This window comes from Pseudomonas umsongensis (assembly GCF_002236105.1).
In the GTDB taxonomy this organism is placed as follows: Bacteria; Pseudomonadota; Gammaproteobacteria; order Pseudomonadales; family Pseudomonadaceae; genus Aquipseudomonas; species Aquipseudomonas umsongensis.
This window is the reverse complement of record NZ_NIWU01000003.1, coordinates 56873-114543: the sequence shown is the minus strand read 5'-3', so window position 1 is coordinate 114543 and position 57671 is coordinate 56873. Positions and strand designations below refer to the sequence as shown.

Sequence of the window (57671 nt, the reverse complement as noted above, 5' to 3'; positions counted from 1 at the left end):
GCTGAATTCTCCCGGTCGGGCCAGACGACAGCCGAGTTCAAGACAGCGTTGAAGCAGCATATCCAGGACAACCGGGCCTCCGTGCCCCTGTAACTCCAATACATCTTCGCCAGTGAAAGAGTTCGGTCCTGGAAAATACAACGCGATGCCCTGATCGAGCACTTCGTCGTTTTCACCAAGAAACGGTCCATAGTGAGCGAATCGCGGTTTGAGTACACGACCGCTAAAGGCCACGGCCGCAACGCTGGCCAACGGCCCGGAAATACGAACGATGCCTACGCCACCCCGACCTTGAGCGGTGGCGACGGCGGCAATGGTTTCACGAGGAGCGCTCATAAACCGGTATCCAGACAAAAGTGACAGATAGCAAAACGCCCCACTAGGGGGCGTTTTGAGTGGTTACCCACAGTGTAAGTCAGGCAGTCGCTTTGGCAGCTGCTTCGATCTTACGAGTGATGTACCACTGTTGGGCGATCGACAGGCAGTTGTTCACTACCCAGTACAGTACCAGACCGGCCGGGAACCACAGGAAGAAGAAGGTGAAGATGATTGGCATCAGCTTCATCACCTTGGCCTGCATCGGATCCGGTGGAGTCGGGTTCAACTGCTGCTGGATGAACATGGTTGCACCCATGATGATCGGCAGAATGAAGAACGGATCCTTGATCGACAGGTCGGTAATCCACAGCATGAACGGCGCCTGGCGCATTTCAACGCTTTCCAGCAGAACCCAGTACAGCGAAAGGAATACCGGCATCTGCACGAGGATTGGCAAGCAACCACCCAGCGGATTGATCTTCTCTTTCTTGTACAGCTCCATCATGGCTTGCGACATTTTCTGCCGGTCATCGCCATGTTGCTCTTTCAGTGCAGCCAGTTTCGGTGCTACTGCACGCATGCGCGCCATAGATTTGTAGCTGGCAGCCGACAGAGGGAAGAAGATCCCCTTGATCAGCATGGTCAGGAAGATGATCGACCAGCCCCAGTTACCCACAATCGCGTGGATGTGTTGCAGCAGCCAGAAGATCGGTTGCGCGATAAACCACAGGATGCCGTAGTCGACGGTCAGTTCCAGGCCTGGGGACAACTCTTTCAGGACAGCCTGGCTTTTCGGACCGGCGTACAGCACAGCGCTGGTTTCAGCCTTGGCACCCGGAGCAACGGTCAACGAAGGACCGGTGTAACCGATGATGTAGTTGCCTTTGCTGTCTTTACGGGTCTGGACGACGTTGTTTTCGCCCTTCGCCGGAATCCACGCGGTCACGAAGTAGTGTTGCAACCAGGCAACCCAACCACCGGTGACGGTTTCTTTCAGCTGAGCCTTATCCATGTCGCTCATCGACACTTTTTTGTACGGCTCGTTACTTGTCCACAGGGCAGCGCCCAGATAAGTCGCGGTGCCAGTGGCGGTGCTGGAAGATGGATCGGAGCTGGCGTCACGCTTCAATTGCGCAAACATTGCACCGGACCAGGGCTGTGCGCTCTGGTTGTCGATCAGGTAGGAAACGGTTACGTCATACAGGCCGCGTTTCAGGGTGAAACGCTTGATGTAGTTGACGCCGTCCTTGCTGAACTTCAGGTCCACGACCAGTTGGTCCTGGCCATCAGCCAGTTGATAAACCTTCTTCTCCGCCGAGTAAACCGGACGACCGGCAGGACTTGCATCCGGGCCGTTGCTGCCAATCAGGCCACTTTGCGCCAGATAAGTCCGCTCGTTGCCGTTGTCGAACAGCTGGAATGGAATTTCCGGATGGTCCTGGCGACGTGGATACAGCGGCAATCTCAGTTGGGCGACATCACCACCTTGTGGATCGATGGCCAGATCGAGCACATCCGTTTTGATCTGGATGAGGTCGGTGCTTGCAGCAACCGGAGTTTCGGCAGGTGCGCTGGTATCGTTTGCGGCGTGTGGAATGTCGTCACTGACGGACGCTTTATTGCCAGTGGCCGTATCCGGGAGGCCCGGTGCGGTCGTACTGGAAGCAACATTCTGAGTCGGCAAGGCAGCTTGGCCATAGTCCTGGTTCCATTTAAGAACCATAACGTAGGACACGATTGCCAGGGCGACGATCAGGATCGTGCGTTTGATATCCATGATTACTCGGCCATCGAAGAAGAACGGGAGGTAGGGATAGATGGAACCGGGTCATAACCACCGGGATTCCACGGATGACAGCGACCTAAACGACGAAAGGTCAGCCAGCCACCGCGCAGAAGGCCATGATTTTCAATGGCTTCTAACGCGTAGCAGGAACAACTGGGGTAGAAACGACAGTGACTGGCCATTAGGGGACTAATGGCGTAGCGATAAAACTGGATCGGAACGAGTGCCAGTTTACGCATCTGGACTGTCTACCCCTACAGTTTCGGTTTTGACTGCTGGTACCGGCGTGCTGCGTGCCAGACGCTTCCAGAGTTTGCCGAAATGCTGAATCAATTCGGGGTTTTCTACGTCACCCAAACCTTTGCGCGCGACGATAACGATGTCCCAGCCGACCAGCAAATCCTGGTTCAGGCGAAACGATTCGCGCATCAGACGTTTGAGGCGATTGCGCTCGACGGAGAGCTTTACGCTCTTTTTCCCGATAACCAGCCCGAGACGGGGGTGATCAAGATCGTTGTTGCGCGCAAGGAGCAGGAGATTTTTCCCCGGTACCTTGCCGGTAGGGGAGTCAAAGACTGCCTTGAAATGCCGGGGAGTAAGCAGACGCTTTTCCCGACTGAAGTCCTGACTCACCTCCAGTGCCGGCTTATCAAACTGCCAGACGCGCACGACCTTTGGCGCGACGACGCGACAGAACGGCACGGCCGTTCTTGGTAGCCATGCGAGCACGGAAACCGTGGGTACGAGCGCGTTTGATAGTGCTTGGTTGGAAAGTACGTTTCATTGTCGTGTTACCTGGTTCGTCCACAACGGGCCGGAATGGCCCCCGTTTTAAGAGACCGGGGATTCTAGAGAAAGCAAGCCTCTAGGTCAATTTCCAACCAACGTTTCCTTATAAATAGATCTCCAGAGGTTTTGTCCGACCCTGATCCTTCGACAAACATAAAAATAAAGAAGGAAAGTATTTAAAGCTTTTCTGTAAAGCTTATAAAGGCTAGGGCGACCCTCATCTGTGGATAACTGCCTTAAGCCCTTGTCTTACAAGCTGTACAGAGAATGACAACTACAGTGGAAAACCGTGTTCAGCCTGTGCTGCACTGTCGGAAAACCTGTGTGTGAAAGGCAGCTTTATCCACAGGCAGGTTATCCACCGAGTTTCGCCCCCACTTGTGCAATGAGCTTAGAGGTGGTTATCCACAGACCTTATGCACAGACCATTGGTCGTCTTTTTACCGTATGGAACCTTGATTCTTCTCGGTGTACGACTCACCTACGTGTGGATAAGTCGGCGTCTGGCCGTTACAATGGCCGCTTGTTTTTGCCTCACCGGCTTTCAACTTAGGGGATCTCCGTGTCAGTGGAACTTTGGCAGCAGTGCGTGGAGCTTTTGCGCGATGAGCTGCCTGCCCAACAATTCAACACTTGGATCCGTCCACTACAGGTCGAAGCCGAAGGCGACGAGTTGCGTGTCTATGCACCCAATCGTTTCGTCCTGGACTGGGTCAACGAGAAATACCTGAGTCGCGTCCTGGAATTGCTCGACGAGCACGGCAACGGTATGGCGCCTGCGCTTTCCTTATTAATAGGCAGCAAACGCAGTTCCGCTCCGCGCGCTGCGCCGAATGCGCCACTGGCCGCAGCGGCGGCCTCCCAGGTTCAGGCTGCTGCCGCGCCTGCAGCTGTGCCACCTCCTGCACCATCGAACAAGCGTTCGACGCCCAAGCCCGCTGAAGTCAGCGAGCAAGAACCTTCGCGTGACAGCTTCGACCCCATGGCCGGCGCCAGTTCGCAACAGGCTCCGGTTCGCGCCGAGCAACGTACCGTCCAGGTTGAAGGCGCGCTCAAGCACACCAGCTACCTGAACCGCACCTTTACCTTCGAGAACTTTGTTGAGGGTAAGTCCAACCAACTGGCCCGGGCCGCAGCCTGGCAAGTGGCGGACAACCCCAAGCACGGTTACAACCCGTTGTTCCTTTATGGCGGTGTAGGCTTGGGTAAAACCCACTTGATGCACGCTGTGGGTAACCACCTATTAAAGAAGAATCCGAACGCCAAGGTCGTGTACCTGCATTCCGAGCGCTTCGTGGCCGACATGGTCAAGGCTCTGCAGTTGAACGCGATCAATGAATTCAAGCGCTTCTACCGTTCGGTGGATGCATTGCTCATCGATGACATTCAATTCTTCGCCCGCAAGGAACGTTCCCAGGAAGAGTTTTTCCACACCTTCAACGCTCTGCTTGAAGGTGGCCAGCAGGTCATTCTTACCAGTGACCGCTACCCGAAAGAAATTGAAGGCCTTGAAGAGCGCCTGAAGTCTCGCTTCGGCTGGGGCCTCACGGTGGCTGTAGAGCCGCCGGAACTGGAAACCCGTGTCGCGATCCTGATGAAGAAAGCCGACCAGGCCAAAGTCGATCTGCCCCACGATGCAGCGTTCTTCATTGCCCAACGCATTCGCTCCAACGTCCGTGAACTGGAAGGTGCGCTCAAACGCGTGATCGCCCATTCGCACTTCATGGGTCGCGATATCACCATTGAGCTGATCCGCGAGTCCCTGAAGGATTTGTTGGCGCTGCAAGACAAACTGGTCTCTGTGGATAACATTCAGCGCACCGTCGCCGAGTACTACAAGATCAAGATCTCGGATTTGCTGTCCAAACGTCGTTCACGTTCGGTTGCCCGCCCACGTCAGGTCGCCATGGCGTTGTCCAAGGAACTGACCAACCACAGCTTGCCGGAAATCGGTGATGTGTTTGGTGGGCGTGACCACACGACTGTTTTGCACGCCTGCCGCAAGATCAACGAACTTAAGGAATCCGACGCGGACATCCGCGAGGACTACAAGAACCTGCTGCGTACACTGACCACTTGATGAACACCAGCGCAGCTTTTAAGGCAAGGGACTAGACCATGCATTTCACCATTCAACGCGAAGCCCTGTTGAAACCCCTGCAACTGGTCGCAGGCGTCGTCGAGCGCCGACAGACCTTGCCGGTGCTCTCCAACGTGCTGCTGGTTGTCGAAGGCCAGCAATTGTCGCTGACCGGTACCGACCTTGAAGTCGAGCTGGTTGGTCGAGTGCAGCTCGAAGAGCCTGCTGAAACAGGTTCCATCACTGTGCCTGCACGTAAACTGATGGATATCTGCAAAAGCCTGCCGAACGACGCGCTGATCGACATCAAGGTCGATGAACAGAAGCTGGTAGTGAAGGCCGGTCGAAGCCGCTTCACCCTCTCGACCTTGCCAGCCAACGATTTCCCTACTGTGGAAGAAGGTCCGGGTTCGCTGACGTGCAGCCTGGAACAATCCAAACTGCGTCGCCTGATCGAACGCACCAGCTTCGCCATGGCCCAGCAGGACGTACGGTACTACCTCAACGGCATGCTGCTGGAAGTCTCGGCAGGCGTTATTCGCGCCGTGGCCACCGATGGTCACCGCTTGGCGATGTGTTCGATGCAGGCTGATATCGGCCAGCCGGACCGCCATCAGGTGATTGTGCCGCGCAAGGGTATCCTTGAACTGGCACGTTTGCTGACCGAGCCGGACGGTATCGTCAGCATCGTCCTGGGTCAGCACCACATTCGCGCAACTACCGGTGAGTTCACCTTCACCTCGAAATTGGTTGACGGCAAATTCCCGGACTACGAGCGTGTTCTGCCAAAAGGCGGGGACAAGCTGGTGTTGGGTGATCGTCAGGCGCTGCGCGAGGCATTCAGCCGCACGGCGATCCTGTCCAACGAGAAATACCGCGGCATCCGCCTGCAACTGGCCCCTGGTCAGCTGAAGATCCAGGCGAACAACCCGGAGCAGGAGGAAGCGGAAGAAGAAGTTGGCGTAGAGTACAACGGCGGCTCCCTGGAAATCGGCTTTAACGTTAGCTACTTGCTCGACGTATTGGGCGTGATGACCACCGAGCAGGTTCGCCTGATCCTGTCCGACTCTAACAGCAGTGCGCTGGTACAAGAGTCCGACAACGACGACTCGGCCTACGTCGTCATGCCGATGCGCCTGTAATCATGTTCAGCAGAAGCTAGATGTCCTTAAGTCGCGTCTCGGTCACCGCGGTGCGCAATCTGCATCCGGTGACCTTCTCCCCCTCCCCCCGAATCAATATTCTTTACGGCGCCAACGGCAGCGGCAAAACCAGTGTCCTGGAAGCCATTCATCTGCTGGGGCTCGCGCGTTCGTTTCGCAGCACCCGCCTGTTACCTGTCATTCAATACGAACAATTGGCGTGCACGGTATTCGGCCAGGTCGAACTCGCCGAAGGCGGACACAGCGCCTTGGGCATTTCGCGGGACCGCCAGGGGGAGTTCCAGATCCGGATCGACGGGCAGAACGCGCGTAGCGCGGCGCAACTGGCCGAGATCCTGCCGCTGCAATTGATCAACCCGGACAGCTTCCGCTTGCTGGAGGGGGCGCCGAAGATTCGCCGACAGTTCCTCGACTGGGGCGTGTTCCACGTGGAACCTCGGTTCATGTCTACCTGGCAACGCCTGCAGAAGGCCCTGCGCCAGAGAAACTCTTGGCTGCGGCATGGTACACTTGACGCCGTTTCGCAAGCGGTTTGGGACAGGGAGCTGTGCCAGGCCAGCGCTGAAATAGATGAATACCGCCGCGCCTATATCAAAGCCTTGAAACCGGTGTTTGAACAGACCTTGAGCGAACTGGTTGAGCTTGAGGGCCTAACGCTCAGCTATTACCGGGGCTGGGACAAAGACCGTGAACTGAGCGCTGTGCTCGCCGGATCCCTTCAGCGGGATCAGCAGATGGGGCATACCCAGGCAGGACCGCAACGAGCTGATTTGCGCCTCAGATTGGGCGCTCACAATGCCGCGGACATCCTGTCCCGAGGACAGCAAAAGTTGGTGGTCTGCGCATTGCGGATTGCCCAAGGTCACCTGGTCAGCCAGGCCCGACGCGGTCAGTGTATTTATCTGGTGGATGACTTGCCGTCCGAACTGGACGAGCAGCATCGCCGTGCGCTTTGCCGCTTGCTGGAAGACTTACGCTGCCAGGTGTTTATCACCTGTGTAGACCACGAATTATTGAGGGAAGGCTGGCAGACGGAAACGCCAGTCGCCCTGTTCCACGTGGAACAGGGCCGTATCACCCAGACCCACGACCATCGGGAGTGAAGGCATTGAGCGAAGAAAATACGTACGACTCAACGAGCATTAAAGTGCTGAAAGGCCTGGATGCCGTACGCAAACGTCCCGGTATGTACATTGGTGACACCGACGATGGCAGCGGTCTGCACCACATGGTGTTCGAGGTGGTCGATAACTCGATCGACGAAGCGCTCGCCGGCCACTGCGACGACATCAGCATCATCATTCACCCGGATGAATCCATCACCGTCAAAGACAACGGTCGTGGCATCCCGGTAGACGTGCACAAGGAAGAAGGCGTTTCGGCAGCCGAGGTCATCATGACCGTGCTGCACGCCGGCGGTAAGTTCGATGACAACTCCTACAAGGTATCCGGCGGCCTGCACGGTGTAGGCGTGTCGGTAGTGAACGCACTGTCTGAAGAGCTCGTCCTCACCGTTCGCCGTAGCGGCAAGATCTGGGAACAGACCTACGTCCATGGTGTTCCGCAGGAACCGATGAAGATCGTTGGCGACAGCGAAACCACCGGCACCCAGATCCACTTCAAGGCTTCCAGCGAAACCTTCAAGAACATCCACTTCAGCTGGGACATCCTGGCCAAGCGGATTCGTGAACTGTCCTTCCTCAACTCCGGTGTCGGCATCGTCCTCAAGGATGAGCGCAGCGGCAAGGAAGAACTGTTCAAGTACGAAGGCGGCTTGCGCGCGTTCGTTGAATACCTGAACACCAACAAGACCCCGGTCAACCAGGTGTTCCATTTCAACATCCAGCGCGAAGACGGCATCGGCGTAGAAATCGCCCTGCAGTGGAACGACAGCTTCAACGAGAACCTGTTGTGCTTCACCAACAACATTCCGCAGCGCGATGGCGGTACTCACCTGGTGGGTTTCCGTTCCGCCCTGACGCGTAACCTCAATACGTATATCGAAGCCGAAGGCCTGGCGAAGAAGCACAAGGTCGCGACCACCGGTGACGATGCCCGTGAAGGCCTGACCGCGATCATTTCGGTAAAAGTGCCGGATCCGAAGTTCAGCTCCCAGACCAAGGACAAGCTGGTTTCTTCCGAAGTGAAGACCGCGGTCGAACAGGAAATGGGCAAGTACTTCTCCGACTTCCTGCTGGAAAACCCGAACGAAGCCAAGCTGGTTGTCGGCAAGATGATCGACGCGGCACGTGCTCGTGAAGCGGCGCGCAAGGCCCGTGAGATGACCCGCCGCAAAGGCGCGCTGGACATCGCCGGCCTGCCGGGCAAACTGGCTGACTGCCAGGAAAAGGACCCTGCCCTCTCCGAACTGTACCTCGTGGAAGGTGACTCTGCTGGCGGCTCCGCCAAGCAGGGACGCAACCGCAAGACCCAGGCGATCCTCCCGCTCAAGGGTAAGATCCTGAACGTCGAGAAGGCACGTTTCGACAAGATGATCTCGTCCCAGGAAGTGGGCACCTTGATCACCGCGCTCGGCTGCGGCATCGGTCGCGAAGAGTACAACATCGACAAGTTGCGTTATCACAACATCATCATCATGACCGATGCTGACGTCGACGGTTCGCACATTCGTACCCTGCTGCTGACGTTCTTCTTCCGTCAGCTCCCAGAGTTGATCGAGCGCGGCTACATCTATATTGCCCAGCCACCGCTGTACAAGGTCAAGAAGGGCAAGCAAGAGCAATACATCAAAGACGACGACGCCATGGAAGAGTACATGACGCAGTCGGCCCTGGAAGATGCGAGCCTGCACCTGAATGAAGAGGCACCGGGTATCTCCGGCGAAGCCCTTGAGCGCCTGGTGAATGACTTCCGCCTGGTGATGAAGACCCTCAAGCGTCTGTCGCGCCTGTACCCACAGGAACTGACCGAGCACTTCATCTACCTGCCGGCCGTGAGCCTGGAGCAACTGTCCGATCACGCAGCGATGCAGGATTGGCTGGCCCAGTATGAAGTGCGTCTGCGCACCGTCGAGAAGTCTGGCCTGGTCTACAAGGCCAGCCTGCGTGAAGACCGTGAGCGTAATGTCTGGCTGCCAGAGGTCGAGCTGATCTCCCACGGCCTGTCGAACTACGTCACGTTCAACCGTGACTTCTTCGGTAGCAACGACTACAAGACCGTCGTATCACTGGGCGCTCAGTTGAGCACTCTGCTCGACGATGGAGCGTACATCCAGCGTGGCGAGCGTAAGAAAGCGGTCACCGAGTTCAAGGAAGCCCTGGAATGGTTGATGGCTGAAAGCACCAAGCGCCACACCATTCAGCGATACAAAGGACTGGGTGAAATGAACCCGGACCAGCTGTGGGAAACCACCATGGACCCAAGCGTTCGCCGGATGCTGAAAGTAACCATCGAGGACGCCATTGGCGCGGACCAGATCTTCAACACCCTGATGGGTGATGCGGTCGAGCCTCGCCGTGACTTCATCGAAAGCAACGCCCTGGCGGTTTCCAACCTGGATTTCTGATCCCGGTTCAATCGCCAAACGAAAAAGGCCAACGTCGCGCGTTGGCCTTTTTTGTGGAAAAAAGTAAATCCTCTGCAAGTGTGAAACACCCACATTACAGGCATAAAAAAACCGGCTATATCAGCCGGTTTTTTTGCGCCCAAAAAAAACTTATGCACGTTTTTTGGTTTTTTTACGGTTTAAGAAATATCTATATAAATCATCAAGTTAGAATCAAAAAACAGCACTTTTCTCACAAACGGTACACAGGTTATCCACAGAACCTCAGACAGCCACCTGATCGTTGGCAGCAGGTGCTTGTGGAGTCGGTGGCAGAGAGCCCATTTCCCGCTGCATCTGCTCGTTCCAGGCCTGAACCCGATCGTTCAAATCGGCGATGGCGCGTGGTCCGCTTCCTTCGGCATACATCGGCGCGCCGATGATCACGGTGATGACACCCTGCTTCTTCGCCCAACCGTTTTTTGGCCAGAACTTGCCAGCGTTGTGTGCAATCGGCAGCACCGGTAGCTCGGCATTAACGGCCAACGCCGTACCGCCTCGCGAGAATTTGCCGATGGTGCCGTAGGGAACGCGCGTGCCTTCGGGGAAAATCAGCACCCAGACGTTATCCTTGAGCAATTCATCGCCTTTCTTGGCGACGTGCTTGAGTGCCGCTTTCGGGTTGTCCCGGTCGATGGCGATCGGGCGCAGCATGGCCATGGCCCAGCCGAAGAAAGGCACGTAGAGCAGTTCGCGCTTGAGGACCTGGCTCAAGGGCTCGAAATAGGCCGAGAGGAAGAACGTCTCCCAGGTGCTCTGGTGGTTCGACTGAATCACGCAGGGCTGTGCCGGAACGTTTTCGGCACCCTTCACTTCATAGCGAATGCCCAGGAACACCTTGCTCAGCCACAAGGCGCATCGGCACCAATACACGTTGATGAACCGATACCGCGCCTTGAACGGCAGAAAGGGCGCGATAAAAAAACTCAGGCTGCACCACAGCAGGGAACTGGTGCCCAGCAGCAGGTAAAAGAGAAATGTTCTGATGGCCTGCAGTATCGACATGGCGACGTTTACCGTTACGGGCACTGCCCGACTGTTCAAGCGCACTCCCGATCTGTCGAAAGCGCTCTAATTGTGGATAAGTTCTGCGGCAATCGCCGCCAGATCGTCGAAAATCAAAGTGCCTGCCGGTAGGGTCTTGCCCAAAGTCTTTTCGCCTTTCCCGGTCTTAACTAAAACTGGCTGAGAATCGACGGCTTTGGCGGCTTCCAGGTCACCGAGACTATCGCCGACAAACCATAGATCAGTCAGCGATACGTTGTAATGTGCGGCGATGTTTTTCAACATCCCGGGTTTGGGTTTGCGGCAATCGCAGCCGTCGTCCGGCCCGTGCGGGCAGTAGACGATCAGGCCGACTTCACCACCCTGCTCGGCCACCAGTGAGCGCAAGCGCTCGTGCATGGCGTCGAGGGTGGCGAGATCGTAATAGCCGCGAGCGATGCCCGACTGGTTGGTGGCAACCGCCACCGTCCAGCCAGCCTTGCTCAACTGCGCGATGGCTTCGATCGAACCGGGGAGTGGAATCCACTCCTCCACCGACTTGATGTAAGCGTCGGAGTCGTAATTGATCACCCCGTCCCGATCGAGAATCAGCAGTTTCAAACAGTCTTACCCCAGCAACGAAATATCGGCGACGCCGAGGAACAAGCCACGCAAGCGCGCCAGCAGTGCATAACGGTTGGCGCGCACATTGGCGTCTTCCGCATTGACCATCACCGCTTCGAAGAACGCATCCACCGGCTCGCGCAATGCAGCCAGGCGAGCCAGCGATTCACTGTACTGACGTGCCGCGGCCATAGGCTGGACAGCCTGGTCAGCCTGCTGGATCGCCGAGTACAGGGAGAACTCGTTGGCATTGTCGAAGTACTTGGCTTCCACCACGGTCGGCACCGAGCCTTCGACCTTGCTCAGCAAGTTCGATACGCGCTTGTTCACCGCCGCCAGGGCCGCCGCTTCCGGCAACTTGCGGAAAGCCTGCACCGCTTGCACGCGCTGGTCGAAGTCCAGGGCCGAGCCCGGGTTCAAGGCACGAACCGACAGGTAGGTGGCCACATCGACGCCTTCATCCTCATAACGAGCACGCAGACGGTCGAAGATGAATTCCAGTACGGCATCGTTGAGGCCGGCAGCCTTGACCTTGGAACCGAACGCATTCACGGCGAAAGCCACGGCGTCGTTCAGGTCCAGATCCAGTTGTTTCTCGATCAGGATACGCAGCACGCCCAGTGCGGCACGGCGCAGGGCATAGGGGTCTTTGCTACCGGTCGGCAGCATGCCGATCCCGAAAATCCCCACGAGGGTGTCGAGCTTGTCGGCGATGGCCACGGCCGCACCGGTCAGGGTGGCAGGCAATTCGGCACCGGCACCGCGCGGCATGTATTGCTCGTTCAGTGCCAGGGCGACATCTTCCGGCTCGCCGTCATTGAGGGCGTAGTAGTAGCCGGCGACACCTTGCATCTCCGGGAACTCGCCGACCATTTCGGTGGCCAGGTCGCATTTCGACAGCAAGCCTGCACGAGCGGCCCACGAAGCGTTGCCGCCGATGCGCGCAGCGATGTAGGCGGCGAGCTTGGAAACGCGCTCGGCCTTGTCGTAGACGCTGCCGAGTTTTTCCTGGAACACCACGTTCTGCAGACGCTGGTTGAATTCTTCGAGCTTCTGCTTCTTGTCTTGCTTGAAGAAGAACTCGGCGTCAGTCAGGCGTGGGCGAACCACTTTTTCGTTACCGGCGATGATCTGCTGCGGGTCTTTGCTTTCGATGTTGGCCACGGTAATGAAACGTGGCAGCAACTTGCCTTCAGCATCCAGCAGGCAGAAGTACTTCTGGTTATCCTGCATGGTGGTGATCAGCGCTTCTTGCGGCACGTCGAGGAAACGCTCCTCGAACGAGCACACCAGCGGCACCGGCCACTCGACCAGCGCGGTCACTTCATCGAGCAAGGCTGGTGGAACGATTGCCGTGCCTTCCTGGCGGGTGGCCAGCTCTTCGGTGCGCTTGCTGATGATGTCGCGACGCTCGTTGGCGTCGGCCAGCACGTAAGCGGCACGCAGGTCGGCCAGGTAGCTGGACGGCGAACCGATGCGCACGCTTTCTGGATGGTGGAAGCGGTGACCACGGGAATCGCGGCCGGACTTCTGGGCAAGGATGGTGCAATCGATGACCTGGTCGCCGAGCAGCATCACCAGCCATTGGGTCGGACGCACGAATTCTTCCTTGCGCGCACCCCAACGCATGCGTTTAGGGATCGGCAGGTCGTTCAACGAATCTTCGACGATGGTCGGCAGCAGGCTCGCGGTCGGCTTGCCGGCAATGCTCTGGCTGTAACGCAGTTTCGGACCGCTCTGATCGATTTCGCTCAGGTCGACCCCACATTTCTTGGCAAAGCCCAGTGCCGCTTGAGTCGGGTTGCCTTCGGCATCGAACGCGGCCTGGCGTGGCGGGCCATCGAGGTTGATGCTGCGATCCGGCTGCTGGGTGGCCAGCGAGGTGATCAGCACCGCCAGACGGCGTGGCGCGGCGTATACGGTTTTGGTCTCGTAGTTCAGGCCGGCAGCTTGCAGGCCCTTGTCGATACCGGCAAGGAATGCCTCGGCCAGGGTGTTCAGGGCCTTGGGTGGCAGTTCTTCAGTGCCCAATTCAACCAGAAAATCCAGAGCACTCATTGTGCAGCCTCCAGCTTGGCCAGTACTTCGTCACGCAGGTCCGGGGTCGCCATCGGGAAGCCCAGCTTGGCGCGAGCCAGCAGGTAGGCTTGCGCAACGGAACGCGCCAGGGTGCGAACACGCAGGATGTATTGCTGACGCGCAGTCACGGAAATCGCCCGGCGCGCATCCAGCAGGTTGAAGGTATGGGACGCCTTCAACACCATTTCGTAGCTTGGCAACGGCAGCGGCTGGTCGAGTTCGATCAGGCGCTTGGCTTCGCTTTCGTAGAAATCGAACAATTCGAACAGCTTCTCGACGTTGGCGTGTTCGAAGTTGTAGGTCGACTGCTCCACTTCGTTCTGGTGGAACACGTCGCCGTAGGTCACTTTGCCGAACGGACCGTCAGCCCAGACCAGGTCGTAGACCGAATCCACGCCTTGCAGGTACATGGCCAGGCGCTCGAGGCCGTAAGTGATCTCGCCGGTTACCGGGTAGCATTCGATGCCGCCCGCTTGCTGGAAGTAGGTGAACTGGGTCACTTCCATGCCGTTGAGCCAGACTTCCCAGCCCAGACCCCAGGCGCCGAGGGTCGGCGATTCCCAGTTGTCTTCGACGAACCGAATGTCATGCACCAATGGGTCCAGGCCCACGTGCTTGAGGGAGCCCAGGTACAGTTCCTGGAAGTTGTCCGGGTTCGGCTTGAGCACCACCTGGAACTGGTAGTAGTGCTGCAGACGGTTCGGGTTTTCGCCGTAGCGGCCGTCAGTCGGGCGACGACTTGGCTGTACATAAGCGGCGTTCCAGGTTTCCGGGCCAATGGCGCGCAGGAATGTAGCGGTGTGGAAAGTGCCGGCGCCTACTTCCATATCGTAGGGCTGAAGTACCACACAACCTTGCTCGGCCCAGTATTGCTGGAGGGCGAGGATCAAGTCTTGGAAGGTACGCACGGCTGGCGTAGGCTGGCTCACGAAATTCACCTGTTTCTTGGGCTGCGATTTAAAGAGCGGGAGTATACCCGATTCGTTGCTGCGCACGCCCCCTGGAGCCCTATGCCACGCTGCTTTTGGTGTACCGAAGATCCGCTGTACATGGCTTATCACGATCAGGAGTGGGGCACGCCGCTACGCGATGCGCAGGCATTGTTCGAGTTGCTTTTGCTCGAAGGGTTCCAGGCCGGCCTTTCCTGGATCACCGTGTTGCGCAAGCGCGAGCATTATCGCCGGGTGATGTACGGCTTCGACGTCCAGCGCGTGGCGCAGATGAGCGACGCGGAAATCGATGAACTGATGCTCGACCCGGGGATCATCCGCAATCGCCTCAAGCTTAATGCGGCCCGACGCAATGCCCAGGCCTGGATGGCGCTGGAGGATCCGGTGGCGTTTCTCTGGTCCTTTGTCGGCGGTGTGCCGAAGATCAATCATTTCAAGGATCGCAGCGAAGTGCCGGCGATCACACCCGAGGCAGTGGAGATGAGCAAAGGCTTGAAAAAGGCCGGGTTCACCTTCGTTGGCCCGACCATTTGCTACGCACTGATGCAGGCATCGGGCATGGTCATGGACCACACCCGCGATTGCGATCGCTACGCGATGCTGGTCAACGGCGGTTAGAATGGCCGCCTCGCGCACAGCACAAGATCAGGAGTGACCTGTGGATAAGTTGAAAGGCGCCTTGCTGGTAGGCGCTCTGCGGCTGTTTGCCCTGCTTCCGTGGCGGGCCGTTCAAGCCGTGGGCTCGGCGATAGGCTGGGTCATGTGGAAAACCCCGAACCGTTCCCGCGATGTGGTGCGGATCAATCTGTCCAAGTGCTTTCCCGATATGGACCCCGCCGAGCGTGAGCGCCTGGTGGGCCAGAGCTTGCGGGACATTGGCAAGTCCCTGACTGAAAGCGCCTGTGCCTGGATCTGGCCGGCCCAGCGCTCCATCGACCTGGTTCGCGAGGTGGAAGGCCTCGACGTATTGAAAGACGCCCTCGCCTCCGGCAAAGGCGTGGTGGGCATCACCAGTCACCTGGGCAACTGGGAAGTGCTCAACCATTTCTACTGCAGCCAGTGCAAACCGATCATTTTCTATCGCCCGCCAAAATTGAAGGCGGTGGATGAGTTGCTGCAAAAGCAACGGGTTCAACTGGGCAACAAGGTGGCCGCTTCCACCAAGGAAGGCATCCTCAGTGTGATCAAGGAAGTGCGCAGAGGTGGTGCGGTGGGTATTCCAGCCGACCCGGAACCGGCCGAATCCGCGGGGATCTTCGTGCCGTTCTTCGCCGTACAGGCGCTGACCAGCAAGTTTGTGCCGAACATGCTCGCCGGTGGCAAAGCGGTGGGCGTGTTCCTGCATGCCCTGCGGTTGCCGGACGGTTCGGGCTACAAGGTGATCCTGGAAGCCGCGCCCGAGGCCATGTACAGCACCGATACCGCCACTTCTTGCGCAGCCATGAGCCAGGTCGTCGAGCGCTATGTGCGGGCGTATCCGAGCCAATACATGTGGAGCATGAAGCGCTTCAAGAAGCGTCCTGCGGGTGAAGAACGCTGGTACTGAACCGGATGGCTTGGGCTGTCTGCAGTCAGTGCGCCTGACGGTCGAGTTTCTTCAGAAACACAGTCATTTCTTTTTCGGCCTGTTTGTCGCCGTGGTTTCGGGCGGCTTCCAGGCCTTTCTCCCAGGCTTGTCGCGCAGCCGCGACATCCGCCAGCGCCAGATGAGCCTTGCCTAACAGTTTCCAGGCGGCCGAGTACTTCGGATCGATCTCGACGCAGCGCTGGAAATGCTCGACGGCCTTGGCGTTTTCCCCAAGATCCAGGTAACCCTTGCCCAGGCCGAAGCGCAGTAACGAGTTATCCACACCCTTGGCGAGCATTTTTTCCAGGGATTCGATCATGGGTGACACCTCTTATGATCGTTCCCACGCTCTACGTGGGAACGCCTCAATGGACGCTCTGCGTCCGCTTTGGGACGCGGAGCGTCCCGGGCTGTATTCCCACAGAGAGCGTGGGAATGATCGTCAGAAGAAGCTGAGTCCAACGTGGAACAGCTTTTCCACATCGCGAATATGCTTTTTATCCACAAGGAACAGGATCACATGGTCGCCGGCGGCGATCACGGTGTCATCGTGCGCGATAATGACCTCTTCATCACGAATAATCGCGCCAATCGTCGTGCCCGGTGGCAAGCCGATGTTTTCGATGGCCTTGCCGATCACCTTGCTCGATTTCGCGTCGCCGTGCGCAATCGCCTCGATGGCTTCCGCAGCGCCGCGACGCAATGAGTGCACGCTGACGATATCGCCGCGACGCACGTGCGCCAGCAAGGTGCCGATGGTCGCCAGTTGCGGGCTGATGGCGATGTCGATGTCGCCGCCCTGGATCAGGTCGACGTAGGCCGGGTTATTGATGATGGTCATCACCTTCTTAGCGCCCAAGCGCTTGGCCAGCAGCGACGACATGATGTTGGCCTCGTCGTCGTTGGTCAGGGCCAGGAAGATGTCCGCGTCGGCGATGTTCTCTTCCAGCAGCAGGTCACGGTCCGAAGCGCTGCCCTGCAACACCACGGTGCTGTCGAGGGTGTCCGAGAGGTGTCGGCAGCGTGCCGGATTCATCTCGATGATCTTCACTTGGTAACGGCTTTCAATGGCTTCGGCCAGGCGTTCGCCGATTTGCCCGCCACCGGCGATGACGATGCGCTTGTAGGTCTCGTCGAGACGGCGCATTTCACTCATGACCGCGCGAATGTTCGCCCGAGCGGCGATGAAAAACACTTCGTCGTCCGCTTCGATCACCGTATCGCCCTGGGGCAGGATCGGTCGGTCGCGACGGAAAATGGCGGCCACGCGGGTTTCGACATTCGGCATGTGTTCACGCAGCTGGCGCAGTTGCTGACCTACCAGCGGCCCGCCGTAATAGGCCCGCACCGCAACCAACTGCGCCTTGCCCTCGGCGAAGTCGATCACCTGCAAGGCGCCCGGATGCTGGATCAGGCGCTTGATGTAGTTGGTGACCACCTGCTCGGGGCTGATCAGCACATCCACCGGGATCGCTTCATTGTCGAACAATTCGTTGCGGGTCAGGTACGCCGCTTCACGCACGCGGGCGATCTTGGTCGGTGTATGGAAAAGGGTATGGGCAACCTGGCAGGCCACCATATTGGTTTCATCGCTGCTGGTCACGGCGACCAGCATGTCGGCATCATCGGCGCCAGCCTGGCGCAGAATACTGGGCAGCGAACCGCGGCCTTGTACCGTACGGATGTCCAGTCGGTCGCCGAGGTCACGCAGGCGTTCGCCATCGGTGTCGACCACGGTAATGTCATTCGCTTCGCTTGCCAGGTGCTCCGCCAGCGAACCGCCGACCTGCCCCGCTCCGAGGATGATGATTTTCATCCAGTCACTCCGTTGAATCCGTTTAGCCGCGTGCGGCGGCGATCTTGATCAGCTTGGCGTAGTAGAACCCGTCGTGACCACCTTCCTGGGCGAGCAATTGCCGACCATGGAGTTGCTTGATCCCGGCCGTCGTGGCCAGGTCCAGTTCGCGGGCGCCCGGGGTGCGAGCGAGGAAGGCCTCGATCACTTCGGTGTTTTCGGTCGGCAGCGTGGAACAGGTGGCATAGAGCAGGATGCCGCCGACTTCCAGCGTCATCCACAGGGCGTCCAGCAATTCACCTTGCAGCAACGCCAGCGCAGCGATGTCATCGGGCTGGCGAGTCAGCTTGATGTCCGGGTGACGGCGAATCACGCCGGTGGCCGAGCACGGTGCATCGAGGAGGATGCGCTGGAAGGGCTTGCCGTCCCACCAGGTGGCGGTGTCGCGGCCGTCGGCGGCGATCAGTTCGGCGCTCAATTTCAGGCGTTCGAGGTTCTCGCGCACCCGCACCAGGCGTTTGGCTTCAAGGTCCACGGCGACGACGCCGGCCAGTTTGGGTTCGGCTTCGAGGATATGGCAGGTCTTGCCGCCGGGTGCACAGCAAGCGTCGAGCACGCGTTGGCCCGGCGCCAGGTCCAGCAAATCGGCAGCCAGTTGTGCCGCTTCGTCCTGCACGCTGATCCAGCCTTCGGCGAAGCCTGGCAGGCTGCGCACGTCGGCGGCTGCATCGAGGATGATGCCATCGCGGCTGTAAACGCATGCATTGGCGGCGATACCCGCTTCACTGAGCAGGCCAAGGTAGGCCTCACGGCTGTGATGGCGGCGGTTGACCCGCAGAATCATGGGCGGGTGCGCGTTGTTCGCCGTGCAAATGGCTTCCCATTGCTCGGGCCAGAAGGCTTTGAGCGATTTTTGCAGCCAGCGCGGGTGGGCGGTGCGCACTACCGGGTCGTGTTCCAGCTCGGTCAGCAGGGTTTCGCTTTCCCGTTGCGCGCGGCGCAGTACGGCATTGAGCAAGGCCTTGGCCCAGGGTTTTTTCAGCTTGTCGGCGCAACCCACGGTTTCGCCGATCGCGGCGTGGGGAGGGACTCGGGTGTAGAGCAGTTGGTAGAGGCCCACTAGCAAGAGCGCCTCAACATCGGCGTCGGCAGCCTTGAACGGTTTCTGCAGCAGCTTGGCCGCCAGCGCGGATAAGCGCGGCTGCCAGCGAGCGGTGCCGAACGCCAGATCCTGGGTGAAACCGCGATCACGGTCTTCGACTTTGTCCAGTTGTGTCGGCAATGAACTGTTGAGGGAAGCTTTGCCGCTCAGGACAGCGGCGAGTGCCTTGGCGGCGGCCAAACGCGGGTTCATTGAGCGTCCACCGCTTGACCGAGGACGGTGCCGATGGCGAATTTCTCACGACGGCTGTTGAACAGGTCGCTAAAGTTCAGCGCCTTGCCACCGGGCAATTGCAGGCGGGTCAGGCACAGGGCCTGCTGACCGCAGGCAACGATCAGCCCGTCTTTGCTGGCAGCAAGAATTTCCCCCGCTGTGCCCTGCCCTTCGGCCACGTTCGCCGCCAGCACTTTCAACGCTTCGCCGTTCAGTGTGCTGTGGGTGATCGGCCAAGGATTGAAAGCGCGAACCAGACGCTCCAGCTCAAGCGCTGGACGCGTCCAGTCGATGCGCGCCTCATCCTTGTTCAATTTGTGTGCGTAGGTGGCCAGGCTGTCGTCCTGCACTTCACCTTCCAGCGTACCGGCGGCGAGGCCGGCAATCGCCTGGAGCACGGCGGGCGGACCCATTTCGGCCAGACGGTCGTGCAGGCTGCCACCGGTATCCTGGGCGCTGATCGGCGTGATGACTTTCAGCAGCATCGGCCCGGTGTCGAGGCCGGCTTCCATGCGCATTACCGTCACGCCGCTTTCGCTGTCACCGGCTTCGACGGCACGCTGGATCGGCGCCGCACCGCGCCAGCGAGGCAGCAGGGACGCGTGGCTATTGATGCAACCCAGGCGCGGAATATCCAGCACCACCTGCGGCAGGATCAGGCCGTAGGCAACCACCACCATCAAGTCCGGCTTCAGTGCGGCCAATTCGGCCTGGGCGTCGGCATTGCGCAAGGTCGGGGGTTGCAATACCGCAATATTGTTTTCAAGGGCGAGTTGCTTGACCGGGCTCGGCATCAGCTTTTGCCCGCGACCCGCCGGACGATCCGGCTGGGTGTAGACCGCAACGATCTCGTAAGGGCTGTCGAGCAGGGCCTTGAGGTGTTCGGCGGCGAATTCCGGGGTGCCGGCAAAGACAATGCGCAGTGGCTCAGTCATGAAAGCTCTCGATTACAAAGCATCTTGAAAAGAAAAAGGCTTGCCGCAGCAAGCCTTTGAAGAGGGGCATCAAGCATTCTGGCGGTGAAGTTTTTCCAGTTTCTTCTTGATACGGTCACGTTTGAGCGTGGACAGGTAGTCGACGAACAATTTGCCGTTGAGGTGGTCGCATTCGTGCTGGATGCAAACGGCGAGCAGGCCTTCGGCGATCAGTTCGTATGGCTGGCCATCGCGGTCCAGGGCCTTGACCTTGACCTTTTGCGGGCGATCGACGTTTTCGTAGAAACCCGGCACCGAGAGGCAGCCTTCCTGGTATTGCTCCATCTCGTCGGTCAGGGGCTCGAACTCGGGGTTGATGAACACCCGTGGTTCGGTGCGGTCTTCGGAGAGGTCCATCACGACGATACGTTTGTGCACGTTGACCTGGGTCGCGGCGAGGCCGATGCCTGGCGCTTCATACATTGTTTCAAACATATCATCGACCAGCTGACGCACTTCGTCGTCCACTACGGTCACTGTCTTGGCGATCGTACGCAGGCGCGGGTCAGGGAATTCGAGGATGTTTAAAATGGCCATAAGCTTTGATTACTGCACGTGTGAAGTAAAGTCGGGTCGATGGCCTGGCTGCTCCGGAGAAGATGCAGGCTACCGTTGTAAAACGTAGCTCCCTTCTTTTCATAAGCAAGCGGGGAGCGAGCCACCGAGGGCTCTGGCGTTTTACGCGAACGTACATAATAAAGGGATTCATCGCATGAGGAAATCACTACTCGCCCTGCTCCTTCTGGCCTCGGCAGGTTTTGCGCACGGGCAAGTGCAACTTCGGGAGGGTTTTCCACAGCAGTACACCGTCGCTGCGGGCGACACACTTTGGGACATATCGGGTAAGTACCTGCGTGAGCCCTGGCAGTGGCCGCAACTCTGGCAGGTCAATCCACAGGTTGAAAACCCGAATCTCATCTACCCCGGGGACACGCTATCGCTGGTCTACGTCAACGGCCAACCACGATTGACCCTTAACCGCGGCACCTCGCGAGGCACCATTAAGCTTTCGCCACAGGTGCGTAGCAGCCCGGTGGCCGACGCCATACCGAGCATCCCGCTGAAATCGATCAACAGCTTTTTGCTGAGTAACCGCATCGTCGACAACGCCGAGGATTTCGACAAGGCGCCTTATATCGTTGCCGGTGATGCCGAACGCGTACTCAGCGGCACCGGCGACCGTATCTTCGCCCGCGGCCTCGTCGACCCGGCTCAACCGGTGTACGGCATTTTTCGTCAGGGCAAGGTCTACACCGATCCGCAGACCCAGGAATTCCTGGGCATCAACGCCGATGACATAGGCGGTGGCGAGATCGTCGCCACTGAAGGTGACGTCGCGACGCTGGTGCTGCAACGCACCACCCAGGAGGTGCGCCTCGGCGATCGCCTGTTCAGCGGCGAAGAACGTTCGATCAATTCGACGTTCATGCCGAGCGCTCCCGACACCCAGGTCAATGGCCTGATCATCGATGTACCGCGCGGGGTCACGCAGATCGGTGCACTGGATGTAGTCACCTTGAACAAGGGGAAACGCGACGGCCTGACCGAAGGGAATGTCCTGGTAGTGATGAAAACCGGCGAAACCGTGCGTGACCGGATCACCGGCCAGCCATTGAAAATTCCGGATGAACGCGCCGGTCTTCTGATGGTTTTTCGCACCTACGACAAGCTCAGCTATGGACTGGTGCTGAAGGCCTCGCGTTCTTTGGCGGTGCTGGACAAGGTGCGGAATCCTTAGCGGACTTCACAAGTTACCAACAGAGTTATCCACAGCTTATTCCCATTTCGATGGGGGCTCATAACGATCAAGGATGATCCATGTCGATACCCGCTGTTTCATCGGTTTCCCCTGCGGAACTGGAAGCCCGTTTACGTCTGCACCGGTTACCGGAACTTGGTCCGGCGCGTTTCCGGAAATTGCTGGAAGCCTTCGGTTCGGCGTCCAAAGCCATCAGTGCACCCGCCAGTGCGTGGCGAGCGTTGGGCTTGCCGCAGGTGTGTGGCGAGGCCCGGCGCGCCCCTGAAATTCGTGACGGCGCCAGCCACGCATTGGCCTGGATAGAGCGTCAGGACCAGCATTTACTGATGTGGGACCAGCCCGACTACCCGGCGCTGCTGGCGCAAATCAGCGACGCGCCACCGTTGTTGTTCGTGGCGGGCGATCCGCAGATCCTGGAAAAACCGCAGTTAGCGATGGTCGGCAGTCGTCGTGCTTCACGGCCAGGCATGGACATCGCTGCCGCGTTTTCTCGCAGCCTGGCGGGTGCCGGGTTTGTCATCACCAGCGGTCTGGCCCTGGGGATCGATGCAGCCGCGCACCAGGCGGCACTGGATGTTGGCGGGCGAACGGTCGGGGTACTTGGCACGGGACTCGAAAATTTTTATCCACAGCGCAATCGGCGACTGGCGGACGCAATGATCGCATCGGGCAGCGCGGTGCTCTCGGAGTTTCCGCTGGACGCCGCTCCGAGCGCCAGCAACTTCCCCCGACGCAACCGGATCATCAGCGGTTTGTCCCTCGGCGTGCTGGTGGTCGAAGCCAGTGTTGCCAGTGGTTCATTGATCACGGCCAGGCTGGCGGCGGAACAGGGGCGCGAGGTGTATGCGATTCCAGGGTCGATTCATCATCCCGGTGCTCGCGGTTGCCATCAGTTGATCCGCGACGGCGCCGTGCTGGTGGAAACCATCGAGCATATCCTCGAAGCCTTGCGCGGCTGGCAGCAGCTACCGTTTTCAACAGAAACACTCGCAACCGTAACGAGTCATCCGCTACTTGTACTGCTCCACGCGGCCCCCCACACCAGTGAAGCACTGGCCGATGCCAGCGGTTGGACCTTGCCCAAGGTCCTGGCGACGTTGACGGAGCTGGAAATGGATGGCCGCGCAGTCTGCGAAAACGGGCGCTGGTTTGCGCGGGTAAGCTAGGTTTTACAAGGAAGATCGGTAAACTGCGCAGAGCCTTATTCTGGAGAATTTTTCATGGTCAACAGTTGGCGTGTGCAGCAAGCCGCACGAGCAATTCGCGCAGGGGCGGTGATTGCCTACCCAACCGAAGCTGTCTGGGGTCTGGGTTGCGACCCATGGGATGAAGAGGCAGTGGATCGTTTGCTGCTGATCAAGGGGCGGTCCGTGGACAAGGGCCTGATACTGGTGGCTGACAATATCCGCCAGTTCGACTTCCTCTTTGACGATTTTCCCGAGCTGTGGATGGATCGTATGGCCAGTACCTGGCCGGGGCCGAACACCTGGTTGGTGCCGCATCAGAACATGTTGCCGCAGTGGATTACCGGTGTGCATGAAACGGTGGCGTTGCGGGTCAGCGATCACCCGCAGGTGCGGGAATTATGCGCACTGGTCGGGCCGTTGGTGTCGACGTCCGCCAACCCCCAGGGCCGGCCGGCAGCGCGCACGCGGATTCGCGTGGAGCAGTATTTCCGTGGTCAGGTTGATCTGGTGTTGGGTGGGAACCTGGGTGGGCGCAAGAACCCGAGTGTTATCCGGGATCTGGCGACCGGGCATGTTGTGCGCCCCGATTAAGACCGAGGTGACCCCATTCGCGAGCAAGCCCGCTCCCACATTTGATTAGTGTCGAACACCAATTCTGTGGTCACTGAAGATCCAATGTGGGAGCGGGCTTGCACGCGAAGAGGCCTTCAAGGCAATAAAATTACCGATCCGGTCGTACGCCGCGCGGACAACTCGGTCTGCGCCTTCGCTGCGTCCGCCAGTGGATAACGCTGGCTGATATCCACTTTCACTTTGCCGCTGATGATCATCTCGAACAGCTCATCGGCCATACGCTGCAGGTTTTCCGCGTTATTGGCGTAGGTCGCCAGCGTCGGCCGAGTGACGTACAACGAGCCTTTCCCCGCCAGAATCCCCAGGTTCACCCCGTCCACCGCCCCGGACGCATTGCCGAAGCTCACGACCAGCCCACGGGGCGCCGCGCAGTCTAGAGAGGTCAGCCAAGTGTCCTTGCCGACGCCGTCGTACACCACCGGGACCTTTTTGCCGTCAGTCAATTCCAGTACGCGTTGCGCGACGTTTTCATGGCTGTAGTCGATGGTCGCCCAGGCACCATTGGCCTTGGCCAGCGCGGCTTTCTGCGCCGAGCTCACGGTGCCGATCAACTTGACGCCCAAGGCCTTGGCCCATTGGCAGGCCAGGGAACCGACGCCACCGGCAGCGGCGTGGAACAGGATGGTCTCGCCACCCTTGAGTTCATAGGTCTGGCGCAGCAAGTACTGCACGGTCAGGCCCTTGAGCATCACACCCGCGGCCTGCTCGAAGCTGATGGCGTCCGGAAGGTGTACCAGGTTGGCCTCGGGCAAGACGTGGACCTCGCTGTAGGCACCCAACGGGCCGCTGCCGTAAGCTACGCGATCGCCGACTTTGAATCGGGTCACTTCGCTACCGACCGCTTCGACAACGCCCGCGCCTTCCGAACCGACACCCGATGGCAGGGCCGGTGGCGGATAGAGGCCGCTGCGGTAATAGGTGTCGATGAAGTTCAGGCCGATGGCCTTGTTGGTCACGCGAACCTGCTGCGGGCCGGGTTCGGAGGGCTGATAATCGACATACTCAAGCACTTCGGGGCCACCGTGGGCACGGAACTGGATACGCTTTGCCATCTGCACTCTCCTGAGATTGTTTTACCAAGCGCCCTATGGGACTGCGAAGCGTGATCTGCGTCAACTGCGACGAGCGCTTCGGCGGTGGTATGCTACGCGCCCATTTGCGCAGGCTGGCTCCTGTGGAGCGCCGCGTAGCTTTGCCCGATCCAAGGTGATGCCATGACTACCCGCACCGAGGCCGTAAAAGCCTACCTGCTCGATCTGCAAGACCGTATTTGCGCTGCCCTGGAGGCCGAAGACGGCGGCACGCGCTTCGTCGAAGACGCCTGGACCCGGCCTGCCGGCGGTGGCGGACGCACCCGAGTGGTCGAAAATGGCGCGGTCATTGAAAAGGGCGGCGTCAACTTTTCCCACGTCTTCGGCACCGGTTTACCACCGTCGGCCAGTGCCCACCGGCCGGAACTGGCCGGACGCGGTTTCGAGGCCCTGGGTGTGTCGCTGGTGATCCACCCGCACAACCCGCATGTACCGACTTCCCACGCCAACGTGCGGTTTTTCATCGCCGAAAAAGAAGGTGAAGAGCCGGTCTGGTGGTTTGGCGGCGGCTTCGACCTGACACCGTACTACGGGAATGAAGAAGATTGCGTGCACTGGCACCGCGTCGCCGAACAGGCCTGTGCGCCGTTCGGTGCGGACGTCTACCCGCGTTACAAGGCCTGGTGCGACAGCTACTTCTACATCAAGCATCGCCACGAACCGCGGGGAATCGGCGGCTTGTTTTTCGATGACCTGAATGAGTGGGATTTCGACACCAGCTTCGCGTTCATGCGTGCTATCGGTGACGCCTACATCGAGGCGTACCTGCCAATCGTGCAGCGCCGCAAAAACGACGCCTATACCGCCAAGCAGCGGGAGTTCCAGGAGTACCGTCGTGGGCGTTACGTCGAATTCAACCTGGTCTACGACCGTGGCACCTTGTTCGGGCTGCAATCGGGCGGTCGCACCGAGTCGATTCTCATGTCGCTGCCGCCGCAAGTCCGCTGGGGTTACGACTGGAAAGCCGAGCCTGGCAGCGAAGAAGCACGCCTGACTGAGTATTTCCTGCAAGATCGCGATTGGTTGGCCAAGGCCTGAACGAGGAATCCAGATGGACCGTTACGTCGTATTCGGTAACCCGATTGGCCATAGCAAATCGCCGTTGATTCATCGTCTGTTCGCCGAGCAGACCGGGCAGAAACTCGACTACAGCACTTCACTGGCGCCCCTCGATGATTTTTCGAGCTGTGCCCGGGCGTTTTTCTTCGAAGGCCGTGGCGCGAATGTGACAGTACCGTTCAAGGAAGAGGCTTATCGCCTGGCCGACAAACTCACGGCGCGGGCACAGCGGGCCGGCGCGGTAAACACACTGAGCAAGCTGGAAGATGGCAGTTTGCTGGGCGATAACACCGACGGTGCTGGCCTGGTACGGGACCTGACGGTCAATGCCGGGTTCAGCCTCAAGGGCAAGCGCATCCTGCTGCTCGGTGCCGGCGGCGCAGTGCGCGGTGCGCTGGAGCCGTTGTTGGCTGAGCAGCCGGCGTCGGTGGTCATCGCCAACCGTACGGTGGACAAGGCCGAGTTGCTGGCCGAACTGTTCTGCGATCTGGGCCCGGTATCGGCCAGTGGTTATGACTGGCTTCAAGAGTCGGTAGACCTGATCATCAATGCGACGTCCGCGAGTCTGTCGGGCGATGTTCCGCCGATTGCCACCAGCCTGATCGAACCGGGCAAGACGGTGTGCTACGACATGATGTACGGCAAGGAGCCGACCTCGTTTTGCCGTTGGGCCAGCGAGCATGGCGCGGCGGTGTCGATGGATGGGCTGGGGATGTTGGCCGAGCAGGCGGCGGAAGCCTTCTTCCTGTGGCGCGGCGTGCGTCCGGATACGGCGCCGGTGCTGGCCGAACTTCGTCGGCAACTGGCTGCGTAAGCCCCCCTGTAGGAGCGAGCCTGCTCGCGAAGAACCCAAGGACAACGCATGCATCCTGAATGCACGCGTTATCGTTGACGTCCATCGCGAGCAGGCTCGCTCCTACACGTATTAGGTTGTTTCAGTCTTCAAACCGGATCGGGCATTTCTCTGCCCCTTCCAGCTTCCTCAATTCATCCACCACCTGCGGCCGAGCCCGGCGCAGGGTCAGGCTGCGGTCCTGGCGCAGTAACCGCCGTGCTTCCTGATGCAGCATCTCAACCCCTGAATAGTCGATGAAGTTGATCTGCTGCGCCTCGATCACCACGCGTGCACCCTGCATTCGTTGCAGGCGAACTTGCAGGTAGTGGCTGGCGCCGAAGAAGATCGAGCCGCCGACCCGCAGAATGTCTTCATCGCCGTCACGCAAATGCTGCACCCGTGGTTGCGAGGTGCGCTTGAGGTAAAAGAACAGCGATGCCAGCACCCCGGCATAGATCGCTGTCTGCAGTTCCAGCAGCAGCGTGGCGACACAGGTCAGGCCCATGACCACGAACTCGGCGCGGCTGACCCGTAGCAACGCACGAATGCCACGATGGTCCACCAGGCCCCAGGCGATCAGCAAAATACTGCCGGCCATGGCCGGGATGGGAATGTGTGCGATCAGACTGGCACCGAAGACGGCGAACAACGCTACCCACAAAGCCGAAAAGACTCCCGCCAACGGCGAACAGGCCCCCGCTTCGTAGCTCAGGCCTGAACGGGTGAAGGAGCCGGCCGACAGCGATCCGGAAAAAAACGCGCCGACAATATTGGACAAGCCTTGGGCGCGGACTTCCTGATTGGCGTCGAGCAACTGTTGCGAGCGCGCCGACAGCGAACGGGCAATCGACAGGCTGGTGACCAGCCCGAGCATTCCGACCGCCACGGCACTGGGCAGCAGGCGCAGGATCAGGTCGAGGTCCAACGGCAATGGGCTAAAAGGCGGTAGCTTACCGGTGAAGGCGCTCACCAGTTTTACGTGACCGAACATGGAGGGCCAAAGCCAGACCATCACGGCAGCCAGCACCAGGGTAATCAACAGCGTCGGCCAGCGCGGCAAGCACAGCTTGAGGATCAGCCCGACCGCCACGGTGGCCAATCCGAGAATGAGCGAAGGTTTATCCACTTCACCCAGGTGTGTGGTCAGTGTGATGAAACTGTCCAGTGCGGTGGCCTGGCTGGGCAGCTCCAGCCCCAGCAAGTTGGGCAACTGGCCAACGGCAATGACCACCGCCGCGCCGAGGGTAAAGCCAAGCACCACCGAATGAGAGACGAAATTGACCAGCGCACCAAAGCGCAGCAACCCCAGCAGCCACTGGAAAATCCCTGCCAGAAGGGTCAGCAACAGGATCACGGTGACGTAGTCCTGCGTCGCAGGAATGGCCAGGGGACTGACGCTGGCGTACAGGACGATGGAAATGGCCGCCGTCGGACCGCAGATCAAATGCCACGACGAGCCCCACAGACAAGCGATCAACACCGGGATGATCGCCGCATACAAGCCGTATTCCGGTGGGAGGCCGGCAATCAGTGCGTAGGCGATGGATTGCGGCAACGCGAGAATCGCGCCACTGAGGCCGACGATCAGGTCACGACCGACGCTGGCGCGGGTTTGCCTGGGTAACCATGTGAGGAATGGGAAGAGTGAATGGCGGCTGGGAAGGGCCATGGGTCCTCTCGGATTGGGTTTTGCACAAGGTTAACAGACGCTGATCGTTCCCATGCTCTGCGTGGGAATGCCGCCATGGACGCTCCGCGTTTGCCCTTGGAGTGCGACGCGGAGCGTCACGGGATGCATTCCCACGCAGAGCGTGGGAACGATCAGTGGCGGGAGTTAGAGCTTGGCTTTCACTGCCGGTAACGCATCCTTGCCATCCACGGTCTTCACGCCATCGAGCCACTTGTCCAGCACTGCCGGGTTGGCCTTGATCCACGCCTTGGCCGCATCGGCATTGCTGACTTTCTTGTTCACCACCTCGGCCATGATGCTGTTCTCCATCTCTTGGGTGAAGCTCAGGTTGGTGAGCAGCTTGCCGACGTTCGGGCAGGCCTGTGCATAACCTTTGCGGGTCAGGGTGTGGACGCTGCCGGTGTCGCCGAAGTATTTCTCGCCACCCTTCAGGTAATGCATTTTCAGCTGCACGTTCATCGGGTGCGGTGTCCAGCCGAGGAAGGTCACGAACTTCTGTTTCTTCACCGCGCGGGACACTTCCGCAAGCATGGCCTGCTCGCTGGATTCGATCAGTTTCCATTGACCCATGTCGAAATCATTTTTCTTGATGATCTCTTGCAGCGAAATGTTTGCCGGTGCACCAGACCCGATGCCATAGATCTTGTGGTCGAACTTGTCGGCGTATTTGTTCAGGTCGGCAAAGTTATGCACACCCGCATCCCAGACGTAATCCGGGACAGCGAGGGTGAACTCGGTGCCGTCGAGGTTCTTCGCCAGTTGCGTGACGTCCCCGGTGGCGATGAACTTGTCGTAGAAACCCTGCTGCGCCGGCATCCAGTTGCCGAGGAAAACATCCACCTGGCCATCCTTGAGCCCGCCAAAGGTAATCGGCACCGCGAGGGTGTCGACCTTGGCCTTGTAGCCCATGCCGTCCAGCAGAAACCCGGTAATGGCGTTGGTTGCGGCGATATCGCTCCAGCCAGGGTCGGCCATTTTCACCGTCTCGCAACTTTGATCGGCATACACCGATGCACTGCCCAGGGCCAGAAGTCCGACCGTCAGTACTGTGGATAACTTATGCATGGACTTCCCCTTAACATTATTGGTTTTGGCAGGGTTGTGGATAACGTGCTTTGCGCTCCAGATCGTCGAGGTCGATGTGATTGCGCATGTATTGCTGACTGGCATCCACCAGTGGCTGGTGATCCCAGCTCTTCAGCTTGCCGATGGTCAGGGCATCGGCGACGAAACGCCGGCGCCGCTGGCTCGCGAGCACCTGTTGATGGATAGCTGGAATGTCCCATTTGGCGCGAGCTTCGGCGAGAAATTCGTCGAAAAGTTGACGATGTTGCGGCGATTTGCTGAGTTCTTCCAGTTCTAGCGGGTCATTGCCTACATCGAAGAGCAGGCAAGGGTCATCTTCACTGTAGATGAATTTGTAAGCGCCACGACGAATCATCATCAATGGACTGATGGTGCCTTCGGCCATGTATTCGCCGAACACTTCATCGTGCCCGCCCTGCCCTTGCAAATGCGGAACCAGCGAACGGCCATCGAGCGGCAAGCCCGGTTCCAGAGTGCCGCCGGCCAGTTCTACAAAGGTCGGCAACAGGTCGGCGGTGGATACCGATGCACTGACCCGGCCGGCGCCGAATTGCCTTGGAGCACTTATCAACAGGGGGACACGAGCGGCCATTTCATACCAGTGCATTTTGTACCAGAGGCCCCGTTCGCCCAGCATGTCACCGTGGTCGCCGGAGAATACGATGATGGTGTCATCGATTAGCCCAGTATCCTCGAGGGTTTGCAGGAGTTTGCCGACGTTGCTGTCGATATAGCTGCAAGCACCGAAGTAGGCGCGGCGAGCGTCGCGGATTTTATCCACAGGCAATGGTTTGTCCCACAGGTCATAAACCTTGAGCAATCGCTGGGCATGCGGATCGAGTTGGTGTTGATCCGGTGTTTCCGGCAAAGGAATTTCGGCGTCGTCGTACAGGTCCCAGAAAGCCTTGGGAATCGTGTACGGGTCGTGGGGGTGAGTCATCGAAACCGTCAGGCAAAACGGCTGCTCGCCATCCTCGCGAATGTGGTCGAACAGGTACTGCTGGGCCTTGAACACTACCTCTTCATCGAAATCCAGTTGGTTGGTGCGCACGCAAGGGCCTGCCTGGAGAACCGACGACATGTTGTGGTACCAGGTCGGACGCACGTCCGGTTCGTCCCAGTTCACGGCCCAGCCGTAGTCGGCCGGGTAGATATCGCTGGTCAGGCGTTCTTCATAGCCGTGCAATTGGTCCGGACCACAGAAATGCATTTTGCCTGACAGCGCAGTGCGATAGCCGAGGCGCCGCAGGTAATGGGCATAAGTCGGCACATCGGCCGGGAAATCCGCCGCGTTGTCATAAGCCCCGATCTTGCTCGGCAGCTGGCCGCTGACCAGGGTAAAGCGCGAAGGTGCGCACAGCGGGCTGTTGCAATAAGCGCTGTCGAATACCACGCCCTCGGCGGCGAGGCGGCTCAGATTAGGCAATTTGATAGGCGAAGGACCGTAGAACGGCAACATTGGCGCGGCCATTTGATCGGCCATGATGAAAAGAATGTTCTTGCGCTTCATGTGATCGCGGCATTCCATAGTGAATGTTTATGCGAGAGTGCTGGGGTCGAGGATGTAACCTACACACTTTGCGGTAAAGCCCACGGGCGGCAATGACTAGGATAAGCACAGCTTATGTATGACGCGCTTGGTGACCTTTCTCTGGATTTGCTCCGCGCTTTCGAATCAGCGGCCCGTCAACGCAGCTTTACGGCGGCGGCGGTCGAGCTGGGAACCACGCAGCCGGCGGTCAGCCAGCAAATCAAGCGACTGGAGGAGCAGTTGGGGGCTCGACTGTTCGACCGCATCTATCGCGGCATTGAACTGACTGAGTCGGGTGCTATCCTTTTCGAGCAAGTTCAGCTGGGTTTGCAGAATATCGATGCAGGATTGAGCGCGATCAGCGCCCAGCATCAGCATGAAGTGCTACAAGTCGCCACCGATTTTGCCTTTGCCGCCTATTGGCTGATGCCTCGATTGCACCGTTTTCACGCGGCCAACCCACAGGTCGACGTCAGTCTGGTGACCAGTGAACGTAGCCATAACATGTTGCGCAGCGATATCGATGTAGCAGTGCTGTTCGGCGATGGCCGCTTCAAACAGGGAGAGAGTCATTGGCTATTCAGCGAGGAAGTGTTCCCGGTGTGCAGCCCGCAAGTACTCAATGATCGCACCCTGCCCCTACCCGCTCGATCATTGTTGGAGTTTCCACTTCTGCACCTGCGTGGCGAAAACAGCAGCCACTGGTTTGACTGGAGCGGTGTCTTTCGCGAGTTGGGCATCACTTCGCCCCCGGCGCCCGGCCAATTGCGTTTCGATAATTACACCTTGTTGATTCAAGCCGCCATTGGCGGCCAGGGCGTGGCGATTGGCTGGCGGCACCTTGTGGATAACTTGTTGGCACAAGGTTTGTTGTGTCGACCGATTGCCGAAACGGTGATCTCCAGGCTGGGTTATTACGTCGTGTTACCACAACGCAAACGGCGTGGCGCCTTGATCCAGCAGTTTGTCGATTGGTTGATGGCCGAGCAGGCCAGCAGTGCGCAATCGTTGAACGGGATGGCACTGCCCTCAATTGCGATCTAGCTATCGGTGGCAACAAAATTAACGTGCTCGCCAATATGCAGGTTCAGATGCAACTCATCAGCGATCCCCACTGCCGTGCGGGCCAAACGTGCGAGCGGCTCGGCCAGTCCCGGCTCAAGGTTGCCGCCGATTTGACTGAAGTGCTCGATGGTCAGCCCCGGCACCCCGCGCGGGGCGTTTACCATCGTCCAGTGCAAGGGGCTGCTTTGTAGCGCTTCGCGGATTTCTTCGGCGGCGTGGCGTTGCAACCCGTCCTCGAACTCCGGATCGTCCAGCACCTCGAAATCCCCCACTAGAAACAATCGGGTAATGCCTGCTGCCTGCATGCCATCAAGCAATGCATCCACCGCCAGCACCTGCTCGACCGGGCCGGGCACAATGTTTTTTTCCACGTGTTCACTATTGAATGGCAACCCCGGTGCGTCTAATAAACAGATGACCGCCGAACTGCCGGCCACGCTTTGCTTGACCCGTTGTGCGTCGAACAGGTCGCCGGCCTTGGTACGCAAACCCGGGCGCGGCGCCAGCGCCGTCAAGTCATCGAGAATGGCGATCACTTCATGTTGGCGCCGCAACATTTCAGCCATCAGCGCACTGCCCAAGCTACTCATGGCACCATAAAGCACCACTTTCACCACCGGGGTTTCGGCATTTTTCATGGCTGAACTCCCTTGTTCTCTTTCCTGTATGGCATTTGACCTTTAGGAAACGGTGAGGGTTCGACTCGGTTTTGGAGGGATTCAGATGCAACAGATCAAGGGTTACCACGCCCATGTCTATTTCGATGCCAGCACCATCGACCAGGCGCGAGCCCTGTGTGAGCAAGCGGCACAATTGTTCCCGCTGAAAATGGGCCGGGTGCACGAACGCCCCGTCGGCCCGCACCCGGATTGGAGCTGCCAACTGGCGTTCGGCCCTGAGCTCATCGGTGAGGTATTGCCGTGGTTGGCACTCAACCGCAAGGGATTGGTGGTGTTCCTGCACCCCGACACCGGCAACGATCTGCTGGATCACAGCGAGCACGCGATCTGGATGGGCGCGATTCGCCCGCTCGACCTGTCTATTTTCTGATCAGAGTGTTTCTTCGGCTTCGCCCGGTAAATGCTCATCCAGATGCAACCACGGCAGGCGGCTGTCGGTCCAGATGTGGCGTTCGGCCGGGGCCCGCTCCGGGTGATCGAGGGTGGCGATGGTCACGTCGATGCTGCCCGGGCTCAGGTGAGTCTCCAATGCCAGTTGCGCCCCACAGTTGCCGCAAAAATAGCGCGCGCAGGTTGGCGAAGAGTCGTACCGCGCCGGTTTTCCCGCTAGCCATTGAAAGGTTGTCGCCGGCACAGTGATCCAGGTGGTCACGATCCCGCCGCTGACCCGCCGGCAAATCGAGCAATGGCAATGGGCGATATCGTGTAAAGGCCCGCTGAATTGATATCGCAGTTGTCCGCAGTGGCATCCGCCTGTGTGAAAGTCGACCATTCCTTTTCCTCCGGATGCGTTTTCACTGGCGTCTTCGCGAGCAGGCTCGCTCCCACAGGGGATCAAAATCATTGTGGGATCGAGCCTGCTCGCGAAGGGCACAACTCGGTTTCCCCTCTCTGCCCCGGTCCGACGACCGGTTGCACATCCGGTCAATGCTTTCATCGGCGAAAGCTGGCTGAAAGCTTCCACGATTAGGATCGCCCTCACTGCCGGCAACAGACCGGTTGGCTAAAGCGAATGTTCGATTGTTCGCCCAGCCCATTAAACAACAACAATGGTGACCCTGATGTCCTCTTCTATCCGCCGCTTCGCTGCAACTCCGCCCGTACGTCTCGTGCTTCCCGTTCTGCGCTGATCCCATCCGATCCGCCCATTTCCCTAGCCGCGCTACGCCTGGAGTATTCCCATGCTGACTTTCCTTGGCTTCGCCATGGTCATCACGTTCATGTTCCTGATCATGACCAAGCGCCTGTCCGCGTTGATCGCCTTGATCATCATCCCGATCGTTTTCGCCTTGTTTGGCGGTTTCGGCCCGAAAATCGGCCCGATGATGCTCGAAGGCATTACCAAGCTCGCGCCAACCGGCGTGATGCTGATGTTCGCGATTCTCTATTTTGCCCTGATGATCGACTCCGGCCTGTTTGACCCGGCCGTGCGCAAGATCCTCAAAATGGTCAAGGGCGACCCGTTGAAAGTGTCGGTGGGTACCGCCGTCCTGGCGCTCGTCGTTTCCCTCGACGGTGACGGCGCGACCACCTACATGATCTGCGTGGCCGCCATGCTGCCGCTCTACAGCCGTATCGGCATGAGCCCGCGGATCATGGCCGGCTTGATCATCCTCGCCGGTGGCGTGATGAACATGACTCCGTGGGGTGGCCCGACCGCCCGTGCCGCCAGTGCGCTGCACGTCGATCCATCGGCCATCTTCGTGCCGATGATTCCCGCGATGGCCGCCGGTGTCCTGGCCATCCTTGCCATTGCCTACTTCTACGGCAAACGTGAACGTGCGCGTCTGGGAGAGTTGCATCTGGTCGGTGATGAGGTGGATCACAGCGAGATCACCGTTTCGCAATTCCCGGATGCACGTCGGCCAAGCTTGATCTGGTTCAACGGCGCCCTGACCCTGGTCCTGATGTGCACCCTGATCGCCGGCCTGTTGCCGCTGCCGGTGCTGTTCATGGTGGCGTTCAGTATCGCGATGATCGTCAACTACCCGTGCCTGCAACAGCAGAAGGATCGCGTCGCGGCCCACGCTGGTAGCGTACTGGCGGTGGTCGGGCTAATCTTTGCCGCGGGTATCTTCACCGGTATCCTGTCGGGCACAGGCATGGTCGATGCCATGTCCAAAAGCCTGCTGTCGGTGATTCCAGACTTCCTCGGCCCATACCTGGCAGTGATCACGGCGTTGGTGAGCATGCCATTCACCTTCTTCATGTCGAATGATGCATTTTATTACGGCGTGTTGCCGGTACTGGCCGAAGCCGCCAGCCATTACGGTATTACCGCGGTGGAAATGGCACGTGCCTCGATCGTCGGTCAGCCCGTCCACTTGTTGAGCCCGCTGGTACCATCGACTTACCTCTTGGTGGCCCTGGCTGGCATCGATTTTGGTGATCACCAGCGCTTCACCCTGAAGTGGGCAGTGCTGGTTTGCATGTGCATACTGGTTGCCGCATTGCTGATGGGGATTTTTCCGCTGTTCAGCACTCTATAAGCCCAAGACTCACCATTTCGGGTCCAGGCTTCGCGGTTTGAAGTCGGGGCCCTTTTTGGTTTAACAATCGCTCAAAGGAATACACATGGAATGGCTGACCAACCCTGAAATCTGGGTTGCCTTCTTTACCCTGACTGCCCTGGAAATCGTCCTGGGTATCGATAACATCATCATGATTTCGATCTTGGTCAGCCGGATGCCCAAGCACATGCAACAGCGCACCCGGATTTTCGGCCTGGCGCTGGCCATGATCACGCGGATTCTGTTGCTGTTGTCGATCACTTGGGTCATGCGCCTTACCGCCGACTTGTTCGAAGTGTTCGGCCAGGGTATCTCCGGGCGTGACCTGATCTTGTTCTTCGGTGGCCTGTTCCTGCTGTGGAAAAGCTCGCAAGAGATGTACCACGCGCTGGAAGGTGAAGACGAAACCGATGACGAGCCTTCGATGAAGGGCGGCAACTTCCTCTACACCATCATCCAGATCGCGATCATCGACATCGTGTTCTCCCTGGACTCGGTGATCACTGCCGTCGGCATGGTTTCCCACGTACCGGTCATGGTGGCGGCGATTGTCGTGGCGGTGTTGGTGATGATGCTAGCCTCGGGCACGATCAGCGCGTTCATCGACAAGCACCCTTCGCTGAAGATGCTCGCGCTGTCGTTCCTGTTGATCGTGGGTACGGTGCTGATCGCCGAATCCTTCGACGTGCACGTGCCAAAAGGCTACGTCTACTTCGCCATGGCGTTCTCGCTGGCGGTGGAAGCGATCAACATCAAGATGCGCACCGCCATTGCAAGAAAGAAAAAGCAGCAGGACCCGGTGAAACTGCGCAAGGACATTCCGGGGCAGTAACTGGAATGTTGTGCTGAACAAAAGGGGCCTTGAGAGGCCCCTTTTTTGTCTGCATCAAACTGTTTTCATGACAGTTTCATTTCAATCGCTTCTTTAGCTATGCGATGCTGGCGCCCAGACCGTTAGCCAACTACAGCTTAATTACAGAACGTAGAATGTCGCGCGGCACCGCCAACTTGCTCCTTTGGGGCGCTACCACCACAGGGGGCCAGCATGCTCACCCTGCTCAATTTGCTCTCAGCCGTGGCCTTGCTGATCTGGGGCACGCATATCGTCCGAACCGGCATCTTGCGGGTCTACGGTTCCAACCTGCGCCACGTCATCGGCCAGAACATGTCCAAGCGCTGGCTGGCGTTCATCTCGGGGATCGTCGTGACCGCGATGGTCCAGAGCAGTAACGCCACGGCGATGCTCGTCACGTCGTTTGTCGGCCAGGGCCTGATGGCGCTGACCCCTGCCCTGGCAACCATGCTGGGGGCCGATGTCGGTACGGCGTTGATGGCACGGGTGCTGACCTTCGATCTGTCATGGCTCTCGCCACTGCTGATTTTTCTCGGGGTGATTTTCTTCCTGTCGCGCAAACAGACGCGACTAGGGCAAATGGGCCGGGTCAGCATCGGCCTGGGGTTGATCATTCTGGCGCTGCAACTGATTGTCGAAGCAGCCGCGCCGATCACCCACGCCCAAGGGGTGAAAGTGATTTTCGCCTCGCTGACTGGCGACATTTTGCTCGACGCCCTGGTCGGCGCGTTGTTCGCGATGATTTCCTACTCCAGCCTGGCGGCGGTCCTGCTGACCGCAACCCTCGCCGGCGCCAGCGTGATCAGCCTGCCGGTGGCCATCGGCCTGGTGATCGGCGCCAACATCGGCAGCGGCATTCTCGCGTTCCTCAGCACCAGCATGCAGAACGCCGCCGGCCGCCAGGTGGCGCTGGGCAGCCTGTTGTACAAGATGATCGGGCTGTTGCTGATCATTCCCGTGCTCGACCCCTTGGTGCACTGGATCGACAGCCTCGACTTCAGCCCCCAGGAAATGGTCATCGGCTTCCACCTGCTCTACAACACGGCGCGTTGCCTGATCCTGCTGCCCAGTGTCGGGCCGATGGCCAGGTTCTGTGCGTGGATACTGCCCGAACGTCCGCAAACCAACGGTATGGCCAAACCCCGGCACCTTGACCCGACAGCATTGGTCACGCCAAGCCTGGCATTGGCCAACGCGGCCCGGGAAACCCTGCGCATGGGCGATCTGATCGACAACATGCTGGAAGCCATGCTCGACGTGCTGCACGGCAAGCAAACTGCAGTGACCCAGGAGGTGCGTCGTCTGAGTGATGACGTGGAGGCGCTCTACAGTGCGATCAAGCTGTACCTGGCGCAAATGCCCCGGGAAGACTTGAGTGACCAGGACAGCCGGCGCTGGGCGGAAATCATCGAACTGGCGATCAACCTCAAGCTTGCCAGTGACTTGATCGAGCGCATGCTGCGCAAAGTCCAGCAACAGAAAACCTCCCAGCGCCGGTCGTTTTCCGAAGTGGGTCTGGAAGAGTTGGCCGGGCTGCACAGCCAGTTGATCTCCAACCTGCGCCTGGGCTTGTCGGTTTTCCTGAGTGCCGACAAGGAAAGTGCCCGCCAGTTACTGCGTGAGAAACGTCGCTTTCGCGCACAGGAACGCCGCCTGGCCCACGCGCATGTCAGTCGTTTGCAACGTAAGATCGTGCAAAGTATCGAGACCAGTTCGCTGCACCTGGAGTTGATTGCCGACATGAAGCGTTTGAATTCGCTGTTTTGCAGCAGTGCCTATGTGGTGCTGGAAACTTCCGACACTGGGGCGCTGGCCGTCGACGATTTGGCTGACATCACGCATTCGCCTTGAACGTCTGGCACGGTGGTCAGTCAGTAACATTGGTTTCGGGTTCAAGATCATCGCGAGCAGGCTCGCCCCCACAGTTGATTTGAGAAGCCTCTGTGGGAGCGAGCCTGCTCGCGATGGCTGCCTGGAAAGCGACACGGATCTCCAATCAGCCGTATGGAAGCTCGTTATGCGTTGTCTGTTGTTCGCCTGTCTGTTGCTTGGCTCATTCCCTTCGTTTGCCCTGGATCGCTTCCAGGTCGAAGGCTACACCCTGCGCAACGGTTTGCAGTTGGTGCTCAAGCCCGCCCCTGAGCGCGGCCACGTGGCGATCCGGTTGGTGGTCGGGGTAGGCCTGGATGATTTCGGTTGCGCCGATAAAGAACTGCCACACCTGCTCGAACACCTGCTGTTCAGCGGCATCGACGCCAGCGGTGAAGGCGGCCTGGAGGAGCGCATGCAGGCGCTGGGTGGCGAGTGGAATGCTTTCACCAGCAACGCCGACACCACCTTTGTGATCGAGGCCCCGGCGAAAAACCAGCGCAAGGTGCTCGATCTGCTGCTGGCGTTGCTGACGCAGACTCATTTCGACGACGACGCCATCCACGCCGCCAAGCAAGTGGTCGAGCGTGAAGATGGTGGCCACTACACCCACCTGCAACGCTGGCTGGATCGACAGGACCTGGGCAATACCGCCAGCAAACAACTGGCCGTGGAACTGGGCCTCAAATGCCCTGAGCGTGCGCAAGTCCATCACCTGACCCGCGAACAGCTGGAGAACGTGCGCAAGGGCTGGTACGCGCCCAACAACATGACGCTGATTGTCGTCGGCGACCTCGACCGCTTGCTGCCGGCCTATCTGGATCGGGCTTATGGCGCGCTGACCGCCATCGACCCGACAGAGCACCCGCCCCTGCCACAAATCCAGGCCAGCGCGGCCCATGAGCGCAACCTGATTCGCGGCTTCGTCGGTGGTGGGGCCAAGCTGCACTGGCTGGTTCCGGAGCCGGTGCTGGACAATCAGCACGACGAAACCTTCGACCTGCTCAAGGACTATCTGGACTGGGCACTCTATCGCCAACTGCGCCTGGCGCACAGCTTGTCCTATGGTCCCTGGGCCGAGCGTGAGGTGTTTGGCGGCGTTGGCTTCATGAGCCTGAATGCCGACCTGGATCGCGACGACGTGGCCGAAGCGCAAGAGGTGCTGGATGAGCTGAAGGCCGGTTTGCTCAAGGATGGTCTCAACGCCGAGACCTTCAATCGCCTCAAACAGGCCGCCATCGCCCGCCAGTCGTGGGCCGTTCAAGGCAACAGCGCCCTGGCCGATTACTACTGGAGTTCCTTGGGAGACTATGCAGACGGCCGTTTCGCCAACCCGGTCAGGGAATTGCAAGCCGTCACGCTGGCGCAAGCGAACAAGGCCATGCGCGAATTGCTCTTGCAACCGGGCTATGTGCGGATCGAAAAACCGTTGGTGAGTTATGACCAATTGATGTGGATGATCGCCGGGTTGTCGGGATTGTTGCTGCTGAGCCTGGCGGCGTGGCGTTTTCATCGCAGAAAGTAAGCACTTTCGCTGATGAGGCGGTAACCTGTCAGGGATTTTTCCTACGACTAATGTGAACCGCCGAATGCCGACCCTGACCCTCTTCGTCCAGCGCATCCTCGAGCTGATGAAGCGTTACCCCGGGGTCATCGCGGCCGGTGGCTTTATCTCCGGAATCGGCAGCTTCATTCTGGTGGATCGCCAGCAGGGTCTGGCGAGCTGGATCACCACCATCATGCTGATCAGCTGGGTCTGGCTAATGCTGGAAAACAGCCTGACCAAGCTGTTCACCAGAATCTTCAAGCGGGAAATTCCCCAGCCTCTTCTGCGTTATGCGACGCAGATGATTCACCAGGAAAGCCTGTTCTTCGTCCTGCCGTTCTTTTTCATCACCACGACGTGGAACAGCGGCCAGTTTTTCTTCACCGGGCTGTTGGGTATCGCGGCGCTGATTTCCATCATCGACCCGCTCTACTACAAGTGGCTGGCACCCCGGCGCTGGGCGTTCCTGGCGCTGCACACCCTGACCCTGTTCGCCGCCCTCCTCACCGCATTGCCGGTGATCATGCACCTGACCACCTCGCAAAGCTTCAAATGGGCACTGGGCATCGCCGTGCTGTTGTCGTTCCCCAGCCTCGCGTCGATCTTTCCGATCCGCACCGTGCGCAATGCCCTGGCGATCCTGAGTATTACCGTGGGTATCGGCGGTGTCGGCTGGGTACTGCGTTCGTGGGTACCGCCCGCGACCCTGTGGATGACCGACGTGGCCATCAGCACGCAGATGCAGGATCGCACCCCCGGCGCCAGCCTCGAAGAAGTCAGCGCCGAGCAGATTCGCGGCGGTGGCCTCTATGCCTACACGGCGATCAATGCGCCACGCGGACTGGACGAGCGGATTTATCACGTCTGGCAATTCAACGGCAAAGAGGTCGATCGCATCCCTCTCGATATTCACGGTGGACGCAAGGAAGGCTACCGGGCCTGGACTCACAAGCAGAATTTTCCTGGCAATCCGGCAGGCAAATGGCAGGTGCGGGTGTTGACCGAAGACGGCCAATTGATCGGTGTGCTGCGCTTCAAGGTATTAGACAGCACACCGGTCAAAGAAAAGTGAGTAAGTTCGTGTTATTACATAGCTCTGCGTAATAGCCGAAAAAGCACGGAGCTTATGACAAGCAGCACAGTGGCCGGCAATGCCCAATTGGACACCTCGCACTCCCCGCCTCAGATTCGGGTGACGGGAGACTGGACGCTTGCCCATTACGCCGACCTCAAGCACCTGAGTGAAAAGCTCGAAGGCCAGTACGACGACAGCACCCATATCGACCTCAATGGCCTCGGGGCCCTTGATACGGCCGGCGCCTCGCTGCTGGTGGAACTGTTGGGTTCCGAGCGCCTGGGTCGATCCGCCGAACATCCCGATTGCACCCTCTCCACTGCCGACCGCGCGTTGTTGCAAACCGTCTATCAGTCGATGACGGATTTCTGCGTGCCGCTCAAGGAGCCGGAAATCAGCGTCGGCATTCAATTGCTGACCCGCATCGGCCGCGCGGTGGACGCGGTCTGGCAGGACACCCTGCAATTGTTGGGGTTCGTCGGCCTGATTCTGGAAACCATCGTGCGTGGTCTGTTTCGCCCCAGCCGCTGGCGCATCACGCCGATGGTGGCGCACATCGAACAGACCGGTCTCGACGCCGCGCCCATCGTTGCACTGCTGACCTTTCTGGTGGGCGCCGTGGTGGCCTTTCTCGGGGCGACGGTGTTGACCACGTTCGGCGCCAGTGTGTTCACGGTGGACTTGGTGGCGTTTGCCTTCTTGCGCGAATTCGGTGTGCTTCTGACCGCAATCCTGATGGCTGGGCGCACCGCCAGTGCGTTCACCGCGCAAATCGGCTCGATGAAGGCCAACGAGGAAATCGACGCCATTCGCACCCTGGGCCTCGACCCGATCGAGTTGCTGGTGGTGCCGAGGGTCCTGGCGTTGCTGGTCGCCTTGCCAATGCTGACCTTTCTGGCGATGGTCTCGGGGATTATCGGTGGCGGCGTCGTTTGCGCAGTAGCGCTGGATATTTCGCCAGCGATGTTTCTGTCGCTGCTGCAATCGGACATCGGCGTCCAGCACTTTCTGGTGGGGATCGTCAAAGCGCCGATCTTCGCGTTTCTCATTGCAGCGATCGGTTGCCTGGAAGGCTTTAAAGTCAGCGGCAGTGCGGAGTCCGTCGGCGCTCACACCACGTCCAGCGTGGTGCAGTCGATTTTCGTGGTGATCGTGCTCGATGCCGTGGCCGCACTGTTTTTCATGGAGATGAGTTGGTGAGTCGTTTACCCCGAGCGCCCGCCGAGGCGGTGATCGAAGTCCGTGGGCTGTGCAATCGTTTCGGTAGCCAGAGCGTGCACGAAAACCTCGATCTGGATCTGTACAAGGGCGAGATCCTGGCCGTGGTCGGTGGTTCCGGCAGCGGTAAGTCCGTGCTGCTGCGCAGCATCGTCGGTTTGCGCCAGCCCAGCGAGGGCGTGGTGAAAGTCTTCGGTAAAAACCTGCCGACCCTGCCTGAGCACGAGCGCTCCCTGATCGAACGGCGCTTTGGAGTGCTGTTCCAGAAAGGCGCCCTGTTCTCTTCGTTGACGGTGACCGAGAACGTCGCCCTGCCCCTGATCGAACACGCGGGATTGAGCCGTGACGATGCCGAGCACTTGGCGGCGGTAAAACTGGCCCTGGCTGGCTTGCCGCTGTCGGCGGCGGACAAGTACCCCGCGTCCCTGTCCGGCGGCATGATCAAGCGTGCGGCACTGGCACGGGCCTTGGCGCTGGACCCGGACATCCTGTTTCTCGACGAGCCCACCGCCGGTCTCGATCCGATTGGTGCCGCCGCCTTCGATCAACTGATCCTGACCCTGCGCGATGCCTTGGGCCTTAGCGTGTTCCTGGTGACCCACGACCTCGACACGCTCTACACCATCACCGACCGCGTGGCGGTGCTGGCGCAGAAGAAAGTGCTGGTGGCCGATGCCATTGATGTCGTCTCGGAAACCGACGATGCATGGATTCACGAATACTTCCATGGCCCTCGCGGCCGCGCGGCGCTGACGGCCGCTCAACAGCTCAACGAGGTCTGACATGGAAACCCGAGCCCATCATGTATTGATCGGCCTGTTCACCGTGATTGTGGTGACAGGCGCCCTGCTCTTTGGCCTTTGGCTGGCCAAGTCCAGTGTCGACACCGAGTTCAAGGACTACGAGGTTGTGTTCAACGAGGCGGTCAGTGGTCTATCCAAGGGCAGCCCGGTGCAGTACAGCGGGATCAAGGTCGGCGATGTCGTGCTGCTGCGGCTGGACCCGAAAGACCCGCGTCGGGTGCTGGCCAGGATTCGTCTGGGTGGCGACACACCGATCAAGGAAGATACCCAGGCCAAGCTGGCGCTGACCGGGGTCACCGGAACATCGATCATCCAGCTCAGCGGCGGTACGCCCCAGAGCCCGCCACTCAAGGGCAAGGACGGCAAACTGCCGACCATTGTCGCTTCGCCCTCGCCCATCGCCCGATTGCTCAATGACAGCAACGACCTCATGGCCGGGGTGAACATGCTGATGCACAACGCCAACCTGATGTTTTCCACGGAAAACATCGAGCGTATCAGTAAGACCCTGGAACATCTTGAAGTCACCACCGGCACCATCGCCGACCAGCGTGGCGATATCCGCCAGGCCATGCAGCAACTGGCGGCGGTCGGCAAACAGGCCAGCACCATGATGGAACAGACGTCGACGCTGATGCGCAGCGCCAACGGCTTGCTCAATGATCAGGGCAAGCAGATGTTCGGCAGCGCCGAACAAGCCATGAAATCCCTGGAACAGAGCAGCGCGACGATCAACAAGCTGCTCAGCACCAATCAGGACTCGTTGAACAGCGGCATGCAGGGCCTCAATGGCCTGGCGCCGGCAATACGCGAGCTGCGGGAAACCCTGACCTCGTTGCGCTCCATCTCCCAGCGCCTTGAGGCCAACCCCAGCGGTTACCTGCTGGGCAGTGACAAGAACAAGGAGTTCACCCCATGAAGCTGTCTACCCTCGCCCTCCTCACCAGCTTCACGTTGATCAGCGCCTGCTCGATCCTGCCCAAGCCCGAACCCTTCGATCTCTATCGATTGCCTTCGGCGCAAAGCAGTGTGGCGCCTGCTCACGCCACGCCGCAGCGCTGGTCGTTGCGCCTGAACAAACCCCAGGCCAGTGAAGCGTTGAACAGCCCCAACATCGCCGTCATCCCCCAAGGCGACGTGATCAGCAGCTATAAGGGCGCACGTTGGAGCGACCCAGCGCCGGTGCTGATGCGCAATCGCCTGCTCGATGGTTTCCAGCGTGATGGCCGGGTGACGCTGCTGAGCACCGATGACAGCAACTTCCAGGCGGACCTGGAACTGGGTGGCAGCTTGCAGGCGTTTCAGACCGAATATCAGGGTACAAACGCCGGCGTGATCGTGCGCCTGGACGCCTTGCTGGTGCGTGGTTATGACCAGCGCATCCTCGCCAGCAAGCGTTTTGAAGTTCGCCAGCCTTTGAGTGATGTGAAGGTGCCGGCGGTGGTGGCCGGATTTGGCCAGGCCAGCGATCAACTGACGACGCAGGTGGTGGCGTGGGCGGTTGAGCAAGGGCAAAAAGTCGCACCGCCCCCAAGGCCATGAACCTGGCGCAAAACCCCTGTAGGAGCGAGCATGCTCGCGATGGACGCCAAAGCAACGCTGGTTAGCAGACACCCCGCGTTATCGTTGACGTTTTTCGCGAGCATGCTCGCTCCTACAGGGGATTGTGGTTAGCCGAAGAACCAGTAGCAGACCCCGATGGCGCCCAGTACACCGGCCAATTCCGCCAGTAACGCACACCCCACCGCATGCCGCGCTCGCTGGATGCCCACTGCGCCGAAGTACACCGCCAGCACATAGAACGTGGTTTCTGTACTGCCCTGAACCGTCGCCGCCACCAGTGCCGGGAAGCTGTCCACACCCGATGTTTTCATCGTTTCGATCAGCATCGCCCGGGCGGCGCTGCCGGAGAAGGGTTTGACCATCGCCGTTGGCAGCGCATCGACGAAGCGCGTGTCCCAGCCGGCCCATTCCACCAGGTGACGAATCCCGTCCAGGCCGAAATCCAGGGCGCCGGACGCCCGTAACACGCCTACGGCGCACAGCATCGCCACCAGATATGGCAGTAGGTTCTTCGCCACGTCAAAGCCTTCCTTGGCGCCTTCGACGAACGCTTCGTAGACCTTGACCTTGCGCAACGCGCCAATCACCAGAAACAGCATGATCAAGCCAAATAGCGTCAAGTTGCCGAGGATCGAAGACAAACCCGCCAGTGCGGTCGCTGACATCGTTCCCAGAAGCGCCATGAAACCGCCGAGGGCGAGGGCGCCGGGAATCAGGTACGCCAACACCACCGGGTCCCAGACGCGCAGGCGTTGCATGAAGGCTACGGCCAGGAAACCGACAATGGTCGAGCAACTGGTGGCGAGCAGGATCGGCAGGAACACCAGCGTCGGGTCGGGCGCACCTTGCTGGGCGCGGTACATGAAGATCGTCACCGGCAGCAGGGTCAGGGAGGAGGCGTTGAGCACCAGGAACAGGATCTGCGCGTTACTGGCAATCGTATCGCTGGGATTGAGCTCCTGCAGCGCCTTCATGGCCTTGAGGCCGATGGGCGTGGCGGCGTTGTCCAGGCCCAGGCCGTTGGCGGCGAAGTTCAGGGTGATGAGACCGATGGCGGGGTGGCCAGGCGGGACTTCCGGCATCAGGCGCAAGAACAGCGGCCCGAGGGCCTTGGCCAGCCATTCGACGATCCCGGCCTTCTCGGCGATCCGCAGAAAGCCCAACCACAGGGTGAGGGTACCGAACAGCAGGACCATGACTTCGACGGACAACTTGGCCATGGCGAAGATGCTTTCCACCATCGCCGCGAAGATCCCGGCGTTGCCGCCGATCAACCATTGCGCCAGCGCCGACACGGCAGCCACGATGAAGAAGCCAAGCCACAGGCCATTAAGCATCAGTCAAATCCCCCAAAAGATGCGCGAATGATAGCGGGGTGGCCAGAAACGACAAACCCCGGATTTCTCCGGGGTTTGTCTGGTATTACATTAGTTGCTGGAGGTTTCACCCGCTGGCAGCTTTTCCTTGCTGCGCCAGTGCGGCAGGGAGTTCCAGTAGCGCTGGCCCTTGGCGTCGTCGTACATGCCTTCCCAACGAGCGATGACCAGCACGGCCAGGGCATTGCCGATCACGTTCAGAGCGGTACGTGCCATGTCCATGACACGGTCGACACCGGCGATGAATGCCAGGCCTTCGAGCGGGATGCCGACGCTGCCCAGGGTAGCGAGCAGGACTACGAAGGACACGCCAGGTACACCGGCGATGCCCTTGGAGGTGACCATCAGGGTCAGCACCAGCAGCAATTGCTGGCTGATCGACAGATCGATGCCATAGAGCTGGGCAATGAAGATGGCCGCAATGCTCTGGTACAGGGTCGAACCGTCCAGGTTGAACGAGTAACCGGTTGGCACGACGAAGCTGCAAACGGCTTTGGGCGCGCCATAGGCTTCCATTTTTTCGATCACACGCGGCAGCACGGTTTCGGAGCTGGCGGTGGAGTAGGCCAGTACCAGCTCATCCTTGAAGATGCGCATCAGCTTGAGCACCGAGAAGCCGAACAGTCGAGCGATCAGGCCCAGCACCACGAAGGCGAAGAAGGCGATGGCGAAGTAAACCAGGATGACCAGTTTTGCCAGTGGCAGCAGGGAAGCGAAGCCGAAGTTGGCCACGGTCACCGCGATCAGTGCGAATACGCCGATCGGTGCGTAGTTCATGATCATGTGGGTGACCTTGAACATGCTTTCCGAAACGCCCTGGAACATCTTCACCAGCGGTTCGCGCAGGTCCGCCTGCAAGCTCGACAAACCGAGGCCGAACAGCACAGAGAAGAAAATGATCGGCAGCATTTCGCCGCGAGCCATGGCCGCGAAGATATTCGACGGGATCAGGTTGAGGATGGTTTCGATGAACGCATGTTCATGCTGAACCTCAGCAGCTGTTGCCTGGTACTTGGAAATGTCCACAGTGCCCAGGGTGCTCATGTCGATACCGGCACCTGGATGGAACAGGTTGGCCAGCAGCAGACCCACCACAATGGCGATGGTGGTGACGATCTCGAAGTAGATGATGGTCTTGAGGCCGATGCGCCCAAGTTTCTTGGCGTCACCGACGCCAGCAATGCCGACGATCAGGGAAGATATGACGATCGGAATTACGATCATCTTGATCAGACGGATAAAGATATCGCCTGCCGGTTGCAGGACGTTGCTGATCCACCAGGCTTTTTCGGCACTGAAATGGTTGAGCAGCGCACCGATTGCAATCCCCAATACCAGACCGATGAGGATCTGCCAGGCGAGGCTAAGCTTTGCCTTCTTCATATCTTTACCCTTACTTCAGTTTGACTCGGGCAGATGCATGAACGGCCTCGCTTGTGGCGAAAACGTCAGAGCACTTGCCCCCGTATAAGGAGCCCCGGAGCGCTTGTTAATGGCTCTCTGGCAGGCGAAAAAAGGCGCAACTATTCCGATGCAAGGAAGCGACGTCTAATGCCGTAAACGCCTACCCTATGCCGAATCGGCATGAGGTTTTTTGAGTGAAACGCGCGTCCCAACCGGTTCGAATACGACATATTGGCAGGCATAAGTGCCGTGAACCGGCCATTACAGAGCAGATTGTATGTTTTTTGAACAGCGGGGAAGGGTGTCAAAATGATTGGAATTCAGCAGATCTGCGCAGAGATATGAGCGCAAAAGAAAGGCGATTTTTCTCGATGTACGGTCGCTCATGACGCCCTTGGGGACTTTTCCCGCAGGTGCTGCAACCTTCAAGCACTACGCAAGCTCGTCGAACCCAACTCGGCCGGCGAACTTGCGTGGCAGCTTTACCTGACCCGGCCCTTGCGCAGGCACTCCCTGTACCCGTAGGTCACTCCGCCCCTGAAGCAGGCAGAACGTCCCGACCCCTTGGTCATGCGCCTTTCCTTCCTCAGGTGGCGCAGTGGGAAAGAAGCGATGTGCTTCTTTCGCGTCTTGAACTTTGTTCAGCCACGACCGCGACGGCTAAAGAAGAAAGATGCAATGAACATCACCAGGAACACGACAAAGAGAATCTTGGCGATACCCGTGGCGGTGCCCGCGATACCACCGAAGCCCAGGACGGCGGCGACAATGGCAATGATCAGGAACGTGATTGCCCAGCTCAACATGATGATTCTCCTTACGCTTCTATTAAGAGGTGTTGCTATCCCGGCGCGTCGAGCGCACCAAGTTGATGTGCTCAGAACACCCAGCGTTCCTGACGGGGCATCTCATTGGCCGGTTGCGCCTGGTCGACGTCCATCATTCTCATCGGGGTGTTATCTACCAAACCGCTGCCTGCCGCGCTGAAATGGGTTTGGGTCGGATGCTCAAACGAAATGCGCGGGGCTTCTGGCTGCTGACTCTGTTCCCATAGAAGAAACTGTTGACCGGCGATCAAGGTGATCACCAGTGCAAGTACCGCAAACAGGCCTTGCTGAACATGCAGTGGCGAGAAATGCAATTGGGCGGCAAGTTGGCGATTCATCCTGAAGCTCCTCCCACGCTGGGGAAATCAGACTGAGGGCATTTGTTTCTTGCCCTGCGTTAATCAGGTTATTGCAGCCTGCATGCCAGCTTTTTTTATTAAAAAAAACCGTTAAAAACAACAAGTTATGTTTGTCGTGTGAATGTGAGTCGACGCATCCTGCACGATGAGCCCTCGTCCGGTCGTGCGTAATGCACGACTCTTGGCAAACACATCGCAATCTTTTTGAATTGAGAGGAGGGCGCGGCTGTCAGAAATGGACGCAAGGCATCTCTGATAAAGGGGTTTTGCGTTCCAGTAAGCTAATTTCGGGCGTTGCAGCGAGGGGACAGGAGTTAGCTACCCTGCTAAGGCAGGAATGGATCAGAATAAACCATGCAACTTGCCCGATTTTTCCGGGACTAACCAAGATCATTCTTTAAGGAGCGTAGGAAAATGGAATCCGCCACTGAGCATCAAGGCCGCATTCTTCTGGTAGATGATGAGTCTGCCATCCTGCGAACCTTCCGCTATTGCCTTGAAGATGAAGGCTACAGCGTTGCGACCGCTAACAGCGCTGCGCAAGCTGAAGCCTTGCTGCAACGTCAAGTTTTCGACCTGTGCTTCCTCGATTTGCGCCTGGGGGAGGACAACGGTCTGGACGTTCTGGCACAGATGCGCATCCAGGCCCCATGGATGCGCGTGGTGATCGTCACCGCGCATTCGGCCGTAGACACCGCCGTTGATGCGATTCAGGCGGGTGCCGCGGATTATCTGGTCAAGCCGTGCAGCCCCGATCAATTGCGCTTGGCCACGGCCAAACAGCTGGAAGTGCGGCAATTGTCGGCTCGTCTGGAGGCTCTGGAAGGTGAGATGCGTAAACCCAAGGAAGGTCTGGACTCTCACAGCCCGGCCATGAAGGTCGTGCTCGAGACCGCCCGCCAGGTGGCCAATACCGATGCCAACATCCTGATCCTTGGGGAGTCCGGCACCGGTAAAGGCGAGTTGTCCCAGGCGATTCACGGCTGGAGCAAGCGCTCGAAAAAATCCTGTATCACCATCAACTGTCCGTCGCTGACGGCCGAGCTCATGGAAAGCGAGTTATTCGGCCACAGCCGGGGTGCATTTACCGGTGCCAGTGAAAGCACCTTGGGGCGCGTTAACCAAGCTGATGGCGGAACCTTGTTTCTCGACGAAATCGGTGATTTTCCCTTGGTTTTGCAACCAAAGTTGCTGCGCTTCATTCAAGACAAGGAATACGAGCGGGTGGGTGACCCCGTCACGCGCCGGGCCGATGTGCGCATTCTTGCGGCCACCAACCAGAACCTGGAAGACATGGTCCGCGACGGGCGCTTCCGCGAGGACCTGTTGTATCGGCTCAATGTCATTACGTTGCACCTGCCACCACTGCGCGAACGCCGGGAAGACATTCTCAACCTCGCAGACCGGTTTCTGGCCCGTTTCGTCAAGGAATATGCACGTCCGGCGCGGGGTTTCAGCGACGAGGCCCGTGAAGCGCTCCTGGGTTACCGCTGGCCGGGGAACATTCGCGAGCTGCGTAACGTAGTGGAGCGTGCGAGCATTATTTGCCCGCAGGAGCGGGTCGAGATCAGCCACTTGGGCATGGCCGAAGCGCCGATCAACAACGCACCGCGTATTGGTGCGCCGTTAAGCCTGGATGAGCTGGAAAAGGCCCATATCGGTGCCGTCCTTGCCACCGCAGGCACGCTGGATCAAGCCGCCAAGACCTTGGGAATCGATGCGTCGACGCTGTACCGCAAGCGCAAGCAGTACAACCTGTGAGTTCGCGGCGATGAAACCGGCGATGAAGTTGCAGACCCGGCTTTTCCTCAGCATTTCTGCACTGATCACTGTCGCACTGCTTGGGTTACTGCTCGGTCTTGTCAGTGTGCTGCAGATGGCCGGGAGCCAGGAAGCGTTGGTGCGTAACAACTTCGTCACTCTGGACCTGGGGCTCAAGTTGCGACAGACGCTGGGTGATCAGCTGCTCATCATGCTCAGTGAAAAAAGCGATCCCGCCGCCCTAGAGGCGTCCAAGCAGCGTTACCTTGAGCTGCTGGAGGAAGGCATTGCCCAGGAACCCTCAGATGAAACCCACGGCTTCAAAAAGGCCAAGGCCGATTATTTGAGTTTTATGGGTGCGTATGAAGTGTCCGCTGACCCGACGCGCGTACTCAGTGGCAACGATGAGCTGACCGAAAAATTCAATCTATTGCGCAATGGCTTGATCACGGAGCACAAGCGGGCGCTGGATGACATCAGCACTGTCGAACGCAAAGCCCGTGAGCGTGCACTGCTGATCGCCGGGCTGCTTGGCCTGGTTGGGCTGGCGGTGTTGATCATCGGCTTCATTACCGCACACGCCATCGCCCGGCGATTCGGTGAGCCCATCGAGGCTCTGGCGCAGGCAGCGGATCGTATTGGCCAGGGTGATTTCGACGTCACGCTGCCGGTGTCTTCGGCCGTGGAGCTGAATCAGCTGACCCGGCGCTTCGGGATCATGGCGGAGGCGTTGCGTGAACATCAGGCCACTAACGTCGATGAGTTGCTGGCGGGACAGCAGCGTTTGCAAGCGGTGCTCGACGGTATCGACGATGGCTTGCTGATGATTGATCGCCAGGGGCATCTGGAGCACCTTAACCCTGTAGCGCAGCGCCAGTTAGGCTGGGACTCCGATCGGCTCGGGCGAGGCTTGGGTGAGGCGCTTGAGCATCCCGAACTCGATGAGCAACTGCAGCTGGTACTGCGTGGCGGTACGCTGGAACGTATGCCGGATGACCTGAGCATCGAGGTCGATGGCGAGACGCGGTTGCTGACGTATAGCCTGACGCCAGTCATCCACACCCAAGGGCATATTCTTGGTGCAGTGATGGTGCTGCACGATGTGACTGAACAACGTGCCTTCGAACGGGTGCGTAGCGAGTTCGTCTTGCGCGCCTCCCATGAACTGCGCACGCCCGTGACTGGTATGCACATGGCATTTGGGCTGTTTCGCGAGCGCTCGCATTTTCCACCGGAGTCCCGGGAGGCGGACCTGCTGAACACGGTAAACGAAGAAATGCAGCGGCTGATGCAACTGATCAATGACTTGCTGAATTTCTCCCGTTACCAGAACGGCTTGCAGAAACTCACTCTGGCGCCATGCTCCATCGAGGATTTGCTGGAGCAAGCGCAGAGTCGTTTTACCGACGGGGCGCGAGAGAAGGGTGTCGAGCTGTTGGTAGAAGTCCAGGGGCCCTTGCCACGGTTGCAAGCCGATCAGGCGCAACTGGACCGGGTGCTCGACAATCTGATCGATAATGCACTGCGTCATACCGCCACCGGCGGGCGGATACGCCTGCAAGCCAGGCGTCATGGGGAACGGGTCATCATCAGCGTCGAAGATAACGGTGAAGGCATCGCCTATGGCCAACAGGGCCGGATCTTCGAGCCGTTTGTCCAGGTCGGCCGCAAGAAAGGCGGGGCCGGCCTCGGTTTGGCGTTGTGCAAGGAAATTGTGCAGCTGCATGGAGGACGAATGGGTGTTTACTCGAGACCGGGGCAGGGGACTCAGTTTTATATGACGTTGACGGTGTAAGCGCTTTTTACGCTTCGTCATCCAGGCGTCGACCGGCCAGTCGGCGGCCTCGGGTTATCAGCTCAATGAACTGCACCGCACTTAATGCATGGGCAAACAGCCAGCCCTGGCCGAATCTCACCCCCTCACTGCTGAGGAGCGCCGCCTGGGCTTCATGCTCGATGCCTTCGGCAATCACCTTCAAATGCAGTGACTGGGCCATGTGAATAATATGCGGCGCAACGCCGCTGCTCGCTGCGTCATGGCCCAGCGCATCGATGAACGCTTTGTCGATTTTCAGGCAATCCACCGGCAGGGTCTGCAGATACGCGAGACTGCAGTAGCCGGTGCCAAAGTCATCGATCAGTACCTGGTGCCCGACATCCCGCAAGGCTTGCAGGTTTTCCCGGGCCACCACCACATCGATCAATCCGCGTTCGGTGACTTCAAAGGCAATCTGCTTGGCCGCGACCCGGTGCAGGGTCAGCAAGCGAGCCATCACTTGGCCGATCCGCGGGATCATGACATCGCAGGCCGCCAGGTTGACCGAGATGTACAACTGCGGGTTGGCCCGCAGCAGTTGCCCCAGTTGCTCAAGCAGGCGTTGCAGGACAAAGTCGGTCATCTGGCGGATTTGCCCGGTGTTCTCTGCCATCGGGATAAACAGGTCGGGACTGGTCAGGGTGCCGTCCGGCCTTCGCCAGCGCAGCAAGGCTTCGGCCCCGACGCAGTTGCGGCTGTCGAGGTCAAAGATCGGCTGATAGAGCACCTGCAACTCACCTCGGCGGATGGCTCCCGTCAGCTCCGCGTCAAGTGACTGGCGCTGGCGCACCAGCAAAAACACCAGGAAACCCACGCAAAGAGCCAATAGCAGACAGGCGGGCAGCAACCACCACCACACGGGCGGTATATGGGTGCCACTGCGCGGGCTGATCAGCACCAGTTGGTATTCCGGGTTGTCGGTGGGCATGCGGTAAATCAAGCGTGTCTGGGTGACTTGCAGCGCATCGCGGGTTTTTGGCGGCCATTGGCTCGGTGGCCAGGCTTGCGAGACGCCCAGTACCGGAATTGCCCGGGTGCCATGGTCAAGTACCACCAGCAGGCTGCTTCCCGGCGAAAGGTCGACCATGTCGGTCAAATGGCCGCGAGATGTCGCAACCCGGAAATTGCCGCGTCCGAGCATCAGCGCGGCACGGTTTTCATCGGGTTCGGTGGTGGTATTCAACCAGTAACTGTAGGTGGGGCCCTTGATGTCCGGTGGGCGTATCAATGACAAACCTTCCTGGCGCGGACGATTGGAACAGATTCGCGAGGCGTCCATGTAGGCTGCCTCATAGACGAAGCGATAATTGAAGGTGACCTGCTGCAAAGTCGCGATCATGTCGTCATCGCAGCTGCGCAACGGCTGGGCTTCCAGGTCGTCAAGGCTTTCGCGCAATTGCCCGAACAGTTGCTCCAGACGAGCAAGAAAACGTTCACCCTGGGCGTTCATTTCCCAGCTTTCGTTTTGCTCAACCTGGTGAATGGCAACGAAGTAACTGCCGGCCATCATCAACGTAGCGCTCAAGACAGCAGCCAGCATCGCCAGAAACCAAGGGCGATAGAACCAGCTGCGAAGTGTCTCTCGAGCAACAGTCATTATGTAATATCCGACGAATTACCAATGAGTTATAGCTGCTATTTGAGAAACGCGCTGACCGTCGGGCGATCGTCATTATTTTGTCTGATTTAAAACCTGAAGCAGCGCGGCCGTTTGTGCATCCGGCGTACCGTCGAAGCGCGACGGTCGGAAATGCATCTGGAAGGCCGCCAGCACGTGGCGGGTGGCGACGTCCAGTTCGCCCGTTTGCGGTGTGTCATAACCGACGCGTGCCAGTTGTGCCTGATACCAGCTGATGCTCGGCAGCTGTGTTTCGAACCGGGTCTGCTGACGGGCTACGGCTTGTTCGTTCGGCCAAATACCCAACCCTTGCTCAGCCAGGCGCTTCCAGGGAAACAAGGGCCCCGGATCCAGCTTGCGCAAGGGGGCGATGTCGCTATGCCCGACAATGCTGCGAGGACTGATTGCGTAGCGCTGGCTAATGTCCTTGAGCAGGACGATCAGGGACTCGATCTGCGCTTCGGAGTAGGGATACCACAGGCGCCCGGTCGGGGTGTCCTTGAAGCCCGGGTTGACGATTTCGATGCCGATGGAACTGGAATTCATCCAGGTCCGGCCTTGCCATTGGCTTTCTCCGGCGTGCCAGGCCCGCAGGTTTTCATCCATCAGCTTGTAGATGGTCGCCTTCTTGTCGTCGCCGATCAGGTAGTGGCTGCTGACTTCGCCATGGGTTAGCAGTTGCAGCGAGCGCTCCTGTGATGCATTGGTGTAGTGGAGCACGACGAACTGAATACGGCTGTCGTGATTGGCCGAAGCATGGCTGGTGTCGTAGCGGGGACCGCTGGCGCAGCCGGCCAGCAGGATCAGCGACACGATGAGAGCAAGATATTTCATGGGGAAGCCAACACGCTAAAGACAGTAATGCAACAGTGTAACGTACTGTCTTGTGCGTGTTGGGCCATCGCAACGATTTGAACAACATGGAGCGATAAGCGCTCAGCCCAGCTCCACCCGGTTGCGCCCGGCATTTTTTGCACGGTACAGCGCCTGATCAGCTCTTTTGAGCACCGCATCGCCATGCTCGCCGGCCCTGAAAGCCGCCAGGCCTATGGAGAGGGTGATGGTCACCGGTTCACCCTTGAAGTGAAAAGGGCAGGCTTCGATAGAGGCGCGCAGGGTTTCCAGGAGTTTCATGCCGTTCGCCGGGACGGTGGATGGCATCAGCAGGACAAATTCCTCGCCGCCAAATCGCGCAATGAAGTCTGTCGGGCGCAGGCGCTTACGCAACACGCTGGCAATGATTTTCAGCACTTTGTCGCCCGCCAGGTGCCCGTAATTATCATTGATGCGCTTGAAGTGATCGAGGTCGAGCATGGCCAGCATCAGGGTGTTGCCGTGTTGCTGCCATTGGCCGATCTCATACTCAAGGCGCTCGCTCCAGGCCGCGCGGTTTGGCAGTCCGGTCAGCGGATCGATCAAGGCTTTCTGGCGTTGCTCTTCGAGGTGCTCGCGAAATCCCTGGGCTTCCTGTTCCATATGGGCAACCCGCTCGGCCAGGCTCTGCAGGCGGGCCGCCACTTCCTGCTCGCGCTCATCGCGCTGCTGGCGGTGCTGGTCCATGGTGCCGAGCAAGACTTCCAGATGGTTTTCCAGCACGTGCTTGAGATCATCCAGATCGGCCGCTTCCTGCACGCTGTTCTGCAAGCCGTCGACCTGTTCGCGAATCTGCGTGTCCATCGCATGTGCGGCGGATCGGCTGTCGGCATGGCCGGCGCTGGCGGCCTGCAAGTTGCTCTGGAACGATTCCAGGCGTTCGTTGAGCCGCTGCAGATAAGCTTCGAATTCGTGTTGGCCACCGTCGGAGATTGCCAGCATCAAAGTCGCCAGATCGTCGAGAATCGGCAGCAACTCGTACCAGTTAAGGCCATTTTTCAGCCGTTCACGCATTGATTCGGCTTGGGGGCGATGACGCTCCGGTACTGTCAGATCCTCGAGCAAGCCCAGCAAGGTATCTTCGATGTGTTTGGCCACCGAGCTATAGGACGGCTCGGGCGAGTCGGGCAGGGCGTAGAGCATGTCTTGCTCGGGCTGCTGCGGATCGATCGCAGCCAGTGCCTGGGCGATGGGCGAGGGCAGCGGCAGGGTATCGAGCAGTACCGCCGGGCTCAATTCGTCGGGATTGACTGCCGTTTCAGCTGGGAGGGTGGGAGTGCCGACAGGTTCGGACAGTCTCACGGGTTGTAGCGATTCGGCTTCGGACATGACTTGCGCAGGCCGGGCCGGCGCTTGCTGTGGCTCCAGGGCTGGCGCGACAGCAATGGGCTGGGTCGTATCTGGCGTTACTTGCAGCACCTGCGGCACGGTGTCTGCAATGACCGGTCGGGTTGCGACCACGGACGCCGGAACGGTTTCGGCCGTCTGCACGATAAGAGCGTGTTCTGCGGGGACGGTCGCCTCTTCGGTGTCACGCTGACCGAACAGCCGCTGCAGCAGTCCCGGTCGTTCCGGCTCTGCCGGACTTTCCAGCTGGCTCAGGGCCTTGCCCTGCAGTCCGCTCAGCTCGCCGAGCAGTAGCGGGATCTCGCGTGCCTGGCTGACGCGACTGTCCAGTTGTTTGGCGAAGTGCTTGAGGGGGCGGCTCACTTCCCGGGGTAGCGGTAATGTTTGCAGCTGCGTGACCAGGGCGGTGAGTGCGGCGCTGGTCTGGTTGACCCGGGTTTCCCGACGCTGCTCGGAGTCGAGTACGGCTTTTTCCAGGCGAGGCAGCAGGGCGGCGAGTCCGGCGTCCATGTCGTCGGTGCGCACGACTTCGCGCATCTCCTTCATGCATTGGTCAACGGCGCGGTCGGTGCCTTCCGCTGCCAGCGTGCTGCGCACTAGTCCCCGGCGCAACAGGTCTAGCCTGGCATCCCAGCGACGTTCGAGCTTTTCCTGTTGTTCGATGCTTTGCAGGTACTTCTCTTTCCAGCGTTGTGCTTCGTCGCTCATTCATGGGATCCGCGGGGGGGCAGGACTCAACGCGGGCAATGCATCGGCCGTGAGCGAACCCGGCAGACGAATCTCTACCGCGACCGGCAGGTGATCGGAAATGGGTTGTGCCAGCACCTCGACCTTTTCAAGGGTCAGGCTCGGGCTCAGTAGAATATGGTCCAGGCAGCGCTGCGGGCGCCAGCTGGGGAACGTCGCTTCCATTTGCGGGGCCAGCAGCCCGAGGTCGCGCAATGGAGAGTGTTGCAGCAGGTCACTGGCGTGGGTGTTCATGTCGCCCATCAGCACCTGGTGCTTGTAACCGCCAATGACTTCGCGAATGTAAGCCAATTGCATGCTGCGGGCTCGTGCGCCCAGTGCCAGGTGCATCATGACCACCACCAGCGCTTCCGGACCTTCGCCGAAGCGCACCAGAATCGCTCCGCGACCCTTCGGCCCTGGCAGTGGATGATCCTCGATCGCCCAAGGCCGCAGGCGACTGAGCACACCGTTGCTGTGCTGGCCGAGGCGTCCGAGATTGCGATTGAGTTGTTGATACCAGTAGGGAAAGGCGCCGAGCTGGGCCAGGTGTTCGACCTGGTTGACGTAGCCTGAACGCAGGCTGCCACCATCGGCTTCTTGAAGGGCGACCAGGTCGAAGTCACCCAGCAGATTGCCGATCTTTTGCAGATTGTCGGCACGCCCGGTGTGCGGCAACAGATGTTGCCAGCCCCGGGTCAGGTAATGCCGATACCGCTCGGTGCTGATACCCACCTGGATATTGAAGCTGAGCAAGCGCAGACGGCTGTCGGCGGGCAGGCCTGTCGATTCCAGGTGATGTTCGTTGACCCGCGGATCATGCAGGCCAACGATGCGTTCGGTTCCCCAGCGGCGCATGGCGGGCGCCTCGCTCAGTTGGCGGCAGCCTTGTTAGCCGCTCGCTCTTGATCGACCAGTTTATCGGCCAGTTGCAGGGCTTGTTCAGCGCCGCCGGCGGAACCTACGTCAAAACGATATTTGCCGTTGACGATCATGGTCGGAACCCCGGTGATTTCATATTTTTTCGCCAGCTCTCGCGCCTTGTTGATCTGGCCCTTGATGGCGAAGGAGTCAAACGTGGCGAGGAACTTGTCCTTGTCGACGCCCTGGGTAGCCAGGAAGTCCGCCATATCGTTCTTGTCGGTCAGCTTCTTGTGTTCTTTCTGGATGGCTTCGAACACTGCAGCATGGACCTTGTGCTCGACGCCCATGGCTTCGAGGGTCAGGAACATCTGGCCGTGTGCATCCCATGGGCCGCCGAACATGGCCGGAATACGTACGAAATTCACGTCCGAAGGCAGTTTTTCAACCCATGGGTTGATCACGGGTTCAAAGGCGTAGCAGTGCGGGCAACCGTACCAGAACAGCTCCACCACTTCGATCTTGCCGGGCACGGCGACCGGCACCGGGTTGCTCAGCTCGACATAAGGTGCAGCGGGGGCTTCAGCGGCTTGGGCAGTCA

53 protein-coding genes (2 of these 53 running past the window's edge) are annotated in these 57671 nt (G+C 59.2%); 24 read left to right on the top strand and 29 right to left on the bottom strand.

Translation table 11 applies throughout. The annotated features are described in order from the left end of the window. From mnmE to rpmH, 5 genes are all read right to left on the bottom strand, one after another. Positions 1–336, bottom strand: the 5' portion of a protein-coding gene (mnmE, locus tag PSUM_RS17110; RefSeq protein WP_020797989.1) for a tRNA uridine-5-carboxymethylaminomethyl(34) synthesis GTPase MnmE. 1035 nt of this gene lie to the left of the window's left edge; the window shows 336 of its 1371 coding nt (coding positions 1–336); it begins with the start codon at positions 334–336; its stop codon lies beyond the left edge, outside the window. Between the two features lie 79 nt (positions 337–415). Next, positions 416–2095 carry a membrane protein insertase YidC gene (yidC, locus tag PSUM_RS17105; protein ID WP_020797990.1) on the bottom strand — a complete coding sequence of 560 codons (1680 nt, stop codon included), beginning with the start codon at positions 2093–2095 and terminating at the stop codon, positions 416–418. A gap of 2 nt (positions 2096–2097) precedes the next feature. Further along, the gene (gene yidD, locus PSUM_RS17100; protein ID WP_080725322.1) at positions 2098–2343 is read right to left on the bottom strand and encodes a membrane protein insertion efficiency factor YidD; all 246 of its coding nucleotides are present in this window, start codon (positions 2341–2343) and stop codon (positions 2098–2100) included. Continuing rightward, on the bottom strand, positions 2336–2737 hold the full coding sequence (gene rnpA / locus PSUM_RS17095; protein WP_197677877.1) for a ribonuclease P protein component: 402 nt from the start codon (positions 2735–2737) through the stop codon (positions 2336–2338). Before rnpA ends, yidD begins: the two co-directional genes overlap by 8 nt. Positions 2738–2753: 16 nt before the next feature. Next, the gene (rpmH, locus tag PSUM_RS17090) at positions 2754–2888 is read right to left on the bottom strand and encodes a 50S ribosomal protein L34 (protein ID WP_003213577.1); all 135 of its coding nucleotides are present in this window, start codon (positions 2886–2888) and stop codon (positions 2754–2756) included. A 567-nt stretch (positions 2889–3455) separates the two neighbouring features. On the opposite strand from rpmH, the gene dnaA reads away from it, so the two are divergent. From dnaA to gyrB, 4 genes are read left to right on the top strand one after another with little or no spacing between them, the layout of a single operon-like run. Then, the gene (gene dnaA / locus PSUM_RS17085; protein WP_033041071.1) at positions 3456–4973 is read left to right on the top strand and encodes a chromosomal replication initiator protein DnaA; all 1518 of its coding nucleotides are present in this window, start codon (positions 3456–3458) and stop codon (positions 4971–4973) included. A 38-nt stretch (positions 4974–5011) separates the two neighbouring features. Next, on the top strand, positions 5012–6115 hold the full coding sequence (gene dnaN / locus PSUM_RS17080) for a DNA polymerase III subunit beta (protein WP_020797992.1): 1104 nt from the start codon (positions 5012–5014) through the stop codon (positions 6113–6115). 20 nt (positions 6116–6135) lie between these two features. Continuing rightward, a complete protein-coding gene (gene recF / locus PSUM_RS17075) occupies positions 6136–7239 on the top strand; it encodes a DNA replication/repair protein RecF (protein WP_008064628.1) in 1104 nt (367 codons plus the stop codon). Positions 7240–7244: 5 nt separating this feature from the next. Then, on the top strand, positions 7245–9662 hold the full coding sequence (gene gyrB / locus PSUM_RS17070; protein WP_033041074.1) for a DNA topoisomerase (ATP-hydrolyzing) subunit B: 2418 nt from the start codon (positions 7245–7247) through the stop codon (positions 9660–9662). Positions 9663–9926: 264 nt separating this feature from the next. On the opposite strand, the gene PSUM_RS17065 is transcribed toward gyrB, so the two are convergent. The 4 genes from PSUM_RS17065 to glyQ form a co-directional block, all read right to left on the bottom strand. Next, a complete protein-coding gene (locus tag PSUM_RS17065; protein ID WP_020797994.1) occupies positions 9927–10706 on the bottom strand; it encodes a lysophospholipid acyltransferase family protein in 780 nt (259 codons plus the stop codon). Between the two features lie 66 nt (positions 10707–10772). Beyond that, entirely contained in the window at positions 10773–11306 is a 534-nt protein-coding gene (gmhB, locus tag PSUM_RS17060) for a D-glycero-beta-D-manno-heptose 1,7-bisphosphate 7-phosphatase (RefSeq protein ID WP_083349938.1), read from the bottom strand. A gap of 6 nt (positions 11307–11312) precedes the next feature. Further along, entirely contained in the window at positions 11313–13367 is a 2055-nt protein-coding gene (glyS, locus tag PSUM_RS17055; RefSeq protein ID WP_020797996.1) for a glycine--tRNA ligase subunit beta, read from the bottom strand. Further along, on the bottom strand, positions 13364–14317 hold the full coding sequence (gene glyQ, locus PSUM_RS17050; RefSeq protein ID WP_003213601.1) for a glycine--tRNA ligase subunit alpha: 954 nt from the start codon (positions 14315–14317) through the stop codon (positions 13364–13366). The genes glyS and glyQ overlap by 4 nt, the downstream gene beginning before the upstream one ends. Before the next feature lie 81 nt (positions 14318–14398). Between glyQ and tag the strand changes: the two genes are divergently transcribed. Both tag and PSUM_RS17040 read left to right on the top strand, forming a co-directional pair. Beyond that, entirely contained in the window at positions 14399–14956 is a 558-nt protein-coding gene (gene tag / locus PSUM_RS17045) for a DNA-3-methyladenine glycosylase I (protein ID WP_033045429.1), read from the top strand. Between the two features lie 40 nt (positions 14957–14996). Then, complete coding sequence (locus PSUM_RS17040; RefSeq protein ID WP_020797998.1) at positions 14997–15884, top strand: lysophospholipid acyltransferase; 888 nt, start codon at positions 14997–14999, stop codon at positions 15882–15884. Between the two features lie 25 nt (positions 15885–15909). Here the strand turns inward: PSUM_RS17040 and PSUM_RS17035 are convergent, their stop codons facing one another. The 5 genes from PSUM_RS17035 to def all read right to left on the bottom strand — a co-directional run bounded on the left by PSUM_RS17035 (position 15910) and on the right by def (position 20586). Then, positions 15910–16224 (bottom strand): tetratricopeptide repeat protein, encoded by a 315-nt coding sequence (locus PSUM_RS17035; RefSeq protein WP_020797999.1) that lies wholly within the window; start codon positions 16222–16224, stop codon positions 15910–15912. Between the two features lie 123 nt (positions 16225–16347). Then, positions 16348–17721 carry a Trk system potassium transporter TrkA gene (gene trkA / locus PSUM_RS17030; protein ID WP_020798000.1) on the bottom strand — a complete coding sequence of 458 codons (1374 nt, stop codon included), beginning with the start codon at positions 17719–17721 and terminating at the stop codon, positions 16348–16350. A gap of 22 nt (positions 17722–17743) precedes the next feature. Further along, on the bottom strand, positions 17744–19054 hold the full coding sequence (rsmB, locus tag PSUM_RS17025) for a 16S rRNA (cytosine(967)-C(5))-methyltransferase RsmB (RefSeq protein WP_083349939.1): 1311 nt from the start codon (positions 19052–19054) through the stop codon (positions 17744–17746). Next, positions 19051–20010 (bottom strand): methionyl-tRNA formyltransferase, encoded by a 960-nt coding sequence (gene fmt / locus PSUM_RS17020; protein WP_083349940.1) that lies wholly within the window; start codon positions 20008–20010, stop codon positions 19051–19053. Before fmt ends, rsmB begins: the two co-directional genes overlap by 4 nt. A 69-nt stretch (positions 20011–20079) precedes the next feature. Further along, a complete protein-coding gene (gene def / locus PSUM_RS17015; RefSeq protein WP_008064647.1) occupies positions 20080–20586 on the bottom strand; it encodes a peptide deformylase in 507 nt (168 codons plus the stop codon). A 175-nt stretch (positions 20587–20761) separates the two neighbouring features. Here def and PSUM_RS17010 point away from each other — a divergent pair, with 175 nt between their 5' ends. The 3 genes from PSUM_RS17010 (at position 20762) to tsaC (ending at position 23586) form a co-directional block, all read left to right on the top strand. Next, positions 20762–21787 (top strand): LysM peptidoglycan-binding domain-containing protein, encoded by a 1026-nt coding sequence (locus PSUM_RS17010; RefSeq protein WP_083349941.1) that lies wholly within the window; start codon positions 20762–20764, stop codon positions 21785–21787. Between the two features lie 80 nt (positions 21788–21867). Next, positions 21868–22974 carry a DNA-processing protein DprA gene (gene dprA / locus PSUM_RS17005; protein WP_083349942.1) on the top strand — a complete coding sequence of 369 codons (1107 nt, stop codon included), beginning with the start codon at positions 21868–21870 and terminating at the stop codon, positions 22972–22974. A gap of 54 nt (positions 22975–23028) precedes the next feature. Beyond that, positions 23029–23586: an L-threonylcarbamoyladenylate synthase type 1 TsaC gene (gene tsaC, locus PSUM_RS17000; RefSeq protein ID WP_020798005.1), complete on the top strand. Its 558-nt coding sequence runs from the start codon at positions 23029–23031 to the stop codon at positions 23584–23586. Positions 23587–23702: 116 nt separating this feature from the next. Here tsaC and PSUM_RS16995 read toward each other — a convergent pair whose 3' ends face one another. Then, complete coding sequence (locus tag PSUM_RS16995; protein WP_020798006.1) at positions 23703–24680, bottom strand: NADPH:quinone reductase; 978 nt, start codon at positions 24678–24680, stop codon at positions 23703–23705. A 162-nt stretch (positions 24681–24842) separates the two neighbouring features. On the opposite strand from PSUM_RS16995, the gene hemF reads away from it, so the two are divergent. Both hemF and aroE read left to right on the top strand, forming a co-directional pair. After that, positions 24843–25757, top strand: a complete 915-nt coding sequence (gene hemF / locus PSUM_RS16990; RefSeq protein ID WP_083349943.1) for an oxygen-dependent coproporphyrinogen oxidase — start codon at positions 24843–24845, stop codon at positions 25755–25757. Between the two features lie 13 nt (positions 25758–25770). Continuing rightward, positions 25771–26592 (top strand): shikimate dehydrogenase, encoded by an 822-nt coding sequence (aroE, locus tag PSUM_RS16985; RefSeq protein WP_083349944.1) that lies wholly within the window; start codon positions 25771–25773, stop codon positions 26590–26592. A 121-nt stretch (positions 26593–26713) separates the two neighbouring features. Here the strand turns inward: aroE and PSUM_RS16980 are convergent, their stop codons facing one another. The 3 genes from PSUM_RS16980 to betC form a co-directional block, all read right to left on the bottom strand. Next, the gene (locus PSUM_RS16980) at positions 26714–28282 is read right to left on the bottom strand and encodes a SulP family inorganic anion transporter (protein ID WP_033045433.1); all 1569 of its coding nucleotides are present in this window, start codon (positions 28280–28282) and stop codon (positions 26714–26716) included. 165 nt (positions 28283–28447) lie between these two features. Further along, the gene (gene choX, locus PSUM_RS16975) at positions 28448–29368 is read right to left on the bottom strand and encodes a choline ABC transporter substrate-binding protein (RefSeq protein WP_020798010.1); all 921 of its coding nucleotides are present in this window, start codon (positions 29366–29368) and stop codon (positions 28448–28450) included. Positions 29369–29384: 16 nt separating this feature from the next. After that, a complete protein-coding gene (gene betC / locus PSUM_RS16970) occupies positions 29385–30899 on the bottom strand; it encodes a choline-sulfatase (RefSeq protein WP_083349945.1) in 1515 nt (504 codons plus the stop codon). Positions 30900–31013: 114 nt separating this feature from the next. Between betC and PSUM_RS16965 the strand changes: the two genes are divergently transcribed. Continuing rightward, entirely contained in the window at positions 31014–31964 is a 951-nt protein-coding gene (locus PSUM_RS16965) for a choline sulfate utilization transcriptional regulator (RefSeq protein WP_020798012.1), read from the top strand. On the opposite strand, the gene PSUM_RS16960 is transcribed toward PSUM_RS16965, so the two are convergent. Continuing rightward, positions 31961–32623: an NAD(P)-dependent oxidoreductase gene (locus PSUM_RS16960; RefSeq protein WP_020798013.1), complete on the bottom strand. Its 663-nt coding sequence runs from the start codon at positions 32621–32623 to the stop codon at positions 31961–31963. The genes PSUM_RS16965 and PSUM_RS16960 overlap by 4 nt on opposite strands. 85 nt (positions 32624–32708) lie before the next feature. Between PSUM_RS16960 and PSUM_RS16955 the strand changes: the two genes are divergently transcribed. Next, a complete protein-coding gene (locus PSUM_RS16955; RefSeq protein WP_083349946.1) occupies positions 32709–33035 on the top strand; it encodes a DOPA 4,5-dioxygenase family protein in 327 nt (108 codons plus the stop codon). On the opposite strand, the gene PSUM_RS16950 is transcribed toward PSUM_RS16955, so the two are convergent. Then, positions 33036–33437, bottom strand: a complete 402-nt coding sequence (locus PSUM_RS16950; RefSeq protein ID WP_020798014.1) for a GFA family protein — start codon at positions 33435–33437, stop codon at positions 33036–33038. Positions 33438–33846: 409 nt separating this feature from the next. On the opposite strand from PSUM_RS16950, the gene PSUM_RS16945 reads away from it, so the two are divergent. The 9 genes from PSUM_RS16945 (at position 33847) to PSUM_RS16905 (ending at position 44081) form a co-directional block, all read left to right on the top strand. Further along, the gene (locus PSUM_RS16945) at positions 33847–35154 is read left to right on the top strand and encodes a CitMHS family transporter (protein ID WP_020798016.1); all 1308 of its coding nucleotides are present in this window, start codon (positions 33847–33849) and stop codon (positions 35152–35154) included. An 85-nt stretch (positions 35155–35239) separates the two neighbouring features. Further along, on the top strand, positions 35240–36007 hold the full coding sequence (locus PSUM_RS16940; RefSeq protein ID WP_020798017.1) for a TerC family protein: 768 nt from the start codon (positions 35240–35242) through the stop codon (positions 36005–36007). A 213-nt stretch (positions 36008–36220) separates the two neighbouring features. Next, on the top strand, positions 36221–37879 hold the full coding sequence (locus PSUM_RS16935) for a Na/Pi cotransporter family protein (RefSeq protein ID WP_020798018.1): 1659 nt from the start codon (positions 36221–36223) through the stop codon (positions 37877–37879). Positions 37880–38045: 166 nt separating this feature from the next. Beyond that, positions 38046–39422: a M16 family metallopeptidase gene (locus PSUM_RS16930; RefSeq protein ID WP_020798019.1), complete on the top strand. Its 1377-nt coding sequence runs from the start codon at positions 38046–38048 to the stop codon at positions 39420–39422. Positions 39423–39486: 64 nt separating this feature from the next. Beyond that, positions 39487–40515, top strand: a complete 1029-nt coding sequence (locus PSUM_RS16925; RefSeq protein ID WP_020798020.1) for a DUF5924 family protein — start codon at positions 39487–39489, stop codon at positions 40513–40515. 54 nt (positions 40516–40569) lie between these two features. Next, the gene (locus tag PSUM_RS16920) at positions 40570–41718 is read left to right on the top strand and encodes an ABC transporter permease (protein ID WP_020798021.1); all 1149 of its coding nucleotides are present in this window, start codon (positions 40570–40572) and stop codon (positions 41716–41718) included. Continuing rightward, a complete protein-coding gene (locus PSUM_RS16915) occupies positions 41715–42518 on the top strand; it encodes an ABC transporter ATP-binding protein (RefSeq protein WP_020798022.1) in 804 nt (267 codons plus the stop codon). The genes PSUM_RS16920 and PSUM_RS16915 overlap by 4 nt, the downstream gene beginning before the upstream one ends. Position 42519: 1 nt before the next feature. Beyond that, positions 42520–43458, top strand: coding sequence for an MlaD family protein (locus PSUM_RS16910; protein WP_020798023.1), 939 nt, complete (start codon positions 42520–42522; stop codon positions 43456–43458). Beyond that, on the top strand, positions 43455–44081 hold the full coding sequence (locus PSUM_RS16905) for an ABC-type transport auxiliary lipoprotein family protein (RefSeq protein ID WP_020798024.1): 627 nt from the start codon (positions 43455–43457) through the stop codon (positions 44079–44081). Before PSUM_RS16910 ends, PSUM_RS16905 begins: the two co-directional genes overlap by 4 nt. 128 nt (positions 44082–44209) lie before the next feature. On the opposite strand, the gene PSUM_RS16900 is transcribed toward PSUM_RS16905, so the two are convergent. The 4 genes from PSUM_RS16900 to PSUM_RS16885 form a co-directional block, all read right to left on the bottom strand. Continuing rightward, positions 44210–45439, bottom strand: a complete 1230-nt coding sequence (locus PSUM_RS16900) for a nucleoside recognition domain-containing protein (protein WP_020798025.1) — start codon at positions 45437–45439, stop codon at positions 44210–44212. A 90-nt stretch (positions 45440–45529) separates the two neighbouring features. Further along, positions 45530–46861, bottom strand: coding sequence for a glutamate/aspartate:proton symporter GltP (gene gltP, locus PSUM_RS16895; protein WP_020798026.1), 1332 nt, complete (start codon positions 46859–46861; stop codon positions 45530–45532). 662 nt (positions 46862–47523) lie between these two features. After that, entirely contained in the window at positions 47524–47688 is a 165-nt protein-coding gene (locus PSUM_RS16890; RefSeq protein WP_020798027.1) for a DUF1328 domain-containing protein, read from the bottom strand. A gap of 71 nt (positions 47689–47759) precedes the next feature. Beyond that, positions 47760–48047 carry a hypothetical protein gene (locus PSUM_RS16885; protein WP_083349947.1) on the bottom strand — a complete coding sequence of 96 codons (288 nt, stop codon included), beginning with the start codon at positions 48045–48047 and terminating at the stop codon, positions 47760–47762. A 435-nt stretch (positions 48048–48482) separates the two neighbouring features. Between PSUM_RS16885 and algB the strand changes: the two genes are divergently transcribed. Both algB and PSUM_RS16875 read left to right on the top strand, forming a co-directional pair. Continuing rightward, complete coding sequence (algB, locus tag PSUM_RS16880; protein ID WP_020798029.1) at positions 48483–49829, top strand: sigma-54-dependent response regulator transcription factor AlgB; 1347 nt, start codon at positions 48483–48485, stop codon at positions 49827–49829. Positions 49830–49839: 10 nt separating this feature from the next. Continuing rightward, the gene (locus PSUM_RS16875; RefSeq protein WP_083349948.1) at positions 49840–51624 is read left to right on the top strand and encodes a KinB sensor domain-containing domain; all 1785 of its coding nucleotides are present in this window, start codon (positions 49840–49842) and stop codon (positions 51622–51624) included. A 7-nt stretch (positions 51625–51631) separates the two neighbouring features. Here the strand turns inward: PSUM_RS16875 and PSUM_RS16870 are convergent, their stop codons facing one another. From PSUM_RS16870 to PSUM_RS16850, 5 genes are all read right to left on the bottom strand, one after another. Further along, a complete protein-coding gene (locus PSUM_RS16870) occupies positions 51632–53242 on the bottom strand; it encodes an EAL domain-containing protein (RefSeq protein WP_020798031.1) in 1611 nt (536 codons plus the stop codon). A gap of 75 nt (positions 53243–53317) precedes the next feature. Beyond that, entirely contained in the window at positions 53318–54097 is a 780-nt protein-coding gene (locus PSUM_RS16865; protein WP_033038845.1) for an N-acetylmuramoyl-L-alanine amidase, read from the bottom strand. 102 nt (positions 54098–54199) lie between these two features. Beyond that, positions 54200–56191, bottom strand: a complete 1992-nt coding sequence (locus tag PSUM_RS16860; protein ID WP_033038848.1) for a GGDEF domain-containing protein — start codon at positions 56189–56191, stop codon at positions 54200–54202. Beyond that, positions 56192–57067 carry an endonuclease/exonuclease/phosphatase family protein gene (locus tag PSUM_RS16855; RefSeq protein WP_008064696.1) on the bottom strand — a complete coding sequence of 292 codons (876 nt, stop codon included), beginning with the start codon at positions 57065–57067 and terminating at the stop codon, positions 56192–56194. It lies immediately after the preceding gene. A 14-nt stretch (positions 57068–57081) separates the two neighbouring features. After that, positions 57082–57671, bottom strand: the 3' portion of a protein-coding gene (locus PSUM_RS16850; RefSeq protein WP_020798035.1) for a thiol:disulfide interchange protein DsbA/DsbL. 52 nt of this gene lie beyond the right edge of the window; only the last 590 of its 642 coding nucleotides appear in the window; its start codon lies off the right edge, out of view; its stop codon occupies positions 57082–57084.

Bases quoted from the DNA above. Each gene is read 5' to 3' on its own strand.
- PSUM_RS16855 (WP_008064696.1), bottom strand. From the start codon at position 57,067: ATGCGCCGCTGGGGAACCGAACGCATCGTTGGCCTGCATGATCCGCGG.
- PSUM_RS16875 (WP_083349948.1), top strand. From the start codon at position 49,840: ATGAAACCGGCGATGAAGTTGCAGACCCGGCTTTTCCTCAGCATTTCT.
- PSUM_RS16885 (WP_083349947.1), bottom strand. From the start codon at position 48,047: ATGAATCGCCAACTTGCCGCCCAATTGCATTTCTCGCCACTGCATGTT.
- aroE (WP_083349944.1), top strand. From the start codon at position 25,771: ATGGACCGTTACGTCGTATTCGGTAACCCGATTGGCCATAGCAAATCG.
- PSUM_RS16860 (WP_033038848.1), bottom strand. From the start codon at position 56,191: ATGAGCGACGAAGCACAACGCTGGAAAGAGAAGTACCTGCAAAGCATC.
- PSUM_RS16925 (WP_020798020.1), top strand. From the start codon at position 39,487: ATGCCGACCCTGACCCTCTTCGTCCAGCGCATCCTCGAGCTGATGAAG.
- trkA (WP_020798000.1), bottom strand. From the start codon at position 17,721: ATGAAAATCATCATCCTCGGAGCGGGGCAGGTCGGCGGTTCGCTGGCG.
- PSUM_RS17035 (WP_020797999.1), bottom strand. From the start codon at position 16,224: ATGATCGAATCCCTGGAAAAAATGCTCGCCAAGGGTGTGGATAACTCG.
- hemF (WP_083349943.1), top strand. From the start codon at position 24,843: ATGACTACCCGCACCGAGGCCGTAAAAGCCTACCTGCTCGATCTGCAA.
- PSUM_RS17065 (WP_020797994.1), bottom strand. From the start codon at position 10,706: ATGTCGATACTGCAGGCCATCAGAACATTTCTCTTTTACCTGCTGCTG.
- PSUM_RS16955 (WP_083349946.1), top strand. From the start codon at position 32,709: ATGCAACAGATCAAGGGTTACCACGCCCATGTCTATTTCGATGCCAGC.
- gltP (WP_020798026.1), bottom strand. From the start codon at position 46,861: ATGAAGAAGGCAAAGCTTAGCCTCGCCTGGCAGATCCTCATCGGTCTG.
- choX (WP_020798010.1), bottom strand. From the start codon at position 29,368: ATGCATAAGTTATCCACAGTACTGACGGTCGGACTTCTGGCCCTGGGC.
- PSUM_RS16900 (WP_020798025.1), bottom strand. From the start codon at position 45,439: ATGCTTAATGGCCTGTGGCTTGGCTTCTTCATCGTGGCTGCCGTGTCG.
- dnaN (WP_020797992.1), top strand. From the start codon at position 5,012: ATGCATTTCACCATTCAACGCGAAGCCCTGTTGAAACCCCTGCAACTG.
- PSUM_RS16920 (WP_020798021.1), top strand. From the start codon at position 40,570: ATGACAAGCAGCACAGTGGCCGGCAATGCCCAATTGGACACCTCGCAC.
- dprA (WP_083349942.1), top strand. From the start codon at position 21,868: ATGTCGATACCCGCTGTTTCATCGGTTTCCCCTGCGGAACTGGAAGCC.
- PSUM_RS16995 (WP_020798006.1), bottom strand. From the start codon at position 24,680: ATGGCAAAGCGTATCCAGTTCCGTGCCCACGGTGGCCCCGAAGTGCTT.
- def (WP_008064647.1), bottom strand. From the start codon at position 20,586: ATGGCCATTTTAAACATCCTCGAATTCCCTGACCCGCGCCTGCGTACG.
- yidD (WP_080725322.1), bottom strand. From the start codon at position 2,343: ATGCGTAAACTGGCACTCGTTCCGATCCAGTTTTATCGCTACGCCATT.
- PSUM_RS16940 (WP_020798017.1), top strand. From the start codon at position 35,240: ATGGAATGGCTGACCAACCCTGAAATCTGGGTTGCCTTCTTTACCCTG.
- PSUM_RS16960 (WP_020798013.1), bottom strand. From the start codon at position 32,623: ATGAAAAATGCCGAAACCCCGGTGGTGAAAGTGGTGCTTTATGGTGCC.
- rpmH (WP_003213577.1), bottom strand. From the start codon at position 2,888: ATGAAACGTACTTTCCAACCAAGCACTATCAAACGCGCTCGTACCCAC.
- PSUM_RS16910 (WP_020798023.1), top strand. From the start codon at position 42,520: ATGGAAACCCGAGCCCATCATGTATTGATCGGCCTGTTCACCGTGATT.
- yidC (WP_020797990.1), bottom strand. From the start codon at position 2,095: ATGGATATCAAACGCACGATCCTGATCGTCGCCCTGGCAATCGTGTCC.
- fmt (WP_083349940.1), bottom strand. From the start codon at position 20,010: ATGACTGAGCCACTGCGCATTGTCTTTGCCGGCACCCCGGAATTCGCC.
- PSUM_RS16905 (WP_020798024.1), top strand. From the start codon at position 43,455: ATGAAGCTGTCTACCCTCGCCCTCCTCACCAGCTTCACGTTGATCAGC.
- PSUM_RS16965 (WP_020798012.1), top strand. From the start codon at position 31,014: ATGTATGACGCGCTTGGTGACCTTTCTCTGGATTTGCTCCGCGCTTTC.
- betC (WP_083349945.1), bottom strand. From the start codon at position 30,899: ATGAAGCGCAAGAACATTCTTTTCATCATGGCCGATCAAATGGCCGCG.
- recF (WP_008064628.1), top strand. From the start codon at position 6,136: ATGTCCTTAAGTCGCGTCTCGGTCACCGCGGTGCGCAATCTGCATCCG.
- PSUM_RS17010 (WP_083349941.1), top strand. From the start codon at position 20,762: ATGAGGAAATCACTACTCGCCCTGCTCCTTCTGGCCTCGGCAGGTTTT.
- PSUM_RS16890 (WP_020798027.1), bottom strand. From the start codon at position 47,688: ATGTTGAGCTGGGCAATCACGTTCCTGATCATTGCCATTGTCGCCGCC.
- PSUM_RS16980 (WP_033045433.1), bottom strand. From the start codon at position 28,282: ATGGCCCTTCCCAGCCGCCATTCACTCTTCCCATTCCTCACATGGTTA.
- PSUM_RS16865 (WP_033038845.1), bottom strand. From the start codon at position 54,097: ATGAAATATCTTGCTCTCATCGTGTCGCTGATCCTGCTGGCCGGCTGC.
- PSUM_RS16945 (WP_020798016.1), top strand. From the start codon at position 33,847: ATGCTGACTTTCCTTGGCTTCGCCATGGTCATCACGTTCATGTTCCTG.
- PSUM_RS16930 (WP_020798019.1), top strand. From the start codon at position 38,046: ATGCGTTGTCTGTTGTTCGCCTGTCTGTTGCTTGGCTCATTCCCTTCG.
- PSUM_RS16950 (WP_020798014.1), bottom strand. From the start codon at position 33,437: ATGGTCGACTTTCACACAGGCGGATGCCACTGCGGACAACTGCGATAT.
- tag (WP_033045429.1), top strand. From the start codon at position 14,399: ATGCCACGCTGCTTTTGGTGTACCGAAGATCCGCTGTACATGGCTTAT.
- algB (WP_020798029.1), top strand. From the start codon at position 48,483: ATGGAATCCGCCACTGAGCATCAAGGCCGCATTCTTCTGGTAGATGAT.
- rsmB (WP_083349939.1), bottom strand. From the start codon at position 19,054: ATGAACCCGCGTTTGGCCGCCGCCAAGGCACTCGCCGCTGTCCTGAGC.
- PSUM_RS16935 (WP_020798018.1), top strand. From the start codon at position 36,221: ATGCTCACCCTGCTCAATTTGCTCTCAGCCGTGGCCTTGCTGATCTGG.
- tsaC (WP_020798005.1), top strand. From the start codon at position 23,029: ATGGTCAACAGTTGGCGTGTGCAGCAAGCCGCACGAGCAATTCGCGCA.
- glyS (WP_020797996.1), bottom strand. From the start codon at position 13,367: ATGAGTGCTCTGGATTTTCTGGTTGAATTGGGCACTGAAGAACTGCCA.
- PSUM_RS16870 (WP_020798031.1), bottom strand. From the start codon at position 53,242: ATGACTGTTGCTCGAGAGACACTTCGCAGCTGGTTCTATCGCCCTTGG.